Origin of the sequence: Bacillus sp. NP247, assembly GCF_018966865.1 — a bacterium.
In the GTDB taxonomy this organism is placed as follows: Bacteria; Bacillota; Bacilli; order Bacillales; family Bacillaceae_G; genus Bacillus_A.
The window spans coordinates 5,086,156-5,143,826 of the sequence record NZ_CP076653.1 but is presented as its reverse complement, the minus strand read 5'-3'; the positions used below and the strand labels follow the sequence as shown (position 1 = coordinate 5,143,826).

The 57,671-nt window shown below is 32.1% G+C and carries 50 protein-coding genes and 5 pseudogenes (2 of these 55 only partly in view); 14 read left to right on the top strand and 41 right to left on the bottom strand.

The features are described 5' to 3' along the window. The 6 genes from KPL75_RS26610 to KPL75_RS26585 form a co-directional block, all read right to left on the bottom strand. Nucleotides 1–1,442, bottom strand: partial view of an ATP-binding cassette domain-containing protein gene (locus tag KPL75_RS26610; RefSeq protein WP_219918599.1) — the start only. The gene continues 1,729 nt to the left of window position 1, outside the view; 1,442 of the gene's 3,171 nt are visible here — the first part of the coding sequence; its start codon is at nucleotides 1,440–1,442; its stop codon lies off the left edge, out of view. An 82-nt stretch (nucleotides 1,443–1,524) separates the two neighbouring features. Next, nucleotides 1,525–2,007: an SRPBCC family protein gene (locus KPL75_RS26605; protein WP_219918597.1), complete on the bottom strand. Its 483-nt coding sequence runs from the start codon at nucleotides 2,005–2,007 to the stop codon at nucleotides 1,525–1,527. Between the two features lie 412 nt (nucleotides 2,008–2,419). Further along, nucleotides 2,420–2,983: a class I SAM-dependent methyltransferase gene (locus KPL75_RS26600; protein WP_219918595.1), complete on the bottom strand. Its 564-nt coding sequence runs from the start codon at nucleotides 2,981–2,983 to the stop codon at nucleotides 2,420–2,422. Between the two features lie 396 nt (nucleotides 2,984–3,379). Then, nucleotides 3,380–5,614 carry a SpaA isopeptide-forming pilin-related protein gene (locus KPL75_RS26595; RefSeq protein WP_219918593.1) on the bottom strand — a complete coding sequence of 745 codons (2,235 nt, stop codon included), beginning with the start codon at nucleotides 5,612–5,614 and terminating at the stop codon, nucleotides 3,380–3,382. 147 nt (nucleotides 5,615–5,761) lie between these two features. Beyond that, nucleotides 5,762–6,565 carry a class C sortase gene (locus KPL75_RS26590; RefSeq protein ID WP_195743292.1) on the bottom strand — a complete coding sequence of 268 codons (804 nt, stop codon included), beginning with the start codon at nucleotides 6,563–6,565 and terminating at the stop codon, nucleotides 5,762–5,764. A gap of 92 nt (nucleotides 6,566–6,657) precedes the next feature. Beyond that, complete coding sequence (locus KPL75_RS26585; RefSeq protein ID WP_219918591.1) at nucleotides 6,658–8,319, bottom strand: SpaA isopeptide-forming pilin-related protein; 1,662 nt, start codon at nucleotides 8,317–8,319, stop codon at nucleotides 6,658–6,660. Between the two features lie 593 nt (nucleotides 8,320–8,912). On the opposite strand from KPL75_RS26585, the gene KPL75_RS26580 reads away from it, so the two are divergent. Continuing rightward, the gene (locus KPL75_RS26580; protein ID WP_219918589.1) at nucleotides 8,913–10,139 is read left to right on the top strand and encodes an AraC family transcriptional regulator; all 1,227 of its coding nucleotides are present in this window, start codon (nucleotides 8,913–8,915) and stop codon (nucleotides 10,137–10,139) included. A gap of 337 nt (nucleotides 10,140–10,476) precedes the next feature. On the opposite strand, the gene KPL75_RS26575 is transcribed toward KPL75_RS26580, so the two are convergent. From KPL75_RS26575 to KPL75_RS26550, 7 genes and pseudogenes are all read right to left on the bottom strand, one after another. Next, entirely contained in the window at nucleotides 10,477–11,283 is an 807-nt protein-coding gene (locus KPL75_RS26575; RefSeq protein ID WP_219918587.1) for a hypothetical protein, read from the bottom strand. An 81-nt stretch (nucleotides 11,284–11,364) separates the two neighbouring features. Next, a pseudogene (locus tag KPL75_RS27605) lies at nucleotides 11,365–11,509 on the bottom strand (carboxylic ester hydrolase); the annotation flags it as partial. Between the two features lie 40 nt (nucleotides 11,510–11,549). Next, nucleotides 11,550–12,785: a HAMP domain-containing sensor histidine kinase gene (locus KPL75_RS26570; RefSeq protein WP_219921173.1), complete on the bottom strand. Its 1,236-nt coding sequence runs from the start codon at nucleotides 12,783–12,785 to the stop codon at nucleotides 11,550–11,552. Nucleotides 12,786–12,793: 8 nt separating this feature from the next. After that, nucleotides 12,794–13,492, bottom strand: a complete 699-nt coding sequence (locus tag KPL75_RS26565; RefSeq protein ID WP_088096857.1) for a response regulator transcription factor — start codon at nucleotides 13,490–13,492, stop codon at nucleotides 12,794–12,796. Nucleotides 13,493–13,571: 79 nt separating this feature from the next. Then, a complete protein-coding gene (locus KPL75_RS26560; protein ID WP_219918586.1) occupies nucleotides 13,572–15,557 on the bottom strand; it encodes an ABC transporter permease in 1,986 nt (661 codons plus the stop codon). 2 nt (nucleotides 15,558–15,559) lie between these two features. Continuing rightward, nucleotides 15,560–16,267, bottom strand: coding sequence for an ABC transporter ATP-binding protein (locus KPL75_RS26555; protein WP_219918585.1), 708 nt, complete (start codon nucleotides 16,265–16,267; stop codon nucleotides 15,560–15,562). Between the two features lie 26 nt (nucleotides 16,268–16,293). Next, nucleotides 16,294–17,046 carry a lipoprotein BA_5634 family protein gene (locus KPL75_RS26550; RefSeq protein WP_219918583.1) on the bottom strand — a complete coding sequence of 251 codons (753 nt, stop codon included), beginning with the start codon at nucleotides 17,044–17,046 and terminating at the stop codon, nucleotides 16,294–16,296. A gap of 506 nt (nucleotides 17,047–17,552) precedes the next feature. On the opposite strand from KPL75_RS26550, the gene KPL75_RS26545 reads away from it, so the two are divergent. After that, the gene (locus tag KPL75_RS26545; RefSeq protein WP_375141040.1) at nucleotides 17,553–18,632 is read left to right on the top strand and encodes a condensation protein; all 1,080 of its coding nucleotides are present in this window, start codon (nucleotides 17,553–17,555) and stop codon (nucleotides 18,630–18,632) included. 291 nt (nucleotides 18,633–18,923) lie between these two features. Here the strand turns inward: KPL75_RS26545 and KPL75_RS26540 are convergent, their stop codons facing one another. Then, nucleotides 18,924–19,298, bottom strand: coding sequence for a hypothetical protein (locus tag KPL75_RS26540; protein ID WP_219918580.1), 375 nt, complete (start codon nucleotides 19,296–19,298; stop codon nucleotides 18,924–18,926). A gap of 165 nt (nucleotides 19,299–19,463) precedes the next feature. Between KPL75_RS26540 and KPL75_RS26535 the strand changes: the two genes are divergently transcribed. Beyond that, nucleotides 19,464–19,622 carry a hypothetical protein gene (locus tag KPL75_RS26535; protein ID WP_219918578.1) on the top strand — a complete coding sequence of 53 codons (159 nt, stop codon included), beginning with the start codon at nucleotides 19,464–19,466 and terminating at the stop codon, nucleotides 19,620–19,622. 563 nt (nucleotides 19,623–20,185) lie between these two features. On the opposite strand, the gene KPL75_RS26530 is transcribed toward KPL75_RS26535, so the two are convergent. The 6 genes and pseudogenes from KPL75_RS26530 to yqeK all read right to left on the bottom strand — a co-directional run bounded on the left by KPL75_RS26530 (nucleotide 20,186) and on the right by yqeK (nucleotide 24,498). Next, nucleotides 20,186–21,034 carry a GNAT family N-acetyltransferase gene (locus tag KPL75_RS26530; protein WP_219918577.1) on the bottom strand — a complete coding sequence of 283 codons (849 nt, stop codon included), beginning with the start codon at nucleotides 21,032–21,034 and terminating at the stop codon, nucleotides 20,186–20,188. A gap of 27 nt (nucleotides 21,035–21,061) precedes the next feature. Continuing rightward, nucleotides 21,062–21,802 (bottom strand): class I SAM-dependent methyltransferase, encoded by a 741-nt coding sequence (locus KPL75_RS26525; RefSeq protein WP_219918575.1) that lies wholly within the window; start codon nucleotides 21,800–21,802, stop codon nucleotides 21,062–21,064. A gap of 14 nt (nucleotides 21,803–21,816) precedes the next feature. Next, a pseudogene (locus tag KPL75_RS26520) lies at nucleotides 21,817–22,451 on the bottom strand (SDR family oxidoreductase). Nucleotides 22,452–22,467: 16 nt separating this feature from the next. After that, nucleotides 22,468–23,205: a 5'-methylthioadenosine/S-adenosylhomocysteine nucleosidase gene (mtnN, locus tag KPL75_RS26515; RefSeq protein WP_219918573.1), complete on the bottom strand. Its 738-nt coding sequence runs from the start codon at nucleotides 23,203–23,205 to the stop codon at nucleotides 22,468–22,470. Next, complete coding sequence (locus tag KPL75_RS26510; RefSeq protein WP_219918571.1) at nucleotides 23,202–23,876, bottom strand: DUF3885 domain-containing protein; 675 nt, start codon at nucleotides 23,874–23,876, stop codon at nucleotides 23,202–23,204. The genes mtnN and KPL75_RS26510 overlap by 4 nt, the downstream gene beginning before the upstream one ends. Nucleotides 23,877–23,889: 13 nt before the next feature. After that, a complete protein-coding gene (yqeK, locus tag KPL75_RS26505) occupies nucleotides 23,890–24,498 on the bottom strand; it encodes a bis(5'-nucleosyl)-tetraphosphatase (symmetrical) YqeK (RefSeq protein WP_219918570.1) in 609 nt (202 codons plus the stop codon). Nucleotides 24,499–24,695: 197 nt separating this feature from the next. On the opposite strand from yqeK, the gene KPL75_RS26500 reads away from it, so the two are divergent. The 3 genes from KPL75_RS26500 to KPL75_RS26490 all read left to right on the top strand — a co-directional run bounded on the left by KPL75_RS26500 (nucleotide 24,696) and on the right by KPL75_RS26490 (nucleotide 27,736). Further along, complete coding sequence (locus KPL75_RS26500) at nucleotides 24,696–25,391, top strand: response regulator transcription factor (protein ID WP_219918568.1); 696 nt, start codon at nucleotides 24,696–24,698, stop codon at nucleotides 25,389–25,391. After that, nucleotides 25,381–26,538 (top strand): sensor histidine kinase, encoded by a 1,158-nt coding sequence (locus KPL75_RS26495; protein ID WP_219918565.1) that lies wholly within the window; start codon nucleotides 25,381–25,383, stop codon nucleotides 26,536–26,538. The genes KPL75_RS26500 and KPL75_RS26495 overlap by 11 nt, the downstream gene beginning before the upstream one ends. A 181-nt stretch (nucleotides 26,539–26,719) precedes the next feature. Beyond that, the gene (locus KPL75_RS26490; protein WP_219918563.1) at nucleotides 26,720–27,736 is read left to right on the top strand and encodes a D-alanyl-D-alanine carboxypeptidase family protein; all 1,017 of its coding nucleotides are present in this window, start codon (nucleotides 26,720–26,722) and stop codon (nucleotides 27,734–27,736) included. A gap of 54 nt (nucleotides 27,737–27,790) precedes the next feature. Here the strand turns inward: KPL75_RS26490 and KPL75_RS26485 are convergent. From KPL75_RS26485 to KPL75_RS26465, 5 genes and pseudogenes are all read right to left on the bottom strand, one after another. Next, nucleotides 27,791–28,246: pseudogene (locus KPL75_RS26485) on the bottom strand (DinB family protein); the annotation flags it as partial. A gap of 153 nt (nucleotides 28,247–28,399) precedes the next feature. Further along, nucleotides 28,400–29,095 (bottom strand): alpha/beta fold hydrolase, encoded by a 696-nt coding sequence (locus KPL75_RS26480; RefSeq protein WP_219921172.1) that lies wholly within the window; start codon nucleotides 29,093–29,095, stop codon nucleotides 28,400–28,402. 37 nt (nucleotides 29,096–29,132) lie between these two features. Continuing rightward, a complete protein-coding gene (locus KPL75_RS26475) occupies nucleotides 29,133–29,693 on the bottom strand; it encodes a nucleoside/nucleotide kinase family protein (protein ID WP_219918561.1) in 561 nt (186 codons plus the stop codon). Nucleotides 29,694–29,740: 47 nt separating this feature from the next. Next, the gene (locus KPL75_RS26470; protein ID WP_219918558.1) at nucleotides 29,741–30,283 is read right to left on the bottom strand and encodes a GNAT family N-acetyltransferase; all 543 of its coding nucleotides are present in this window, start codon (nucleotides 30,281–30,283) and stop codon (nucleotides 29,741–29,743) included. Nucleotides 30,284–30,387: 104 nt separating this feature from the next. After that, nucleotides 30,388–30,744: a hypothetical protein gene (locus tag KPL75_RS26465; RefSeq protein ID WP_219918556.1), complete on the bottom strand. Its 357-nt coding sequence runs from the start codon at nucleotides 30,742–30,744 to the stop codon at nucleotides 30,388–30,390. 440 nt (nucleotides 30,745–31,184) lie between these two features. On the opposite strand from KPL75_RS26465, the gene KPL75_RS26460 reads away from it, so the two are divergent. Together KPL75_RS26460 and KPL75_RS26455 are read left to right on the top strand one after the other, a co-directional pair. Continuing rightward, complete coding sequence (locus KPL75_RS26460) at nucleotides 31,185–31,553, top strand: FtsB family cell division protein (protein WP_219918555.1); 369 nt, start codon at nucleotides 31,185–31,187, stop codon at nucleotides 31,551–31,553. Between the two features lie 272 nt (nucleotides 31,554–31,825). Then, a complete protein-coding gene (locus KPL75_RS26455; protein ID WP_002147815.1) occupies nucleotides 31,826–32,023 on the top strand; it encodes a hypothetical protein in 198 nt (65 codons plus the stop codon). A 438-nt stretch (nucleotides 32,024–32,461) separates the two neighbouring features. Here KPL75_RS26455 and KPL75_RS26450 read toward each other — a convergent pair whose 3' ends face one another. The 13 genes and pseudogenes from KPL75_RS26450 to KPL75_RS26390 all read right to left on the bottom strand — a co-directional run bounded on the left by KPL75_RS26450 (nucleotide 32,462) and on the right by KPL75_RS26390 (nucleotide 45,521). Next, a complete protein-coding gene (locus tag KPL75_RS26450; RefSeq protein WP_219918553.1) occupies nucleotides 32,462–34,402 on the bottom strand; it encodes an AMP-binding protein in 1,941 nt (646 codons plus the stop codon). A 49-nt stretch (nucleotides 34,403–34,451) separates the two neighbouring features. After that, nucleotides 34,452–35,993: an acyl-CoA carboxylase subunit beta gene (locus KPL75_RS26445; RefSeq protein WP_219918551.1), complete on the bottom strand. Its 1,542-nt coding sequence runs from the start codon at nucleotides 35,991–35,993 to the stop codon at nucleotides 34,452–34,454. Nucleotides 35,994–35,995: 2 nt separating this feature from the next. Further along, the gene (locus KPL75_RS26440; RefSeq protein ID WP_219918549.1) at nucleotides 35,996–36,784 is read right to left on the bottom strand and encodes an enoyl-CoA hydratase; all 789 of its coding nucleotides are present in this window, start codon (nucleotides 36,782–36,784) and stop codon (nucleotides 35,996–35,998) included. A 4-nt stretch (nucleotides 36,785–36,788) separates the two neighbouring features. Continuing rightward, nucleotides 36,789–37,700, bottom strand: coding sequence for a hydroxymethylglutaryl-CoA lyase (gene mvaB / locus KPL75_RS26435; protein WP_219918547.1), 912 nt, complete (start codon nucleotides 37,698–37,700; stop codon nucleotides 36,789–36,791). A gap of 21 nt (nucleotides 37,701–37,721) precedes the next feature. After that, nucleotides 37,722–37,937 carry an acetyl-CoA carboxylase biotin carboxyl carrier protein subunit gene (locus tag KPL75_RS26430; protein WP_001987345.1) on the bottom strand — a complete coding sequence of 72 codons (216 nt, stop codon included), beginning with the start codon at nucleotides 37,935–37,937 and terminating at the stop codon, nucleotides 37,722–37,724. Between the two features lie 26 nt (nucleotides 37,938–37,963). After that, complete coding sequence (locus KPL75_RS26425; protein ID WP_219918545.1) at nucleotides 37,964–39,301, bottom strand: acetyl-CoA carboxylase biotin carboxylase subunit; 1,338 nt, start codon at nucleotides 39,299–39,301, stop codon at nucleotides 37,964–37,966. A 15-nt stretch (nucleotides 39,302–39,316) separates the two neighbouring features. Beyond that, nucleotides 39,317–40,462 (bottom strand): acyl-CoA dehydrogenase, encoded by a 1,146-nt coding sequence (locus KPL75_RS26420; RefSeq protein WP_219918543.1) that lies wholly within the window; start codon nucleotides 40,460–40,462, stop codon nucleotides 39,317–39,319. Between the two features lie 216 nt (nucleotides 40,463–40,678). Beyond that, a pseudogene (locus tag KPL75_RS26415) lies at nucleotides 40,679–41,606 on the bottom strand (YbgA family protein). A 4-nt stretch (nucleotides 41,607–41,610) separates the two neighbouring features. Then, nucleotides 41,611–42,264 carry a TetR/AcrR family transcriptional regulator gene (locus KPL75_RS26410; RefSeq protein WP_219918541.1) on the bottom strand — a complete coding sequence of 218 codons (654 nt, stop codon included), beginning with the start codon at nucleotides 42,262–42,264 and terminating at the stop codon, nucleotides 41,611–41,613. A 24-nt stretch (nucleotides 42,265–42,288) separates the two neighbouring features. Then, a complete protein-coding gene (locus KPL75_RS26405) occupies nucleotides 42,289–43,308 on the bottom strand; it encodes an ABC transporter permease (RefSeq protein ID WP_219918539.1) in 1,020 nt (339 codons plus the stop codon). Beyond that, on the bottom strand, nucleotides 43,305–44,030 hold the full coding sequence (locus tag KPL75_RS26400; RefSeq protein ID WP_219918537.1) for an ABC transporter ATP-binding protein: 726 nt from the start codon (nucleotides 44,028–44,030) through the stop codon (nucleotides 43,305–43,307). Before KPL75_RS26400 ends, KPL75_RS26405 begins: the two co-directional genes overlap by 4 nt. 180 nt (nucleotides 44,031–44,210) lie before the next feature. After that, nucleotides 44,211–44,462 (bottom strand): hypothetical protein, encoded by a 252-nt coding sequence (locus tag KPL75_RS26395; RefSeq protein ID WP_219918535.1) that lies wholly within the window; start codon nucleotides 44,460–44,462, stop codon nucleotides 44,211–44,213. A 216-nt stretch (nucleotides 44,463–44,678) separates the two neighbouring features. Next, a complete protein-coding gene (locus KPL75_RS26390) occupies nucleotides 44,679–45,521 on the bottom strand; it encodes a metallophosphoesterase (protein WP_219918533.1) in 843 nt (280 codons plus the stop codon). Nucleotides 45,522–46,176: 655 nt separating this feature from the next. Between KPL75_RS26390 and KPL75_RS26385 the strand changes: the two genes are divergently transcribed. Further along, complete coding sequence (locus tag KPL75_RS26385; RefSeq protein ID WP_219918531.1) at nucleotides 46,177–46,725, top strand: methyltransferase; 549 nt, start codon at nucleotides 46,177–46,179, stop codon at nucleotides 46,723–46,725. 421 nt (nucleotides 46,726–47,146) lie between these two features. Next, nucleotides 47,147–48,561 (top strand): annotated as a pseudogene (locus KPL75_RS26380) (phosphatidylinositol-specific phospholipase C). Between the two features lie 153 nt (nucleotides 48,562–48,714). Here the strand turns inward: KPL75_RS26380 and KPL75_RS26375 are convergent. After that, on the bottom strand, nucleotides 48,715–50,091 hold the full coding sequence (locus KPL75_RS26375) for a lytic polysaccharide monooxygenase (RefSeq protein ID WP_219918529.1): 1,377 nt from the start codon (nucleotides 50,089–50,091) through the stop codon (nucleotides 48,715–48,717). A gap of 288 nt (nucleotides 50,092–50,379) precedes the next feature. Next, nucleotides 50,380–50,955, bottom strand: a complete 576-nt coding sequence (locus KPL75_RS26370) for a TetR/AcrR family transcriptional regulator (RefSeq protein ID WP_219918527.1) — start codon at nucleotides 50,953–50,955, stop codon at nucleotides 50,380–50,382. A 147-nt stretch (nucleotides 50,956–51,102) separates the two neighbouring features. Between KPL75_RS26370 and KPL75_RS26365 the strand changes: the two genes are divergently transcribed. Beyond that, a complete protein-coding gene (locus tag KPL75_RS26365) occupies nucleotides 51,103–52,230 on the top strand; it encodes an alpha/beta fold hydrolase (RefSeq protein ID WP_219918525.1) in 1,128 nt (375 codons plus the stop codon). Between the two features lie 211 nt (nucleotides 52,231–52,441). Here KPL75_RS26365 and KPL75_RS26360 read toward each other — a convergent pair whose 3' ends face one another. Continuing rightward, nucleotides 52,442–52,735: an ArsR/SmtB family transcription factor gene (locus KPL75_RS26360; protein WP_016095356.1), complete on the bottom strand. Its 294-nt coding sequence runs from the start codon at nucleotides 52,733–52,735 to the stop codon at nucleotides 52,442–52,444. Nucleotides 52,736–53,192: 457 nt separating this feature from the next. On the opposite strand from KPL75_RS26360, the gene KPL75_RS26355 reads away from it, so the two are divergent. From KPL75_RS26355 to KPL75_RS26345, 3 genes are all read left to right on the top strand, one after another. Next, nucleotides 53,193–53,516 (top strand): hypothetical protein, encoded by a 324-nt coding sequence (locus tag KPL75_RS26355; RefSeq protein WP_219918523.1) that lies wholly within the window; start codon nucleotides 53,193–53,195, stop codon nucleotides 53,514–53,516. 1,674 nt (nucleotides 53,517–55,190) lie between these two features. Then, nucleotides 55,191–56,234, top strand: coding sequence for a Fic family protein (locus KPL75_RS26350; protein ID WP_219918521.1), 1,044 nt, complete (start codon nucleotides 55,191–55,193; stop codon nucleotides 56,232–56,234). 843 nt (nucleotides 56,235–57,077) lie between these two features. Next, nucleotides 57,078–57,671, top strand: partial view of a spore germination protein gene (locus KPL75_RS26345; RefSeq protein WP_219918517.1) — the start only. Its footprint extends 915 nt past the window's final position; the window shows 594 of its 1,509 coding nt (coding positions 1–594); the start codon lies at nucleotides 57,078–57,080; its stop codon lies beyond the right edge, outside the window.

Below are 57,671 nucleotides of genomic sequence, written 5' to 3'. Positions count from 1 at the left end.
AATGTATGTGGGTTTCTTGTTTTTGCAAATAACTCAGAAACTAAATGAACACATTGAAACTCACCCGTTGATAATGTTTGTGTTTTTCGCTCTAATGTCAAATAGCCAAGTCCAAGTTTGATTAATAGGCTCAAGCGTTTATAAGCAATATCTTCATTAGGAAGTTCATCGATGATATCCTCAATCGAGCGTTCAAAAATATCATCTATATCTTCACCATATTTAGTAAGTTTCTTTTTAATATCAAGAAAAGTCGCAACGGTTGACCGACTTGTAATCGATTGGTTTCGATCTTGCCCTACCATAACTAGTTTATCTTTTGGATATCGTTTCAAGAAATCTGTAGCTAAACACTCATTGACAAGTGTAGATTTCCCGCATCCAGACTCTCCTGTAACAGTTACAAGTCTATTTTTAGGAATCTGAAACTCAGTCATTTGGATATTTCGGCAATATAATTCATGGAATGTATAATATTCTGTTGGTATTTCGTAATTTCGTTCCGATAGTATTGGCTTTGGCCTTGGTGATTCTTTTACGATTTTCCCACCATATTTTCCACTACCAGGTCCGAAGAACATTTGCTCATCCGTTGTATCCAGTACTGTATCTGAATGATCAATGAGCCAAACTTGATTTTTGCACCCTAATTTTTTGATCTCTTCTAATATTTGTAATAATGTTTCGTGATCAAGCCCCACGGAAATCTCATCAATAATAATTACAGCATTTTCACTTACCGCCATGAATTCAGCCAAATAAAGTCGTGTTAACTCTCCACCTGACAACGTACCCATAATTCGATTTAATGTTAAATAACCAATGTTCATATTAATTATATTTTGTAGTATATGTTGTTTTGCTTCGCTAATATTTAATTCTTCTGCTAATGAAAGAATAGATTCAACACTTAAATCGTTAATATCCGAAATTGTGTGTGGTGTAGCAAATAACTCAATAGTATGTTGTTCAACTTCTTCACTAAAACGTTTTCCTTTACATTTTTTACACTCAATATTTTTAGTAGTACCACGCCCTTTACAAGCAGCACACCAACCTAACTGATTATTAAATGAAAAAACCTCAGGAGATAGATTAAATTCTTCAGCAAGTTTTTCACGAATCTCTTTAAAAACACCTGTGTGAGTACCAATTGTCGAGCGCGGATTGGAAGAAATCGATGATTTCCCTAAAAAAAGTACTAAAGGCATTTCTTCCATTTTAATTGCACTAAAATTAGTTTCCATAATATTAGGAAATAAATATTGATATTCAGCCTTTGGCAATAAGGAAACTAGACGCTTCTTTGATTCTTCACCAATTGTTTGACAAAGAGTTGTTTTTCCAGATCCAGATAAACCAGCAATACCAAGTGATTTATTAAACGGAATGATAGCATCTAATTTATTTATGTTATTTGCAATTAATTGATTTACTTTCATATTAACCTCTATTCTTATTTCCTTAAAAAATCATTTTTATAATATAATAATTACACAATGAATGTTACCTATTACGCAATTATCATTTCAGTTCATGAATCTTAATCTTAACCTTGTATTTTTCAAACCATTGTTGCCACTCGTCTTTTGGAAATTCTTTCTCTTTTCCTTCTAACACGGTAGAAAAAAGTTCTAAACAAATATGCCAACCAGCAATATCTTTCGGTGTATGATCTGTTAATTCATGAATGAATTCTTTAAGAAGTAATAGGGATTCATTTCCTGCTTTATATATTTCAAATCGGACACGATCTTTATCCCATTTGAATTCAAGTACTGCATTTAGTTGACACTCTAAAATATCAATATTTAAAAATGAACCATCCATCATATCGAACTTTATCATTCCACCTGTTTTAAGGTTTTCAATCTGCAAATTAGACATCCATTTTTTAAGCTTACTGTTTTCAGTTAACACAGACCAAACTTCCTCTATCGTATAAGGAAATTGGCGTTCAAATTTTACAATATACCCATTAGATTGTTTCTCTATCTCAGCTAACATATTTATTCCCCTCACCCTCGTATAGAATGTATGTTCCTGTTTTATTTTACACGAATTTATGTATAAAAGAAATCTCTATGGCAATGAAATATTAATTTAATGTGTGCATGATACTTTGAAAATTGATTGATTATATATTCTCTCCATATTTTTAATACAATAGGCGCATCTCAAACGTTTTCACGAAAAGATTCGCTAAACAAAATTCAACACGAGAAAATGTGGAATTATTTACTCTATATAATATTTTCATAAGATTTTTGAGAAGAATTTAGTTTAAAGTAAATAGTGTTAAGAATCACTTATCATATGTGGCCTCTCCCTTTTTGATTAGAGGATTACAAAACAAATAAAAAAGCCGCATTTGCGACTCATGAACTTATGTAACTAACACTTGCAATTATTGAATCGCTTATCGCTTAATCACGTCAACAATTAACGACGGAAAGCCAAGTTTATCGCCTCGATTTCTAGAATCATACCTTTTCGAACGAAAAATAACACCGTCATTCGCATCCCATTCGTTGTAATAAAATTGACCATTTTCATCACAATACTCAAGTAGAACTACCTCAAATCCAGCCGTTTCAAACATTTTCGTTAATGTTTTGTAATTATAAACTATTTTATGACTTGCAGCAGGATGATCTTTCGGCCCAGGTCCGCCTATTTGAACTATATTTTGGTATGTTTCATCTGGAAAAAACGCATCAGGGACGCCGCATCGAATATGACCTGATGGTTTTAAAAATTCATAACAAATTTCAGCTGCTTTTACACCTTCTTCAAACGTAAGATGTTCCCATACGTGCTCAGCTAAAATAGCTGAAATGGAATTGTATTCAAATCTTTCTTCCCAAGTGGTATTGTCTAGTAAATTAAGTTCATCTTCTTGCGTTTGAATCCAACCTGGATTATTATTAAACGCTCCAGCTCCAACTACTACTTTAATTTCATCTTGTTTTATTACCATCATTTTCACCCCGTAAACATTTCAATTCATTAATATATTCTATGTTTACTATAACCTTTCCTGCTTCAACAAATTAAGAAACATATATCCCTCCTCTAATATGAGAAGAAAGTTTAAAGTAGTTTCTGAATGAACTAAGAAGCAAATTGGATTTATTAAATAAGACCATTCAGTCGAATGTAACTTTTCTATTATTCCGTTATATGGTACTTTATCGAAAAAATGAATTGTTAAACGTCATAAAAATATAATGATTATTATCACAAAAAACTAATTAAGAGGAAATTCAGTAGCATGAGCCCGGTACAATACCGAACTCATGCCATTAAAATTGTCTAATGCAAAATCTGTCTACCTTTATGAAAACAGTTCATTATATACTACTGTTTTCATAACTATTTACACACGATTTTTCTTACAGAAATATAACGCACCAAAAATCACCAAAATACCAACCACATAAAAAATTGTTGTACCGCTGCCACCAGTATTAGGAATCACCCAATTATTCTTCGTATTTTTTACTGTTATTTTTTGTATCCTTACTGCCTCTGTAATTTCTACCTCTATTGGATCTCTAAGTAACATATATCCGCTTGGTGCTTTTATTTCTTTAATCGTATATTTTCCTAGTACTAATTGCCTGGAAATCACCTTTCCTTTTTCATCTGTTGTTAATCTAGCAACTTCTTTCCCTACTTTATCTAAGACTTGAAATACAGCACCTTTTAGTTTTAAGTTGATATCCTTGTCATCCACTTTCTCAATTTCAATTTTCCCTATTGGATCTGGCAATTTCTTATTTCCTATTTTCATTTCTATTACTTTATCTTTTTCTACTTTTACAGCTACCTTATCTTTCAATAATTCGTAACCTTTAGGCGCTTCTACTTCTACTAGGGTATAGTTTCCTATTGGTAAATCTTTAGATATCGCTCCTCCTTTTTCATCTGTTATTAACTCTCCAACTACTTTTCCGTTTGAATCTTCTATATGAAACTTTGCTCCTGCTAGCTTTTTATTTTCATCATTTGTGTCTACTTTCTCAAGCTTTATTTTCCCTATTGGATCTGGCAATTTTTTATTTCCTATTTTCATTTCTATTACTTTATCTTTTTCTATTTTTACAGCTACTTTATCTTTCAATAATTCGTAACCTTTAGGCGCTTCTACTTCCACTAGGCTATAGTTTTCTATTGGTAAATCTTTAGATATCGCTTCTCCTTTTTCATCTGTTATTAGCTCTCCAACTACTTTTCCATTTGAATCTTCTATATGAAACTTTGCTCCTGCTAGCTTTTTATTTTTATCGTTTGTATCTACTTTCTCAAGCTTTATTTTCCCTATTGGATCTGGCAATTTTTTATTTCCTATTTTCATTTCTATTACTTTATCTTTTTCTATTTTTACAGCCACTTTATCTTTCAATAATTCGTAACCTTTAGGCGCTTCTACTTCCACTAGGCTATAGTTTTCTATTGGTAAATCTTTAGATATCGCTTCCCCTTTTTCATCTGTTATTAGCTCTCCAACTATTTTTCCGTTTGAATCTTCTATATGAAACTTTGCTCCCACTAATTTTTTATCATCATTATTACTATCTACTTTTTTTATTTTTATTTTCCCAGTACTAGGCTTGTTCCAATGTTTCCAGTTAAATTTGAAATTGTGAAATTCGAATCCACCAGTTTGTTGCACTGCACCGACAAATGCTTGTCCATTAATTGAACCGCCTTTTGTTTCTAATACAGCATTTGGAGCAAATACACTTCCAACAACACCATACCCCTCTGCTGTGATTTTTTTCGCATTAGGAAATACCCAAATCACTTTCCCATATAGCTCAGTAAACGGTGAATCAGGAGAATAGGGTTGTGATGTAGGAATTATATCCGTAGCCCTTCCTATATTATTTGTGTCATATAGAATAGACCCATTTTTAAATGTAACCTCTCTTGCATCCGAATGCATAACAATAAAATCTTTGTCCTTAGCATTGGGTAAAAATACATCTCTTATTTCTAAATTTATTTTCCCTGTCAATTCTGATGAAACATAAATATTAGGATTATTTATCTCTTTTCCGATGCCAAAACTCATATTTGGAATTGGGGTATTCGTTTTATATTGACCTGCATCTTGATTGACTTGGTTTACTATGTTACGGAACTCATTGAATTTGGCATCAATTTCTTGTTTTTCTTTATAAACAATACGATCATAAGAAGATTGTATTGTACGATCTGGATCACTCTCTTTTGTCATAACGACTATTCCGTTTTGAATGATAAAAGATTCCTCTCTTGATTTTTTAAATTTTCCAGACAATAACAAGGACGGATATGCCTCATCACTCCATTTTTCACCAACTATATTAGATGTACCTGCCGCTGCACCTACAATCGTATAACCTGATGCATCCATATCACCTTGAACTGCGATTGCACCTTCAACGTCTCCACCAACTGCTTTATGGTTACCAAAGATAACTGCATTATAACGCGATATATCACCTAAACCTTCTAAGTCTACCGTGGATCCATAAACTTCTTTTGGTACATATATAACAAAACTTACACATATCATTAACAAAACCATTAAATGAATACTTACCAGCTTTAATCGTAGCCTCAATTTCCTTGTTCCCACCTTTACCGTATTTTTTCTACAGTCAAAAAAGTGAACTTTAATCAGTGCGGATTTACTTCATCCTTTCTATACCTTCCTTACTTATCCCTAAATTAATGGATCCACTGCCCATTATTGCGGGATACATACAATCTATCTAGTTATTTTTTTCTTATAAATTACGACTAGAAACGCACATAACAATAGGATTGGAACTATTACCGTCCACTTATTAAACATAAATACCTCTGTACTTATTTCTTGTTTTTCTTTCTGATTGAACTCTACACGCTCACCTCGAACGAGCAATCTATTTGTATTTACTCCATAAGGCGTACATGTAATTAATGTAGTAAAATCTTTATTTTCCACAATTTGCAAATCTTCCGTTTCGTGTGGTAAAACTACTTTAATTTGATCTACTTTATAGGCAAGAATTTTGTCTAAAGAGTGAATATAAAAAAGATCTCCTTCACTCAACTTATCTAAATCTGAAAATAACTTTGCTGATGGTAAACCACGATGCCCGGTTAAAATAGTGTGCGTATTCTCTCCACCTACCGGGAGTGACGAATAATCTAAATGACCTATCCCCCGACTCAATACTTCTTCAGAGGTACCTTGATAAATTGGCAGTTTTATTTTAATTTTCGATATTTCAATATACCCCATTACATCACCTAAATTTAACGCATCGGCATACGCTTGTTGATTACTATTTTCCTCAGCAAATGGATCTGCAAATGTTTTCGTGGAAGTTTGAACTTGTTTATTATATTCGGCTGCTTCTTTTTCCCTACGTTCAATTTCTTTCTTTTGTAGCGCTTTAATCTTCTTATCATAAGAACTAATCTCAGAATAATGAGCACGAGTCGCCAACCAATTACTAATAGTAGGATATAAAAAAATACCTAATCCAAATAAAAAAATACCTCCTAAAACAAGATTTCGTTTCATATTTCCACCTCTGTATATACTAAAATATCGAAAAGAGGAAAGCATTTTGCTTCTCCCCTTTTCACATCACATGGTTACATGTTCCTAAAACTTTATTTATTAACAAACTTTTTTCTAAAGAAAACAAACGCTGCTGTAACCATTAACGCAAGGCCTAGTACAGTAAAAAGAGTCGTTCCTATCCCACCTGTCACTGGAAGAATCCATCCACTTTTATTATTTTCTATCGCTAATTTAACCGATTGATTATTTTCGCTAATCTTTACATTAATTGGGTCTTTTAATAATTGATAAGAAGCTGTTGTACCATCTTCTTTTGTATATGTTGGTGCTTTCGTTTCAAAAATTTGATAGTCTCCGTATGGAATGTTAGACCATTTAATAACACCATTTTCATCTGATACACCTATCACTTCTTTTCCTGCTACAACAACTATTTTCCCATTTTTATCTTTAAGTACAAACTCTGCACCTTTTAATTTCTTCTTATCATCACCATCAATTTTTGTTAACTCAATAATTCCAGTTGTCGGAACAACAACTACTGGTTTAGATTCTTTTTCTCCAATTACATCATTTTTATTTGTAAAATCAATTTTTGCTGTATTTAAAATTTCCGAACTAGATGGTACTCCTTCTTTTACTTGTGATTTAATTTGTAAATGAAATTCTTTTTTACCATCTAATTTTGTAAAATCTTTTACTGTAGCTGTTACCTTTTGACCTTCTACAGCTACATCTACAATGCTTGCATTTACTTCCGCTCCATCAATCTTCACGATTGGCTTTCCTTGAATCACTAAACGATTGTCCAAAGTATCTGTTACCACATATTTTTTGTATTCTTTAATGTCTTCTGGAATTAATGTTTTAATATCATAATTGTAATTAGTTAACGGATTTATTGGTAACGCTTCCAAATTTCCGTTAATCTTTTTATCAATAGTTGGTTCTTCATAGTTTTTCACTTCTACTTTAACTACTGTACCAGAAGTAATTGTTCCATCTTCATTAATTGTTCCGGAGTTCTTAATAAAAAACTCGCGTTTAGTTGGATCTATTACATAGCCTTTCGGAGCTTTTGTTTCTTGGAAATAGTATTCTCCATACTCTAATCCTTGCACACGAATATGACCATTAGCATCCGTTACTAACTCTTTTTTCACTTCTGTGCCATCTTTTTTAAATACAGAGAATGCTGCACCCGCTAATCCTTTATCGTTTGCACCAGTTTTTATTAAATCAACTGCACCGCGTTTAATCTCATTTTTTGGATACATATGAACATCATAGTTTAACACCTTACCCTCTTTATTCGTTAATGGAATATCTACTGTATACGTATTTGGATTTAGGTTAACATGTGGAGGACCTGCCACCTCTTTCACTTCATAACGTCCTAGCGGAAGATCTTTTAATACAGCTTGTCCGTTATCATCGGTTACTACTTTAGATGGAGTTGCCCCCGTTACAGGTTCCACATCTTCTTTCACGATTTTCCCATCATTTGAAATTTTTTCAAACGACACAACCCTTTTTACTTCAAACGTTACACCTTTTAACGGTTTCGCATTTGTTGGAACCTCTTGATTTGCGGAGCCATCACCTTCTACTCCTGTTGTTCCATCTTTTTCTTGTTCGTACTTATGAATCGTTAAAGAACCTTTGGTTGGTGAAGCTGCCTTTACTAATACACTAGACCACGCTGAAAACGTTAAGAAAACAACTAGAAGCACACTTAATATTTTTTTCATTTCTCTATTATCCCCTTTACTACTTCTATCATTTTAAAAATCTATTTTTTACTATTACCATCTAAAGATGCAATAGTGTACAAAGTATTAGCCTTGAACGAATAACATAAAACATAGTTGTCTCAATACCCCATTGTTTACAATCACTTATTCACTGTTCTTATTTCTACTATTACGTTGTCTCCCCGTATGATATATGTAATTTTCTCTCCTACATTTCACTTATGTCTCTACTTCAAAAATAATTATTATTGTTGCATAGTAGCTTTCATCGCTAATTTTTACTAATTACTTAGCATCAATTCGTTAATCTCCCCCTCTTATCTCAATTTGAATCCAATCTTAAACATTTTTTGATACATGTTAGCAGTAACTAGCAAATAAGTGTGATGATTCATATTTTATGCTACTCCTCAAAACAACTACCTGTATATTCAAATAATATGTGCTATTCATGTTAAATTATGGTATTATTCTTAGAAGTTTATAATTTTTATTTATATTTTTTATTGATAAAGTTTTTCCGTTTCTACTTATGAAAAAAGGAATATGTGTTTATTCAACTATTACGCACAACTGTAAGGAGGAAGAATATGACTAAAAAGCTCAGTCTAGTTGAGATAGAGTACATTTGCAATATGTTTTTCCAATCTTTTGAAGTTCCAGTTTGTTTTTTAGATTGCAACAAAAATATTCTTTTAGCTTTTACATCAAAAAATGATTCACTTTTGTTGTATACATCAAAGATAGAACAGTTACATATGCTTTATCAGAAAAATGATTCATATAATTCTCCCATCTTCAGGACTCACCAACATCTAGGGCACTTCATTTTAATTCACATAAAGAGCGATTATATGGTGAACGGCACTGTTATTATTGGACCTGTAACAGATGTAAGCTTTTCTAAAAACGAAACGGATAGCAGCTTTAATTTTATGCCGAATTATAAAAAAACAAGAGACTATTACTTTTCATTGTCACTCAAAGATCAATATTTCTTTGTAAATATGGCGATTTTGTTCCATAACATTCTTTATAAAAAAATTTCAGATGTAAGTACCTTTTCAAATAACAGTGACTCATTTCATGTAAGTCCTAGCAGTATCTTAAACGATGATGTATATATTTCAATGCAAAAAAATGAATCTATCTATAATAATTTGTATTTAGAGCAACAACTACTTGGGGCTATAGAAAACGGGGATAAAGAAACAGTACTCAAATATTATTATGTATTTCAACAAGAGACTCTTTCATCCTTATCTTCATTCCATCAATTAAGACGACATAAAAACATTTGTATTTCATCCATTACACTCGCTACTAGATATGCGATAAAAGGAGGGCTTCCATCCGGGATTGCTTACAAGATTTATGATCTACACATCCAAAGAACAGAAAATTTAAAAGACAAAGAATCTGTTTGGCATTTATTAAAAAATGTTTTCTGTACTTTTGCAGACCGTGTAAAGGCACAAAAAACACAGCAGCATTCACAGACTATTGCTATTTGCAAAAACTATATTTCCAAAAATATTTACAATCCAATATCTGTTAAACAACTTGCTACATTTTCAAACGTGAATTCGGATTATTTATCTATATTATTTAAAAAAGAAGTTGGCATTTCATTAAGTGAATATATTCAACGTGAACGAATCGAAGAAGCAAAAAAATTATTAACTTTCACAACCTATTCCTTATCTGACATCTGTGCTTCACTCAATTTTACTGATCAAAGCTACTTCACTAAAATTTTTAAAAAATTCACCAACGAAACACCTGGTAAATACCGAAAATCTCATGTTGTCATATAAGGTGAAACATCCATCAACATTAGGATTCAAACTATTCTTGAAGTGAAAAACACGTTACTATTCTTTCATTTTAATGAGAATAGTAACGTGTTTTATATGTAATATATTTCTTTATACAGAGTAGCATGATCATCCAAGAGGAAAATGTTGCGGAAGCCAAATGCCCCCATAACAACTACACTATATATATTAAGAACTTAAGTTTTCAAAAAACACGAAGACTTACAAGCCTTGGTGGTTTTTGAAATATACATATTGTTACACTAGTGATTGAATTAATTAATACGCGTTTAATACTTAGTATGTATGACTTTTGTAGTTCAAAAGACTTGTTTCTCTAAAGATGTTTTTCATATAAACTTTCAGATTCTAAAAAATCCATAAATTCCTTGTAATGTGTCACGGTTCTTTCTAAAGCAATCATTAAAACAAAAATAAAATAAATTGCTTGTACTCCATTCATATGATTAAAGAGTGATTCAAATATATATACTATACTTGCAATCATAGAACAAAACCATAAATAAAATTTCATTTTCAGCTTTTTAATTTTTTGATTAGTTGTCTTGCAAGGTTGCCCATGAACTCTTATAAACAAATAAGTTGCTGTATGCAAAATAATAATTGAAAATTGGAAACTTCGACTGTCCTCCGCACTAAATTCAGAGAAATCTATTTCTAATGAATGTAATACTATCCAAACAGAAAACAAAGATAGCACAATGACATATAAAAAAACAAATAATAATTCAAAAATAAATAGCCAAGGCTTATTTAATATTGAGTAAAATGGATTTAAATATTTTATAGTTAATAAAAATTTCTTAACCACATCAGTAATAATAATTGAAGTATTAGTTATATTCATATAAAAAAGTAATGTTATTGGGACAAATAACATTATAGCGATACCCCAAACAACAATTTTAATACCTGATAAAAAGAAAACGGCTCCATAAATTATAACTGAAAAAATAAAAGTTAATATTGGAGCAGACATTAAAAATATAAAAGTTCTTAATAAGATTAAATCCCCCAAAATTTTTTTTCTTATAGAAAAGTGCATTTTTTGCTCTTTGTAATTTTTCACAGTTTCAACTATTTTTTTCTCAGATAAAAGAAAATACTGCAATCTATTAAACATAAAAAACTCCTTTATATCAATCTTTCTTTATGCCTAAAATATACACCCAATTTTTTGCAAGTATATTAAAAGACTTTTTCTTTAATTTACTTTAAATTTCACTTCTGGGTATTTGAAGGCCAATTTTTCAAGCGCAGAACCATTGGCTATTTGTTTCACATATCGGTCAAAAAAAAGCGAGGCTGAATTCATTTATGATACGATAAACGCATTTTGGATTCTCACCTCATAGCTTTTATTAAATAGATTTTGGCCATAATTCTAATTTAAAATTTCATAAAAATAATTGTAAATTTTGTATAAGCATTTTTTTCACTTTCAACTGTAATTAAGGCGTGATGTGCCTCTATAATAGCTTTGACAAGTGCCAATCCAATTCCGGTCGATCCGTGCTTTTTAGAACTACTTGATTTATAGAATCGTTCAAAAATATGAGGTAATTCTTCAGCTGAAATTCCCTCTCCAAAGTCTTGGATTACTAGTTCTGTATAGATTGGAGAATTTTTGGCCTGAATCATTATTTTACCACCGGGTTTAGAATGTTCGATTGCATTCTTCAACAGGTTTAACAAAGCTTCCTGCATCCATAATTTGTCGTGAATAACGACTATTTCTCTTGGTGCATTCCAATCAATCAAAATATTTTTATCACTTATCATGCTTTGCAAGCGATTTAGTACTTCCTCAGTCGTATCTACTAAATTCCCTGGCTCTTTATCAAACGAAATCGCTTTTGCATCAATTTTTGCTACTTTTAACAAATTCTGAATTAAGACATTCATTCTAGAAATCTGAGTATCATTATTTTGTAGTAATTGAGCTTGTTGCTCTCGGGATAGTTTCTCATTTAACAACATTTCATTATAGATAGAAATAGTTGAAAGCGGCGTTTTTAACTGATGAGATATATCCTGCAACATTTCTCCTAAAAACCGCTTCTCTTCAAGCAAATCATGCATATTTTTTCTAATGATATCCCTCATTGAACGAAATGAAATCGCCAGTTTCGCGAAATCCCCTTCTTTATTTTCATTGATGACAACCGAGTAATCTCCCTCGATTATCTTTTTTGCAGCTCTAGTAAGCTGGCTAATCTTATTGAAAATAATTTTTTGTTGCATGTAGTTTGCTACAAAAAGTAAAAATCCAAAAGCAATCAATCCCCAAATCATAAATTGATTGTGATTAATAATTAGATTATTTAAATGAGGAAAAAATTTTGATTCCAAGTCTTCATATAATCCATACTGCTTTAGGATCTCTGTCCCTTTTTCCTGATATTCACTTGAGTGAGACGAATGACTTGATAAGACTTTCATAATTTCCGCTTCATTTTCTGGATTCTGCTCTACCAACCTAGCTGTAATTTCCCCCCATGTTGCAATAGAGTCTCTTTTCAAATGATCATAAAATAATTGTTGAATAATAAATTGGTAAATCACAAATATAGATAAAAGGACGGCCAGTATCGTCATATAGCTTTTTAACTCGGTATTTTTCATTATCTTGCTCACCCAATCACGTCCTTGCTCCAACGATAACCATATCCTCTTTCGGTAACGATAAACTGTGGTTTTTGAGGATTGTCTTCAACTTTAGCTCTTAAACGCTTTATGTATACAGATAACGTGTTTTCATCAAAAAAAACATTATCTCCTTCTGTTATTTGTTGTAGGAGTTCATCTCTTTTTAATGCTTTGTGAGAATTCTTCATGAAATTCAATAGCAGTTTGTATTCTAAATTCGTCAATGTAATACTTTCACAATTTTTATAAACCTTGACTAGGTTCGTATCAATTCTTATATTCTCAGATTTTAAAATTTGAGATGGTGTTTCTAGCGACGCTTGTTTACGCAATTGTACTTTCACTCTGGCCATGAGTTCCCTAACCCGAAAAGGTTTGGTTATATAATCATCACCGCCTATATCCAGCCCCATTACCACATTTGCTTCTTCATCTAGTGCAGTTAAGAAAATAATAATCGAATTCTCGTTTTGCTTTTTAAAATACAAACATAAGTCATAACCATTACCATCTGGTAGGCCGATATCAAGGATGGACAAATCAAATGTATTGTGAACAAACTGGTGTTTAGCTTCTTTTACACTGGACGCTCTAATCACCTCATAACCTTCATTCCTCAATGAAAATTCGATGGCTAGACCAAGAGCTTCATCATCTTCGACTAGTAATATTTTTTTATTCAAGTATGTCCTCTCCTTTTTCTTCCCCTAGCTTATTCTCCAATCAGAATAGCCTGACTATAATCTAGCCAGGCCTATAATATTACTCTTCTCTGATAGTATCAATGATATTATCTTGTTGAATTTTTTTCAATGGATTTAAGACTGATAAATAACTAATTATTAAAGCTGAAACAAACGTAATAATACAAGCTTCATAGGGAATCGTCCATGCCATTTTCAACATATCAGATATAGCTAAATATATAATATAAGACAATATACAACCAAAAAAGATTCCTTGTAAACTTCCAGAAAAACCGTAAATCAGAGCTTCATAGGTAATCATTTTTTTCAAATCCTTTTGTGACATACCAATGGATTTCAACGCGGCCAGTTCTTTTCGTCTAGTCATAATGCTTATAGTTATAGTATTAAATATATTAACACTACTAATTAAAGAAATGACTGTGATAAAACCATATGCAAGCACTTGTAAAGTAAGTTTTTCTTCTTTTTTTGTTTTACTTTCTTGATAATTATTTACGATTGTAATGGTATGATTTTTTCCAATCGTATTTTTTATTTCCAAAACTGTCGCGGTAGATTGAGTTACATCCTTTAATTTAGTTTCAATTTTATTGCCCTTCTTTTCGTATGCATTAGATATATTTCCAAGTGATTTTAACTGATTCAAAACTTGTGTAATTTCAGCTAAATGATCTGGATTCTTATCTTCTATCTTAATTGTAATATCCGATTTAACAGATAATTCATTGAAAGACTTAGATGCAAATGCAACATTCATTAAATAAGAGAACGTAATAAATAACACACTACTTATAATAATCGATAAGATTGTAATGGTATAGCGATTTTTATTTCGCTTCACATTTTTCATAGCCATGCTCAAAGGAAAAGATAAAGGTTTTTTCAACATGGAATTCTTTTGCTTTTTGATTTGTTCCTTTTTAATTGACAACCTGCTGCTGATTGCTAATAATGGGGAGATTTTGCCTGCAAAATAAGCTGGGTACAAACTTGACGCTATTATAGAAAGGAAGGTAATAATCGAACTGATTAATAAAATCTTCCAATCAACATGGAATATCGAGACCTCTTTACTATTTTCCATTAAAAGTGAAAAAATAAACTGAAGAGAGGCAAGCCCTATTAGGCTGCATATAATTCCAATGGGTATAGCGATAGCAGCCAGAAAAGTAGCTTCTCTCAGCACAATTTGTCTAATTTGCTTTCGTGTTGCACCAATGCTTCTCAACAAACCAAACTGCCTCGTTCGTTCCACGACACTGATTTGAAAAGCGTTGTAAATCACAACAACTGTCGCTATCACAACAATGCTGATTGTAATAATTAGCGTAGCCATAATTGAATCATTGTAACCTGGTTTCTCTAGTTGAATTAATTTTTCGCTTATATTAATATTATTCTCTCCGGAAATGGTCTTAATTCCCTCTAAAACCTCATTAAAGTTTGCTTTTGGGTTAATTCCGACTAATATTTTTCCTTCTCCAGCGCTAAACTCACGCTGATAGATTAGTACCCGTCCCACTTTATTTTCCTGTGTATATGCACTATCACTTAGAAAACCAACCAGTTTGTATTTTTTTCCATTTAATACAAATGAATCACCTATTTGGATATTTTCTTTTATAAAAGGTAATACCCAGGGATCCACAGCAACTTCTCGATCATTAGATGGCACTCTCCCCTTAATAATGCTGTATTTTAAAAATTCCAAGGCGTTATCATCAGCAAAATTCATTTGTACAGCAGCCTCTCCGACTTGGACTGTTTCTCCCTGTGACATTAAACCAAATGATTCAATTTGCGGGTTATATTTAATTTTTTTCAATATCGATTCATCGTAATTTAATACAACAGCATGAAAAGAATATCCTTGATTCTTTTTCGTATTCTCGATTTGAGAAATCTGAGTGCCGTTCATAAATAGGCCGATTGTAGAAATTAAAGATACAGAGAGTATAATTCCGATCAAAGTGAAAATTGTTCGTTTCATATTCCCCTTTAAGTATCTCCTGCTTAATTGTTTATAATGACCAATCAAAATTAATTTCCTCCCGTCTTAGGCTTATTCGTAGCTAGCCACTGATCGGAAATGATTTGGCCATCTTCAATTGTAATAATACGGTCAGAAGTTGATGCAATATTTAAATCGTGGGTAATCAATACAATAGTTTGATTATATTTCTTTGCTGTCAATCTTAATAAATCCATGACTTCTTTTGTATTTTGAGTATCCAGATTTCCTGTAGGCTCATCAGCTAAAATCAAATGTGGGCGATTTATAAGTGCTCTCCCAATCGAAACCCGTTGTTGCTGACCTCCTGATAATTCAGATGGTAAATGATTTTTTCTTTCATGAAGTCCCAGAATTTCAATAATTTCGTCCATATAAGGATTATCTACAGGTTCATTATCCAGTAAAGTAGGTAAAGCTATATTCTCCTGCACGTTCAATACAGGAATTAAATTGAAGAACTGAAATATAAACCCAACTTTTCTTCTTCTAAATATCGAAAGTTCATTATCTGTATAATCATAAATATTATTCTCTCCAATAAACACACTTCCTGAGCTTGGGCAGTCCAACCCTCCTAAAATATGCAGTAATGTACTTTTACCTGAGCCAGAAGCTCCTACGATTGAAACAAATTCCCCTTGCTGTATAGAAAGATTTATGCCCTTCAAAGCATCTACCCTACTATTTCCTTCACCATAACTTTTAACTACATTTTCTATTCTTACGATTTCCATTTATATCACCTTCTTATCATTTTAAGTTAGTCTTGTACCTCTACAAAGTTTATTTTATGCTGATTATTCGATGAGACCTTATCAATCTCTTGTAAAACTTTATCTACTTCTTGTTTGTTTTTATAATCAAAATCACGTTTTTTAAATTGAATTAATTTCATTATTGACTCTGATTCAGAAATTGCATTATAGTCTTGGTCTTTTAGGATAACAAGGTCCATTGCGTCATACCCAATCCAAATTTGCTGTTTAACATACTGAGCAGGTACCATCTTACCGTTCAAATTCAACTGGTTATTTTCAAAATTATCGACCATAGGATTATCACCCGTAGAATTATTACCCGCATAAGAAAATAATAGATTATGGTCACTAGATACTTTATTTTTATCTTTCACCATCTCAGAAATAAGAGACGCTGAATTTGGATCTTTTCTAGCTCTTAGAAGTCCCTTATTAAATAATTTTACCGCGGTAGAACTATTAATAACTGCATATTCTGTAGTATTGATTTCAAATTCTTCATTTGTATCATTTTGTTTCTTATCTTCTTCTGATAATTGGGTCTTTCTTATTGTTGTGACATACTTTACTTTATAGTCTATCGATTGTTTAGTATCATCTTTAAATTCTTGTTTGACTTTTTCTACATCAGCTGCAGTACCACTAACTAGAATCCCATCGACTGGTTGTCCTGGACCTTGCACATAACGTTTTACTCCTAATCCTATTCCTATAAAAATAGCAATAACTACCGCATAACTTATAATTCTTTTCATTAGAATACTCCTTTAACAAATAATTTATATCTGGATTATAGATGAGATTTTTTAATAAGTTAATGACTTCTATCTAACTATCTAATTTCTAATCTTACAATTTTGTAAGATTGGAAGTTAGAACGTGTATATTTTATGACAGAAGGCTCCCCCTCAATTTATGTGATGATCTGATAGTGTCAGTAAATAGGTGGGAGATAATTTCGGAAAAAGATAAAAATGATTCAATTGTTTTTTGTCGATTATAAAACAGACGTTAACATATAATGTTTGTGTATAATCAAACAAATCGTAAATTTATTTATTTATTTTAATTTACAAAACAAAAATGATAGGTAATATTAATGCCAATAACAACATGGACCAGTACGAAAAAGATGCTTTCAAAAGTGACATACTAAAAAAAATTTCAACCATATGAGAAACGGGATTATAACTAAAAATAGTCTTAAAAGGAGGACAAAATTGTGAAAAAAAGAAAATATCCAGTAACACCTCAAGATCGAATGAATTATATACTAGGTCTTTATTCTGCAAATCAACAAATTAATGCCGTTCTTTATTTCCCTATAGGTATATCAAAGAAAATACTTGAACAATCAGTAAGGATAACGTTACAATTACAGCCCGTTTTGAACAGCCATTTTGTAGAAAGTGATATTCCTTACTGGGAGGAATATTCATCTAGTACTAACTCACCGATTTGTTTTTTTGCAGAAGGAAATGATCAAGAACTTGAAATGATGGCAATAGATTTTATTAAGGAATCTGGAGATCTTATTCAGGGACCTATGGTTCAAACAAAATTATTACAAGGTACTACAACAAATATGTTAGTCGTGAAATTATCTCATCTTTGTTCAGATGGTGCAGGAGTCAAGGAATATATTAATTTGCTGGGAGCAATTTATACTCAATTTTCTCTAGGACAGTCCAAGGATCAAATTATAAAGGAGTTTGGTACGGGGAATGAAGGTTTTCGCGATCAATCACTTGTTTTTAAATACGCTGGAATACCCGACGTAAAAAGTGCATATCGTCCTAGTCAAAAACAACAGGCAGCATTATGGTCTTTTCCTTCTCAACCGAACAAAAATACTTACCCAAAAATGTCCATACGGCGGTTAAGCCATGAGCAAACTCTACGCCTAATCCAATGGACAAAAGCACAACAGGCTACCTTGAATGATGCAATCATAACTGCATACTTCCGATCCTTATCGCATTTCACTATGTATGCAGAACCTCGCACCGCAGGAATGGAGTTACTGGCAAATATAAAACTATCTAAGGTTAAGGAAATGTATAAACAGCAATACGAACAGGCTTTACAAATGGAAATAGCGTTGCCATTACTTACAAATTTCAGATCAATAGCAGATAAACCTATTAAGTTTAGTAAAGCTCAAGCTGAAGACGGGTATATGACATCACCTATTATGTATACACCATTCTTTACAATGGTAGCAAGCTCTTATAATGGAAGACTTACATTTACGATTGGTTATCATACACCGGATACATCAAAAGAAAAGGTAGAGCGATTTTTAGAAATTGTGGTCAATCAACTATCAGAATTGTCATAGGAGTATTACCTCACTTTCAACAAAGTATCTCATTATAGATTTTCGTACCAAATAAACCCTATCCGGTTTCAATTTTCTATTCTTTCTACTTTTAATTTGTATTAATAAATGAAGTCGTATAAAAGAGAAGAACATAACGAAATATTTTAAATATAAAGATTTAAATTTCATTGTAAGAAGGTGACTTCTGTAATTAACAAAAGTCACCTTCTTACAATAGATTCGTAATACGTATTATCTCTAAAATATTTATAATGTATTATTTTTATATGACAAAGAAAAAAGTATTCATTAACGAGCATTTTCCAATACTTTTATTAGGTCATTTATATTTTCAATTTTCTGTTGAAATTGATCAAGTCTGCTATGTAGCAATGAAGGATTCTTATCTTCTCTTGAAATAACTTGCTTTAATTCGTGTTCTAATTTATCATACGCATCAAAGAAATTATCAAATTCTACACTTACAAGTTCTTCATTTTCACGATAAAATCTTTTTGCTTCTATATAGGTCATATATGATTGATTTAAAAATCCTAATGAAATTAAATATTTCGAAGTGTTTTCTTGATAAATAGCAATATCACATGCTGTTTTAATATCAGAATAAGTCTTTTGTATGAAAGATTGTAATTCAATAATCTTAAACTTTAATCCATTATGCATTTAATTCCCTCCCGTATTATCTATTCTACATAATATAAGAATATTATACAAAGTAAAATTTCATCCTGAAAGTGATATTTAAAAAGATAACTTAAAAGGTTTAAAACTCAAAAAAACCTTTAGTATTTATATAATAAATTGAATATGTAATTAGGAGTAGATATAATGCCAGAAACATTAGAACCCATTCTTTTCATACTTATAGCAATTAGTGCTGTGGGTTATCTAATAAAAGATTTTCAAAAACCTAAGAAAAGAACACTTGGAATTTCATTAGAATGTTTATTTTTTTCTGGTCAATTTGGAGAATATCGACTATCATAATTTAATTTATATAATCCCTCTCCTCTGGATACATCTTAATATTCAATTCATACTGCAAGCATCCCATTTCTTAATCATGTTCCTTGAATGAAGCAGTTAACTTTTGCTAGCTGCTCTTTTCTTTGTAACCATTATAAACAAATTTCCATATAATATAGTCATTCCTTTTTTATAAATTAAGCTCGTCACTTGGATTATAAAAATAGGATTATATCCTATAGATTTTTTTAGAATCATCCATAATTTATTTCTGGAAAAGTGATTTATTTTACTGAAAGGTGGTTGCGGAAACAACTGCCTTTTTATTTGAAAAAATTTTTTTATATTACTATTTTCTGCTTTCTGGAACAGTTTTATAATTTCTAACCTTCTTCCTCGTTTTCAATTCAATATGTAATATTTCTTTATTTTAATGTCACTTTATAAATTGCCTTCTAATAAAAAGACCTCCACATATAGTATGTAGGGAGATTATTCACAGATTCTTTACAGATAATAGGTGAGAAACATTTTACACTCATAATACAAAAATAAAAAGCGAAAAGAATAATTCCTTCCGCTTTTTATAGCAATAAATACATTTCATATTGTGCTAAAGAATTCTTTTCAAATCCAGATTTCTTTAAAAACCCTTCCAGTAAATTGTTGTTTGGAAACCCAATTGATAAACTTGATAACTTTAATTCTTCACTTGCTACTTGTAATAATCGCGTCGCAATACCAATATTTCTATAGTCTTTGTCTACGAAAATAAAACTAATTTTACCTTGTTCATTTACACATATAGAGCCTTTTAAATCATTATCAACATATGCACCGTAAAATGTATTATTTGTTTTTTCGATATAATCCATATCATTTTGCCAATTAATATGGAAGTTAAGCCATTTCTGAATTTCAAATTTAAATGGTTGAAATTCTATTTGTTTTACTTCAATACCTTTAAAATCCTTATTAATTATTTTAGTAAAATCATTTAAATTATAATAAGAAAGTTCATATACTTTTTCATAACCAAGTTTATTATAAAAATGAATCGCTCGGCCATTACCTACAATTACTTCAAGAAAAAGTTGTTTGCATCCATTTTGAATCGCCTCTTCTTTATGCAGTTCAAACAACTTTTGACTAATACCAGCACCGCGATAATTAGGATGGATAGCTAACGTTCCGCAGCGCATTGTTTTTATACTTTCATAAACTTTTATACCACCAAGTATTACACCAACAGATTTATCACCATCTAAAGCAAGAAAGGAGTGTTCTAACGAATTGCCTTCTGGCCCAAAAAACCTTTTTATAAAATCTTCTTTTGAAACTTCCATTTTAATAATGTAATCTGAAAATCCATCCTTAAAAGCTTCATACACTAAATCTATACTTAGTTCACTACATTTTTTGTATTGAATCATATAAGTATACTCCTCTGCTATGACTTGTTATATACTACATTCAAACACATGAAATGAATTCCCTTCACCATATCCATCCTTTATTTCATGAACAACAATTTGACTAAATCCATTAGAAATAAGTATATTTTCAAATTCTTTTAAATCATATAGTCTTATAGGAAAATCCATAATCTCAGTTTCTGCTATTTTCTCATCATGAATAACTTCATATTTTAGTTTAATATTTAAAAGTTTTTGTGCCTCATCATAGGACACTTTTCTATACTCAACAATTAATTCATTGTTAATTTCTTTTCTATTTGTCTCTATCCAATCTAGAATTTGTTCTGTTTCACTTCCACCTTGTACAATAGTAAGAAGTAATTTTCCATTTTCTTTTAAGCCATTTTTCATATTTTGAAGACTAATATCTACTAAATTATTTGGTAAAAGAGAGAATGATCCAATAGGAATCATTATAAGATCGTATTTTCTATCACTATGGTATTCTTCTATTCTTACTTGTGATACAACCGGTTTTAAGTTTAATTTTTCTGCTTTATCTTTACAAACTTTAAGCATATCTTTCGAAATATCAAATCCTTCTATATTCACACCATTTTGCATAAAAGGAATTAACATTCTACCATTTCCACACATCGGTTCTAACACTGCCATGTTTTTGTCTTTTGCAAACGAAAGATAGAAATCTAATTCTTTTCCAACAGCAATTGATTTATCATTTTCATATATTTTTGTACAAAGCTCTCCATAATACGTAATCAATGTTATTTCACCTCTTAATTTGAAATAAATGGACATTTCCCTACATATGTCTTACTATTTATTTGTTTTAAAACAAACGGTGCAATATCTCCATTTTGAATTTTCATTCCTGGCATATCTACTAAACTCTCTTTTATATTTTCAATGTCATTTCCCTCTATAACAAATGGTAATCTAACAATTGTCCAATCTACATCACTACTTGTATAATTTCCAATTCTTTATATTTATCCCTCATCATCTTCGGAAGAAATAATTGAAACAAAGTAGCCCCTATTTTATTTACAATTCCCTTCTGATCTCCTTCTACATTTAAGGAGCCTCCAGAAATAAGAATATAACGTTTTATTTCATATTCTTTCATTACTTTTAAAATATGCTTCGTAACTGTGCTAAAAATATAAGGTTCATTTTTCGGTTGTCCCACCGCATTAATTACAGCCCTACAACCTTTAAGTAATTCTTGTATTGTAGAAAAATCACGGGCATCCCCAATGATAGTCTCTATATTTTCATTAGTTATCGGCATATTTTTAGAAGTTCTCGTTAATATTTTTGCTTGATATCCCTTTTCTAACGCATGATTTACGATGAATTTTCCAGCTTTACCATTCGCACCAAGAATTGCTATTTTATTTGTAGTTTCCAATATTAAAACCCTCTAACTATCTATTATTTACTACAGTAATCTCATAAACACGTAAAAAAATAATTAAATGCTCACATGCTCGTTCACATGCTAACATTTTAAAAATTTTTTGTTCTTCTTTCGTTTTATCATTCGCTTGATCCGAAGCGGCTTTTAAACATAAAAAAGGTTTTTTATTTATATGGCACACATAAGCGAACGCTGCCACTTCTTGATCAACCGCTAAAGCACCGTATACAGTATGCAGTAAATATCTCATTTCTGAACTACGAACACGCTGATCTCCAGATAAGAACGTACCGAAATGAACAGGATCAAAAGACCTTATTTTCTTTATTCTTCTTACTAGTGATCTTGTTGTTTCAATAGGTGCTGTTCTACCGTCGTATAAATTAAAAACATCTTCCCCTGAGCCAGCAGCAGTAACATCGTGCTGGATTGTGTTAAGTGCCACTACAATATGGCCATTTTTCACCTTATTTGATAGACTTCCGCATATCCCTGTCATAAATAACTCATCTGGTTGAAACTCACTAATTAACAATTGTACACAACTAGCACAACTTACTTTACCAACACCAGTAATAACTGAAATAACTTCCAATTCGTTAATAGTATGAAAATAGAATTCCCAAGCTGCTCTTTTTTCAACACGTTCACTTGGATAATGTTGATGCAAATACGTAAGCTCTGGTTCCCATGCAGATACAATTGCAATACGTTTCATTACACACTTCACTTCCCCTATTATCATTTAAACAAATCATCTATACTCTCTCGTTCATAATCTGGAATCCACTCTTTGTACTTCTCATATAAACCCCGTATCATTTCTTTATTCTTCGCGATTACTTCACATCCTCTATCATCATAAATAAACATGATAATATCCTTTGTTACATTTATAAAAAATACATCTGGATATGAAATTTCTTTTTTTCGTCCTAGGCGTGGACGTAGGTCTGGGAAGTCTTCATGATTAGCAGCTTCAATAAGCGGTTCATATTTAATATCTTCCGCAAGACATTTTAAAGAAAATTGAGATGTACAATATAAGTCGGCTTCTTCATCTTCAAATAGAAAAGGTAATGTTTCTTGTCTTATATGAAACTTTAAATCCCTCTTTTTAATAAATCTATTATATACATTTATTTTCTGCGGATTTTTTATATTTTCCTGTTTAAATCGATAAACATTTGTGACTAAAAAGACGGTATCTTCTTTTGAAAATATATCTTCAAATACGTATTTATTACATGTATATAGTTGAGAGAAGTATTCCATGTTTAAATCGTCGGTTCCTTCTACATCTTGGTATTTATCTTTTCCAAAATCAAAATGTAGATGAGTTTCCCACTGAAAGTATATGTACGGTACTAACGTAACTCTTGGAAATGTTTGATTCATATATTCTTTAAACTGCATTTTTATACCCTTTCTACTCTACAATTTCTTTTAAATGCCAATATGCTTCTTCTAGCCACGGATGTATGACTTTTAATGTATCTTTTCTTTCCCACAAATATGAAATATATACAAAAGCAGCATGTTCTAAAGATTTTTCTAATCCATTTTTTATGCCTACTAAGTATGATGGTGTCCCAATTTGATCCCATTCTATTTTATCTGCAACAAATAACACTAAATCCAAATTCGTTGCATGTTTACGCAGTGTAGTATGGCAACAAATTGCACCTAAAATCTCTTCATCTTCCACTTTAAATATCTCTTTTGCGATTACTCTCGATAGTTTTTGATGAATAATCATTGGAAATTTCCGTTCTTCTTGTAATATTTCGATTCCAAATGCTTCAGCAACTTTAATCCGTTCCTCGTTAGGAAAGATTGCACTTATATCATGTAAATACCCTGCAATTTCTGCTTTTTCTTCATTTTCATGAAACATTATCGCTATTCTTCGCGCTTCATTTGCCACACGAATTGAATGTTTATATGTAAATTCTTTATTGTATTTTAATAGAAACTCTTTTATATCATGTTCTATTTTCCCAGTTGGAGTAAATGAACATATTTCATTATATAACACGTTAATCTCCTCCTTATTACACTCCTTCAATATAATAGGAAATTCAAATAACTCTTCTATTTTAATTCGTTATGAATGGTTTAATTCCTTTTTAATACGTTACATGAAATTTTATGTAAAATCATTGCTACAAAGTACATAAATGTTTGTTATTATAGTAATGTTGATTAATTGTAAGGAAAGGAACTAACTAAATAATGAATAAAAGCATATTAATTATTGATGATGATAAAGATATTGTAGAGTTACTCGCTGTTTATTTGCGAAATGAAGGATATAACATTTTTAAAGCTTATGACGGTGATGAAGCAATACAAATGATATCTGTATATGAAGTTGACCTTATGATTTTGGATATTATGATGCCAAAGCGAAATGGATTAGAAGTTTGTCAGGAAGTGCGTGAAAATAATACTGTACCTATACTTATGCTGAGTGCAAAGGCTGAAGATATGGACAAAATATTAGGGCTTATGACAGGTGCAGATGATTATATGATTAAACCGTTTAATCCACTAGAATTGGTCGCTAGAGTGAAAGCTTTGCTGAGAAGATCCTCTTTCCAAAACACTGCTACTCAAAAGAAAGACGATGGTATCATTCGTATTCGAACAGTTGAAATCCATAAGCATAATCATACTGTTAAAGTAAATAATGAATATATTAAGCTTACATCTATTGAATTTGATATTTTATATTTACTAGCGAGCAATACAGGAAGAGTATTTAGTTCCGAAGAAATATTTGAACGTGTTTGGAATGAAGATGGTTATGGTTCAAATAAAACTGTAATGGTTCATATTAGTAATTTACGGGATAAACTTGAAACAGTAATGAATGGAGAAAAATTTATTCATACTGTTTGGGGAGTAGGCTATAAAATTGAGAAATGAAGCATTTGATATTTTAAAAGATATCCCAAAATGGAAGATAATTTTTTGGTTTTTATTAGCTATCACTCTTACACCTATTACTGAATTAATTATATATCGCCTCATTACGAGTGTAATTGAGAGTTCACTTACTCTAACCGAACTCGGTAAAGAATTCATTCGGATTTTTGGTTATGAAAAGTATAAAGGGATTAAGGAATCTTTATGGATGATGATTGTTTCTTATTTATTTTTATTTTCTATTTTTTCATCCTATCTATACATTTTTTATCGTCACGAGAGAAAGCTTTACTATGAAACTTGTATTAAAAAAATGATAGAAGAGATTCGTTATATTGCAAATGGAAACTTCAATCATAAAGTTTCCATCGTAAATCATAATTATTTAGAAGAGTTAGCGACTGGGGTCAATCAAATTGTTGAACAATTAAAAGAGTCAATTGATGAAGAAAGACAGGCAGAACAAGCAAAAAGCGAACTGATTACAAATGTATCACATGATTTACGTACTCCCCTAACATCTATAGTTGGATACGTGAATTTAATCCATCATGATAATTATAGAGATGAAGTGGAATTACGTCATTACATACAAGTCATTTATGGTAAAGTAACACGTCTAAACGCATTAATGAATGACTTGTTTGAATACACCCGTGTTCAAAATAAAGAGTTAAGTTTATATTCTGCTCCCATTGATATTGTAGAGCTACTTGGGCAATTAACTGTTCAATTCCGAATACAAGTTCAAGAAGCTAATATTGAATGCCGCCCTTCTTTCCCCTCTCAAAAACTCATGGTATCAGCTGATGGAGATAAATTAGTGCGCGTATTTGAAAATCTTATTATAAACGCTATCGCTTATGGAAACGAAGGTGGTTATATTGACCTTACCGCTTATGAAAGCAATAATATGATTACAATTGATATAACAAATTACGGACAACCTATTCCTAGTACAGATTTACCTCATATCTTTGAACGTTTTTATCGTGTTGAAAAATCACGTTCAACAAACACTGGTGGATCAGGACTCGGATTAGCAATTGCAAAAAGTATTGTCGAACTGCATAAAGGAACGATTGAAGTATATAGTGATGACAAGAAAACAACTTTCACTGTAAAACTACTACCATATAAAAGTTAATACACCATAATTTTAGGTTCAATTTCTAATATAAAAAGAAATTGAACCTTTTATTTTCCATCAATATCCAAAATTTAATAATTTTTTATAATTCTTTAGAAATTCTTTACCTTTTCTTTCTTCCTAATTAAGCATTCCTTTTTACAATATTATTATTGATGTCATAGTAGGGGGATCGCTTATGCAATTCTTTAAAAAATTTACAATTTTATTATTATCTTTTATTATTACTGCACTTATCGTTTTATATTTTTATCTTTATGTAAATGGTCCAATTATTCAAGCTAAATCAGCTATTTTAATAGATGCTAATTCAGGTGAGATTGTTTATAAAAAAAATGAAAGTACTCCCATTCAGTCGGCCACTTTATCTAAATTAATGACTGAGTATATTGTAATGGAACAACTTCATGATGGCAAAATACAATTAGATGAATCTGTACAAATAAGTAACGACGTTTTTCAAACCGAAACGAGTCCTATACATGTAACATCGAATGATAAAACAACCGTTCGTGATTTACTAAATACATTGCTTTTAACCGGAAATAATCGTTCTGCACTTGAACTAGCAGAACACATTGCTGGAAATGAAGCTAACTTTACAATGTTAATGAATGAAAAAGCAAAACAACTACATTTATCACAGCCATCTCCTTTTCTAAACTCTACTGGAGTTAATCAAGATACAAATAAGCAATCGAATACAACAGCGAAAGACGCCGCTAAACTAGCAACACAATTAGTAAAGAATTTCCCTTATGTACTGAATATTACGAAACTAACCTCTTACCAATTTACCTTCAAAGATTTTCAAGTTTTCAACACAAATAAAATGATTTATTCCCTTAATGAAAACATTAAACTCCAAGGTGTTGATGGCTTGCAAACTAGTTTTTCAACTAATGGTAATAATAGTTTTGTCGGTACTGCAAAACTAGGAGATACTAGGCTTATTTCAGTAATATTAGAATCCGATGAAGAAAACACTACTTTTATTGAAACAAAAAAATTACTTCAGTACGGTTTTGAACCTTCCTCGTACTCTGCACTCCAAGCTTTTAAAGATGCTCTTACATCTTGGGCAATATTGCTACAGTTTAAAAATTTAATCATACAAACGATGATGATCTTTTTCATCATTACCATTTTAATGTTTTTACATATACGTCAGAAAAAATCAGAGGATTTTAACTAAAAGTTCTCTTTTATATAAAAAGCCGACTTGCATGTAGCAAGTCGGTTTCTAAATCTATAATCCCCTTCCAATTAAATTCGCTGAAACGGGCTGAAGATTTAACTCTCTTGCCCATATTGATAGCTGACCTATATGATGAATTTCATGTACAATTACATGCCTTAAAACTTCACCGTATTTATATGTTTTATCTGTCCATGAAGCTTTCAATATTTTTGATTCGAAGTCGCCAGACCATAACCGCAAAAAGTTATCTAATTCTCGTCTATATAAATCAGATAATGCTTTCACTTTTTTGATTGATTGATAATCTTTAAACTGTGGTTCGTTATCCTCTTTTTCTTGAAGCGCACTAATCCAGCTATACTCAACATCTACAATATGGAAAAGTGTTTCTAAAATACTCCCAACACCTCCAACACGTTTGCGAAGCAATTCCTCCTCTGTAAGCTGTTCACACCACTTAAACCAATCATCTCTTACTTGCCAATTATATTGAAATAAAGTGAAACTTTAATCATTGGGGGTATTCATCCCCAATGATTATTAGTTGAACCAATCGGGCATTTACGGGCCGTTGATCTCCCGCCTAACTTCTTTGCTCCAGCCAAATTTTGAGGTGGGAGTCTTACTGCCCGTTAATGCGGGGTAAAGTGTACACATTTATCTCTCCCCTACCCCAAGGATCCACTTAACAGCATCTATTACATAATGTGGTTCATCTTTTTGAATATAGTGACCACTATTTTCTGCAATTATAAATTTATTATTGGTTGATAATTGTAATAATTCTTCTTGCAATTGCAACCATTTCAGTTGTGCATCTGCTGAATAAAAAGCTTTTTTTCCAGCAGCTAACACGACAAGTGGAATATCTCTCATTGACTTACAATGTCGATCTGCTTCACCTAGACTAAACATAAACTCTTCATATGAACCTTCATATACAAATTGTTTGTAGTAAGCTTCTTGAAATTCAGAAGACATTATTGGCAAAAAATCTTCTTTATAATTTTCTGGTGTCGAATCGACTAAAACTAATCCCATTGTATCTTCAGGATAAAAAGCCGTAAATAAACGTACATTTATCCCCCCAAAGGAATGTCCTACAAAAATATAGGGTGGCTTAAGTTGTAATTGTTTTAAGCAAGCTCTTAATTCTTTTACCATTTCAGAACTAATACGCCGCTTGGAACTCTTCCCACTTTTTCCCAACCCAGCTCTATCATATGTAAGTACCGTCCCATATTCCGTCAGCCCTTCCGCAATACGATCCCATGCCTTTGAATAATCACCATAACCTGCTTCCATTATAATAACAGGCTGCTGCTTTTCTCCTTGAAATATTTTTGTATATATTTTAAAGCTATCAACTTGTACATATTATTTTATACATTTAACCATTCACAATCACTTCTCTTCGATTAAGTTCCTCTATTATTTGATCAATTATTTCACTTATAGATAAAGATCCATCCAATACAATATCCGAATTCGGCTTAACAGTATGAATTGCCTCTAAATAAGCTTTTCTCGCATGTGTCATGTAATGTTTCAAATTATTATGTATTTCACTCATTGTATCTTCTTTAAAATCTCTCAAAATTCTTCTAGCCATCGCAATATCTAAAGGTGTGTCAATAAATATAGTTACATCAATGAATTGTCTCACTTCTCTATTTAAGTATGCAAAAGGATAATCTACAATAATATAATCTAAACTACTATCTTGTATAGAACGCTGAATATCATTCATTAGCGGTGTAAGTACCCATTCATCGTAATTAGCTCCATCATCAATCCATTTACAAATATCAACAGGACAGTTATCAAATTTATAACTATCAAAATATAGAGCCTTTGAGTTTTTCAACTCATGAGCTAAACTTTCTGTAATGGTAGTTTTACCGCCCCCTGAAACAGCTGCAATTGAAATTACTTTAGCTTTTTTAACCATGATTCCCACCAAACCCCTTTTAGTTGACATAATAAAATTATAATAAACTATTGTTTTTTATTGTTCCATTCATATTCTAACATACTCATTTCCCATAAATTCCAATACGTTTCTCCTACTTTTTTTGAATCTCTTAATAACCCTTCTTTTACAAATCCTATTTTTTCATAACATGAAATGGCCGACGTATTAAAATCATACACGCCAAGAGTTACTCTATGTAGTTTTAATTCTTCAAACGCAATATGAAGTACTGCTTTCATCATATGTCTTCCTATTGAACGCCCTCTCATTTTCGTATTACCAACTAACACTTTTCCAATTCTCGCAGACTTATTTATATCGTCTATTTGCCCAAGTGAAATATGACCGATTACTTCTTTAGTCTTTTCATCTATTACTTTGAAAGCAAGTGTATTTGCACTTTCTATATATTTCTCTAATTGCTGTTCATTTAAAGGATATGTAAATGCATTTCCTGACCACTGTATTAAAAATTGTTCGGAATTAACCCAATTTATTAATTGCTTAAAATCCTTTCTTTTAAAGTGCTCTAGTCCAATCACTCTCATTCTCCTTTCGTACATCATTATTTATAACCTCAAACTTAATTCTATATAAAGAATATATTCTCCTTTTATAGCAAATTAAAATAAAGCCATTCATAAGAATGACTTTACAAAAAACAGTATTATTAAGCTTTGTTTGCTACGTCAACACCATTAAAATCAAACTGAGCAGTAACCGTTGTAACAGGAGGGAAAATTGCTTCAATTTTACAAATGGAGATAATTACTCCAACTGATCCAGGAATAGCTGCAAGCTTAACAACATCACAACTTACAGACGACACCGTACCTACATAAGTACGTCCCTCTGTGTTAATTTGAACTGTTTGATTAATTAATTTCTTAAGCTCATCTCTAATTCCTTGTACACAAGAATTATCACATTTCTCATGCTTTTCCTTTTTACACTCTTCGAATATCTCCCAACAATCATCCTGTTTACATGTACACTTCTTTTTACAATTGTTAAATCGAGATCCCAAAACCTCACCCCCTAATCCTTTCTATTAGTAAAGTATGTCCACTAGCTTAAAAGTGTACAAGGCAAACACATAGAAAGGAAAAAACAAACACATATACTACTGTATAAATCCTCAATTCAAACACTCCAAACATGTAGCATTATTAGTATATATGTGCTTTCAACGTTAATAAACATTCTTTTCTTTATTCATTATAAAAGCAGGCCTCTAACAATTAGAGGCCGCTAAATGAGGGAACTTGAATTTTTATTCTGCTGAATTTGAAATTTAGATTACCCTTAGGAGCCTCGCGGACAATTGGTGTTTCTTTTATGTAAATAAGGATTTTATTTACACTTTACAAAATGCAACTATATTAAAATATCTTCTAAAATTCCCATTAAACATTTATAATACTTTTAAGCGTTTTAAATTCTACAATCAGTAATGGAGGCATTTTAATGAGAAACATCCCAAAAGTATCATCACACCAATCAAATCCTAATATACCCTCACAGCAAGTGAACCCTAATACCCAACAAGGTAATATTAAAAAAACAAGACGCCGTATTATAACTATTTTGGCTTTTATATTACCTATAATTTTTGTCCTTCAATATTCTCTGAATAACCAACAAGAAGTAATTAAAGAAAAACAAATCACGCTTAATACGGAGCAACAAAAATTATCTTCTGTAAAGAAGGATGGCCATTCCCTTAAGAATGATGTTAAAGCTTTAACAAGTAGTGAAGAAGAAATTTTAAAATTTGCAAGGAAACTGTATGGATTTTCTAAACCGAATGAAACTATATTTCAAATAACTGAATAAAATTACACTGCATTACCCAAAAGGCGATTTGAAGATAATCGCCTTTTTATATTTAATTTCTAAAGAAATCATACTACTCTCTCTTTCTATCAAATAACTATTTTGTTTACTTTATTAAAATACAACCGTTTGGCATCATAAGTAATTTTTATAATTAGTTAATTTCTCAATGTAGTTTGTGTATATAATTCCATTCAAAGATACATAATACCCACGTAACTATTTAAAAACACTTCATTTTTATATCTAAGTCCAAAAAGGAGCTACATAACATGGATAAAAAAGATTTATTAAGTCAACAACTTGATCATGTGTCATTAGATGCGCTGAATACTCCTAGTAAGGCCCAAGAGCAAATGCAAGAAACATCTCAGGAGGCAGATGATTCAAACAAAAAGGACAGTACTCAAGCTTTACATGGCGAAGATTCACCAATTTCAGATGTATATAGAACAACGAACAAACAGTAAATTTAAAAGGGAAAAATCTTAAGAATGAGTGAACTTAATCCTTTTCCCTTTTCCTATTTAAATAACACTTTTATATGAAAACCGTACACATTTTTGACACATCCACTATCGCAATCTCCTGAAAATTCGTGATAATATTAATTTGTCGAATACGCCAAATTTCGACATTGCACGACAATAATATCTCCCTTAGTGAATCCCTGTCCCCCAGGGATTTCTCCTTTTATTCATTACTTTTCACTTCACTAAATTTTTACCCTTAACAAAATTCAATCACTCCAATAAATAGACAGCCACAGTATCCTATTTTGATAAAAACTAAAAACATACATACTTAACACTAATAGTAGATTTTTTAACTTCAAATTTACTTTTTCCCTCTTATCTTTTTGTAAACATTAAAAATGAGCTCTATTTACATAGAGCTCATTCGTAATTTTATAGTTTGCTAGACTGCAGTCCTTGAATAAAGGGTACTACTTCAGGATTTACAAGTGATGATAAATCTCCTAATTCTTTTCCTAAGTAAGCTGCTTTAATGACACGTCGCATCACTTTAGAATTTCTTGTTTTTGGTAAATCTTCTACAACATGTATGTCTTTTGGACATAAAGCTTTACCAATATGAGAGTTTACTAAACTCATTAATTCTTTCTTTAACTCTCCAGAGAATGTTATACCGTCTCGTAATACAACAAAACAATGACAAACTTCACCTTTTATATCATCCGGTATACCAATTGCCGCTGCTTCTATTACATCATTATGTTTCACAAGAATAGATTCATATTCAGCAGGCCCAATACGTTTTCCAGCAATGTTTAACGTATCATCTGAACGTCCTGTAATGATATATTGCTCACCGTCATAAATAACCCAATCCCCATGGACCCATTTATTTTCAAAGCGTGACCAATATGTGTTTACATAACGCTCATCATCTTCCCAAAAACTTTTCGTCATACCTACCCAAGGCTTTTCCAAGCATAATTCTCCAACTTCATCACGAATCGGTTTACCTTGATCATCAAGTACAACCGCTGCCATTCCTGGTAAAGATGCATTAAAACTAATCGGTGCTATTGGCTTAATAAGAACATTACCGAAAATCCCACCAGAAATTTCAGTTCCACCTGAATAGTTACAAATTGGGACCTTTCCTTTTCCAACTGTTTCAAACAGCCACATCCACGGATCTGGATTCCAAGGTTCTCCTGTTGACGCGAATACTTCTAAACTTTTTAAAGAATGTTTATTCACATACTCATCACCTTTTGCCATTAATGCACGGATTAACGTTGGCGAAATACCGAGATGAGTAATTTCATATTTATCAACTGTCTCCCATAAACGGTCTGCTTCTGGAAAGTCTGGGACACCTTCGTACATAACCATCGTTGCTCCATTAATTAAAGAGCCGAATAATAAAAATGGTCCCATCATCCAGCCCATATCAGTTACCCATAATACGCGGTCGCTTTGTTTTATATTCATTCCAAATCCTGCATCAAATGCAGATTTTAGCGGGAAACCAGCATGTGTGTGTACTGTTCCTTTCGGCTTACCAGTCGTTCCTGATGTATAAATGAGCATTAAGGGATCATCACTATGCATTTCTTCAGCATGTATGAATGGTTTTTCTTTTTCTAACGTACTCCATGAAAAATCGTAATTATGCGGTGTAAAATCATTTCCTGCATGACGAACAATTACAACTTTTTCAACAGTTGGACAATGTTCACAAGCTTTATCTACTTCATCTTTTAAAGAAACAATTTTCCCACGGCGTGAAAAGCCATCTGCGGTAATAATCATTTTTGAACCCGCTGCTTGTACACGCGTCATTACTGCATCAGCAGCAAAACCTGAGAATATTGGTGAAATAATCGCTCCAATTTTCATTACTGCTAACATAGCAACAACTGTTTCAGGAATCATTGGCATGTAAATTGTTACACGATCACCTTTTTCAATACCAGCATGTTTCAAACCGTTGGCAACACGGCTTACCCAGCTGTCAAGCTCTTCATATGTAAATGATTTCGAAGTTCCATTTTCTCCTTCATACATGAGTGCTACTTGTATTTTCATTTTATCGTCTGCAAGCCAGCGGGATAAAGCAGATTCTACAACGTTACAAGTGCCCCCAGTGTACCACTGTGCAAACGGTGTACCATTTTCTAAATCTAACACTTCTGTATATGGTTCCATCCACTGATAGCCAACTGTTTTCTCAGCTTCTCCCCAAAACCAAGCTGTTTCTTCAATTGACTTATTATAAAAAGCTTCGTAATCTTCATAACCTAATGATTTCATCCAACTAAATAATCGCGTTTTTTCTTTATACTCTTCTGTTGGAAACCAAACTGCTTGTTTCAATACTTTCCCCTCCTTGACTTTTTGAGCAAGAAAGCCCTAAATAGGGCTTTTAAACTGGATATACAGGATGTTTACGATCCGTGAATACTTGATATTTGCTCATATACATTTCGAATCGTCCTTTTAGCTCTTCACGTAAATTATTTGGATGAACAATACCATCAATCACCATCTCTGATGCTAAACGGTAAATATCAATATCTTTCTTATACTCTTCTCGCTTTTCAGCAATAAAGCTTGCGCGCTCTTCTTCTGGTAAAGCTGCAATCTTATTTGCATATACAGCATTAACCGCTGCTTCTGGACCCATTACTGCAATAGAAGCTGTCGGTAATGCTAAGCAGCAATCTGGTTCAAATGCTGGACCTGCCATTGCATATAAGCCAGCTCCATATGCTTTTCGAACGACGATAGAAATTTTCGGTACAGTTGCTTCACTCATTGCAGAGATCATTTTTGCGCCGTGACGAATAATACCAGCACGTTCTACTTTTGTACCAATCATAAATCCAGGTACATCTGCAAGGAATAATAATGGAATATGGTATGCATCGCATAAATTTATAAACTTCGCTGCTTTATCAGCTGAATCGTGGAATAATACGCCGCCCTTCATACGCGGCTGATTTGCAATAATACCAATTGACTTACCATCAATACGTGCTAAACCAGTAATTAGTTCTTGAGCAAATAATTTTTTCACTTCAAAGAAAGAACCTTCATCAATAATTCTGTTAATGAGATCTTTCATATTGAAAGGAGCATTTTGATTTTCTGGAATGATTTCTTCTAACGTTTTATCGAACTGTTTCGGTTCTTGAGGTGTAGCCGTAGGAGTCTTTTCTAAATAGTTGCTTGGAAAATAAGAAATATATTGTCTTGCCTGAGTAATTGCATCTTCTTCTGTTTTACATAAAACATCTCCGCATCCTGATACTGAGCAATGCATACGTGCTCCGCCCATTTCTTCTAAAGTTACCTTCTCACCGATAACCATTTCAGCCATACGAGGAGACCCTAAATACATAGAAGCATTTCCTTCAACCATCATAACAACATCACAAAATGCCGGAATATACGCACCACCAGCTGCAGAAGGTCCAAATAATAAACAAATTTGTGGAATCTTACCGGATAATTTTACTTGGTTATAAAAGATTCTTCCCGCACCGCGGCGCCCAGGGAACATTTCAACTTGATCTGTAATACGTGCCCCAGCAGAGTCAACTAAATAAAATAACGGCACACGTAATTTCTCAGCCGTTTCTTGAATACGTAAAATCTTTTCAACCGTACGTGCCCCCCATGATCCAGCCTTAACTGTTGAATCATTTGCCATTACGCAAGCAGTACGACCATGAATTTTACCAGTTGCAGTTACAACACCGTCAGCTGGTAATCCTGTTTGTTCACAATTTGCGAATAATGCATCTTCCACATATTCGCCATTATCAAATAGAAGAGCTAAACGATCTCGAACAAATAGTTTTCCTTTTGCTTTGTTTTGTTCATGATATTTCGGTGCCCCGCCCTGCTTAATTGTTTCAACTCGTTCTTCAAATGAATTAGATTGTTGTTTTTGGTCTAACATATTTACTCCCCCTTATACATAGGTTTGCGTTTTTCCTTAAATGCCTGTAATCCTTCTAATCTATCTTCCGTATGGATTACACCCTCATACGCCTGTTTTTCCATTTGCAATCCGGTATGTAAATCTACTTGAATACCATTTGAAATTGCTTCTTTTGCTAATCGAACAGCAATTGGACCATTACTAGCAATTTGATTTGCAATTTCAATTGCTTTCTCTTCTAGTAAATCAGCCGGTACTACGAATTCTACTAAACCATACTCTTTCGCTTCTTGCGCCGAAATACGTCTTCCTGTATAAATTAATTCTTTCGCTCTACCAACTCCAATTAATCTAGGTAAGCGCTGCGTACCACCCGCTCCAGGTATAATTGCAAGAGAAGTTTCAGTTAGACCTAGACTTGCAGTGTCAGAAGCAATTCTAAAATCACAAGCTAAGCTTAATTCAGTACCCCCACCAAGTGCGATTCCATTTATAGCAGCAATTACTGGTTGTGGTAATTGTTCAACCATCTCCATAGTAGAACGAATCATACCAACAGCATGGCGAACTTGTTCTTCATTCATGTTGGCACGCTCTTTTAAATCAGCACCCGCACAAAACGCTTTTTCGCCAGCCCCTGTTAAAATAACAACGCGCGTATTTGATTCTTCGTTTATTTGAGTTAATTTTGTTTGTAATTCTTCTAATAATGCCAAAGATAATGAGTTTGCTTGTCTTTCACGATTTAACGAAATCTTTACAACGTGCGGTGTAACATAGTCAACGGAAATGTTTTGTAATTGTAGCATCTTCTCACCTACTTATCGTTTTATGTTGAAGCGCTCTATACACATGACTCGGTAATTGGATATTTAACTTACTTTGAATAAATTGACTAGCCCTCAATAACTTTTCTTCGTCTATATTTGTTTGGACTCCCAACTTATGGAGCATATGCACTAAGTCATCAGTTGCAACATTACCCGATGCTCCCGGTGCATAAGGGCACCCTCCAAGACCGCCACAAGAACTATCAAAAGTTGTAATACCATATTCTAAAGACTTAACTACATTTGCAAGTGCCATTCCATACGTATTATGGAAATGCATTGCAAACTGCGAAGCATCATACTTCTTTAATAGGTGCTCCAATACTTGCTCTACTTGTAACGGATTTGCTACACCAATCGTATCCCCAAGAGAGATTTCATAAATGCCATATGAAAATAGTTGATTACATATTTCGTCAACTGCTGTGGCACTTATATCACCTTCATAAGGACAACCAAATACGGTAGAGACATAACCTCTTACTTTTTTTCCTTCGAACGTTGCCTGTTTCGTTATATCTTCAATTACAGCTAATGCTTCTTTAATTGATTTATTAATATTACTTTTATTATGAGATTCACTTGCTGATAAAAAAACATTCACCTCATCTACATTTTGCAAAAAAGCTCGTTCCAAACCATTTTGATTCGGAACAAGCGCTGCATATGTAACATTTGGATCCCTTTTTAGCTCAGAAAATACATCATTTGCATCTGCTAATGCAGGAACCCATTTAGGGTGAACGAATGAGGAAACTTCAACGTACGACAATCCCGCTTCTGTAAGTAGTTGAATCCATTTTACTTTATCTTTTGTGCCAACAATCTTTTTTTCATTCTGTAAGCCATCGCGTGGCCCGACTTCTTTAATGACAGCAAAATTAGGTAGTTTCAATTCGTTTCCCCCTATATATCCCTATTCAATTTCTAGTAATACATCTCCTTCATTTACAAAATCGCCTTCTTGAACGTTTATTTTCATTACAGTTCCGGCTTCTTCTGAAATGATTGGAATTTCCATTTTCATAGATTCCAAAATGACGACATCCTGCTCTTCCTCTACTGTATCTCCTACTCCTACAACAATTTTCCAAACGTTTCCTGCCATCGATGCATATACTTTCGTCATCATTTTTTCCCCCTTAGTAATGTTAAATCTTATTTTTTAACAAGTTGTTTCGTTACAAAACCGGTTGTATAAATACCACTTTTGAATACATCATCTTCCAATACTTGCAGTAGCATTGGCGTATTCGTTTTAATACCTTCTACTTTTAATTCTTCTAAAGCATCATGTAATTTCGAAATTGCCTCTTCACGAGTCACACCATGAGCAATAACTTTTGCAATCATTGGATCATAGAAAGGTGTGATTGTTACATTATTTTCTAAAAAGTGATCGATACGTACACTTTTTGGTAACGTTAAATCTGTAATTTTCCCAGGTGATGGGAAGAATGTTTTCGGATCTTCTGCATAAATACGAGCCTCAATGGCATGACCACTACGTTTTACATCATCCTGTGTAAATGAGAGTTTCTCACCATACGCAATAAGGAGTTGTTGTTCAACAAGATCTAATCCAGTAATTTCTTCCGTAACTGGATGTTCTACTTGTAATCTCGTATTCATTTCTAAGAAATAGAAGTTTTTCTGATCATCTACAAGAAATTCAACTGTACCTGCATTTGTATAACCAAGTGCTTTAGCAGCTTGTACAGCAACTTCTCCCATAGCTTTTCGTGTACCTTCATCTAAAAATGGTGAAGGTGCTTCTTCAATTACTTTTTGATTTCGGCGCTGCACTGAACATTCGCGTTCCCATAAATACACTGTGTTACCATGTGTATCTGCTAAAAGTTGAATTTCAATATGATGTGCATCTGCAATATAGCGCTCTAGGTACATTTCTCCATTACCGAAGAAATTTTGTGCTCTTGTTTTGTTACTTTCAAATGCTTTGGTGAGCGTTTGCTCAGTTTCCATCAACTGCATTCCAATGCCTCCGCCGCCTGCGGATGCCTTAAGCATTAATGGATAACCAATTTGTTTTGCAATTTCAATTGCTTCTTCAGCAGTCTCAATATTTGTAGTAATACCTGGAACTACTGGTACATCTGCTGCTTGCATTGCTATACGTGACTCAATTTTACTTCCCATCTTAGTAATGATTTCTTCTGAAGGACCGATAAATACGATTCCTTCTTCTTTACAGCGAATCGGAAAAGATGGATTCTCTGATAATAATCCGTAGCCAGGATGGATTGCCTCAGCATTTGTCTTCTTAGCTATCTCAATAATTTTTTCAAGGTTTAAATAGCTTTCTTGGACTCGTGGGCCACCTACTAAGTAAGCTTCATTTGCCATTTTTACATGAAGGGCATTTTCATCAGCCTCAGAATAAATAGCAACGGTACGAATTCCAAGTTTTTGACAAGTTTTCATAATTCGAACTGCGATTTCCCCGCGATTAGCAATTAATATTTTTTGAAACATAGTGATTCCTCCTTTTTATCTACATCCTAAATGTCTTGCAATTACGAGACGTTGAATTTCAGAAGTTCCTTCACCAATTTCTAAAAGTTTTGCATCACGAATATGTCGTTCAACTTCATATTCACGCATATAGCCATATCCACCATGAATTTGTACTGCATGATTTGCTATACGACTTGCAGCTTCAGATGCAAACAATTTTGCCATAGCCGCTTCTTTACCGAAAGGTTTATCGTTATCTTTTAGCCAAGCTGCCTTATGTACTAAATTACGCGCTAACTCTACTTCAGTCGCCATATCCGCTAATTTAAATTGAATCGCTTGGAAATTAGAAATTGCTTTTCCAAATTGTTGACGTTCTTTCGCATATTGCAATGCACGTTCAAATGCAGATTGTGCAATACCTACTGCTAATGCTGCGATTGAAATACGACCTCCATCAAGTGTATATAAGAATTGTTTAAATCCTTTATTAACATCACCAAGAATATTTTCTTTCGGTACACGCACACCATCAAGTACGATTTCACAAGTATTAGAAGCGCGAACACCCATCTTATCGTAAGGACTTGAAATCGTTAATCCTTCACTTGTAGTCGGTACGATAAATGCAGAAATACGTTTTTTACCATTCCCTTCAACACCATTGATAGCGGTTACAATAATTGTATTTGCATACTCTGCGTTTGTAATCCAGCACTTTTCACCACTAATTACATACTCATCGCCATCTAATACCGCTTTCGTTTGTGTGCCTCCTGCATCTGATCCAGCGTTTGGCTCTGTTAATCCGAAAGCACCTAACGTTTTACCTGATGCCATTGGAACTAAATATTTTTGTTTTTGTTCTTCTGTACCGAAATAATAAATTGGAGAAGCACCTAATGAAATTGTTGCAGCGTAGCTTAATCCTGTACCACCACAAGCACGACCAATTTCTTCAACTGCTAACGCGTACGATACTGTATCGCCACCTGAACCTCCATACTCTTCTGGGAATGGGATGCCTAATAATCCTAGTTCGCCCATTTTTTGAAATGTTTCATATGGAAACTCTGCAGTTTTGTCATAATACACAGCTTTCGGCGCGATTTCCTTTTCAGCAAAGTCACGTACCATTTCTTTAATCATTTGTTTTTCGCGAGTTAGAGTAAATTCCATTCCGCTACACACCCCTTATCGAATATTGAGTTTCGACAGCGTACGAGTTTCTACTACAAACATTACTTCTTAAAAGACAAAAATATTAGTTAGACAATTGCTACAATTCTGTCACAACTTAATTTTAAAACAGATTCTGTACTAATGCACAAAAAAATTCCTACATTGTTCTACAACAACATAGGAGTTTTCGTGTCGAATTATGTAATTTTTTGTTTAATAATCTCTAACTTTTCCCGAATCAGAAATTTCTACTAGCCCTTCAGGGTATGGCTCAAAATATGTTTGTCTTAATAAATACTTTTCATCAAATCGAATGACCCATGATTTTAAAATTGTAAGCAAACTACTAAGTGGTATTTTCTTTTCTGCATACTTTTGTATCAGTTCTAGAAAATAATCTTTTTCTTGTTTTTTTAGCTTTGTTTTAAAATATCCGAAAATGTGCTCACATACATTTACATTCGATGTATAGCGGGGCGCGTGCATGAATAATTCATATAAAGTCTTCTCATAGTTATCAAATACAACTTCAATCGTTTCATTTTTTTGATTTGCAATAATACGCCCTAATTCTTTTTGTTTCACCTTATTATATGCCATAAATAAATACTTATAATCTGATTGAAACGCTACGAGTTTTTTCATATTTTTAGTATGTTTAATCATTTTGTAATGCGCGATTGTAAACAATCTTGTAAAGAAATGCTCTCTAATAATAAAATTCGACAATCCACCTTCTTCTTCAATTGGAAGATGCGAAAATTTTTTATTACTGCTCCGCCAAATAATCCAGTTCCTTTTTCAAAACTAGAATAGATTTTCACATCACGAGTTCCACAACTTGGCGAACGATTCTTCAAAATAAAACCGTCAACTTCAGGTAATGTTTGTAAAAACTCATTTGAAAATTGCTCCATTTTTCCAGTTACGTCTTCTCGTGTTGACGGTTGCACAAGCCTATTCGTGCCATTTTTTTCTATGACTCGTATCGTATTTCTACTTCAGGACATACTGGTATAAATGTAACATATGGCTTTAAATTTCGAATTATTATATCTGGAACTCTCTCTCCATTATACCTACAGGCATCAAATTCTAAGCATTTACTTACCACAATTTTAGGTTTAGCAAATTGTCGCATCACATTACCTCCGTGGCGTCAGTCCATACAATATAAATTGAATCGTATTTTCAATTTCCACTTCATCGTCCCATTTCTCTTCAGGCAATAATAAAAACCGCGTTAAAAGAAATCCTAATACAGCTGATAAAGTAAGACGTAATACGGAAGATGGTGGCATTTCAATAATTTCCCCTTCTTCTTGAAACTTTACAATCAATTTTTTAAAATGTGAAAGTAGTTCTGTTTCTACTAATTGCTGTATTTCACTTTTTAGTTCTGGTTGAAATGGTACTTCTTGAATTAATATTTTTATCATTGGAAAATGCTTTTTTGCAAATTCAAATCTATTATGTATTACTACTCTTAAAAGTTCTTCATACGATTCATAATTAGTTTTAAATATTTCTTTTGCAAAAGCTTGTACGAAAAATGGTGCGGCGAACTTCGTTAAAGTTGGCATTACGACCGCTAACAATAAATCTTTTTTTGTTTTATAGTAGCGGAAGATTGTTCCTTCCGCTACACCAGCTCGCTTTGCAATTTCACTTGTTGAGGTTGAAGCGTATCCTTTTTCTCCAAACATATCAACAGCTGCCTCTAATATACGCATTTGACGTTCATTTTTTTTATCAGTATTTGTTGCAGCAATCAATTCCTCAAGCCAATCCTTCTTCATTTATAAAGCTCCTTTTTGTCGTCATTATATTTTACGATGTTTCTTTAAAGCAAATACATTTCCTACTGCAAATAGTAGCGAAAAAAGAAGTAATACAGTTAGATCTACCGCAATCTCTTTAAACCCTTGATTTCGAATCATCACTTGTCTCATTGCATCAGCACCATACGTGAGGGGAAATAATTTCCCTAACATTTGTAACCACTTATTCATAGATTCAATTGGAAACAACCCAGAAAAGAAGACTTGTGGTACGATAACAAGCGGTATAAATTGAATCATTTGAAATTCATTATTTGCGTATGCCGATAAAAATGTGCCTAATGTTAGTGCAGTTAAAGATAGCATACACGTAATAAGTAGCGTTAGCCATATTGAGCCAGCTACATATAAATCTAAAATATAAACTGAAAAACTTACGATAATGATAGATTGTATAAATGCAAAGATTCCAAAACCAATAATATATCCTACAACTATTTCCCACCTTCTCACAGGTGTGGACAATAATCTCTCCAATGTACCACTTAAACGTTCTCTTACAAAAGATACTCCTGACAATATGAATACAAAGAAAAATGTAAAGAAACCGATTAATACGGGACCCAGCCCATCAAACATCGTAAAGTCTTTAGATCCATGTAAATAATTAATTTCAGGCTTCATAATTGATACATCGTTTTTCTCTGTACTTTTTTGCAATACTTGAAGTACAGCACGATTTTTTGATGAATCACTACCTTCTAACAGAAGATTCATTTTTCCATTCTCTAAATGAATTACTGCATCTACCTTTTGCTTTTCTAATTCCGAAATTGCTTTCTCTTTACTATATTCGTAAATTGATGCTTCTTGATTCTTCATAGCCTTTACTATAGGAGCAGGCACATCTACTACAGCAATATGCGGTATATAGTCTTTTTGTGTGAAGACTAGAGACAATAACCAAAGCAATAGCATTGGTGCCCCAAACATCATTGCTAAAGAACGTTTATCTCGAAAAAATTGACGAATGATACGGATAATTACACCATTAACTCTCATGATTCAATCACTCCTTCTAACAAAAAGACATCTTCAATTCGTCCAGATGATGTTTGTTTTTTCAATTCCTCGGGTGTGCCAATTGCGACTAAATTCCCTTCTCTTATTAACCCTAGACGTTCGCAAAACTCAGCTTCATCCATAATGTGCGTCGTTACAATAATAGTTGTGCCTTTCTTTTTAAGGTCATAAAACTTCTCCCAAATTGATTTTCGAAGAAGCGGATCTATCCCAACTGTTGGCTCATCTAAAATTAATATTTCTGGTTCATGAAGGAGTGCTATCGCCAATGATAAACGTTTTTTCATTCCACCTGAAAAATGCTGTACTTGCATTTTCATATGCTCTGATAATTGCACAAGTTCAAAAACTGCTACGATTCTCTCTTTCTTACGCTTACCTTTTAACCCATACATCGTTGCAATAAAATCTGCATTTTCATATGCCGATAGTTCTTCGTATAATGCATCAGCCTGAGCCATATAACCAATTCTTTTCATTTCATTTAGATTAGGCATGTTTGTATTAAAAACAATTACATCCCCTGTAGTTGACTCATTAATACCTGCAATCATTTTAATGAGTGTTGTTTTCCCTGATCCGGAAGGTCCAACCAAGCCAAAAATTTCTGCTTTTTCTACTTGTAGCGAAAGGTTATGCAAAACTTCTTTTTTCCCAAAACTTTTTGATACATCTCGTAAAATAATTGAAGGTTGCTGCACTAAAAATCCCCCTTTTCTTTAAAATGAGTGAGTACTCACTTTTATTTTACTCTCGAGTTATTATATGTCAAACTTTTCAAATAAATTTTTCTGTTATTTACTAAAACAATGAAACAGAGTCGACATTAGAATATCTTTCTTAAAGTCGACTCTGTTTCATTGTAAATTATTCGATTTTTGTTATGTTTTTAAATTTAAATACCTTCTAATTCTAGCAACATCTAAAGAATATTCGATAACTATTTGCTGTATTGGCAATATAACCGTTTCCGGATATAAATGTGCATATTGTAACGTTTCTGCATACTTTTCCAACCGTTTTTCTAAATACTTTACAATTTGCTCAGGATGACTTACTAATAAAGACGTACTATAATAATGAATTTGCTCCTCGATCGCCATATATTCTTCAATTTCAAATTCTTTATGCATTTGTACACCCCTTTATATTTTTAATATCGTTTAATAATAACTATTTTAACTCGACTAATTTTTAAGTTTTTTGATTATTTACACTATAACAAACTCAATAGGTCAAATTTTGTTACTTTATGTAACGTTGAAAAATTTTAACAAAATTGTAATGGAAACTTGTACTGAAGAAAAACTCCCTTTACATTATTCCCCTGAACAAAAAAGCCGTACAGATTAATTTAACTGCACGACTACAATCTCAGGTCTATTAAAAATTCTTTGCGGAATGATACTATTGCCTAATCCTCTACTAACTATCATAGACGTATTTTGTTTTTCATATAAACCCGCTGTATATTTAGGCAGTATTCCTTGATTAGGAGCAACTAATCCCCCGATAAAAGGTAACCGAACTTGTCCCCCATGTGCATGACCCGATAAAACTAAATCTACTTTCTCGTCAGCATACACCTCTAAAAATTCAGGCCTATGAGATAGTAATACCTTAAAACCGTCTGAATTCATTCCATCTTTAGCTTGCCTAATCCCACTTTTAACAATATGTTCTTCATCACAATTTCCACTAGTAAATTCTGGATCATCAATACCTAGCAAATTTATTTCTTGCCCATCTTTTTGAATGCTTACATGCTCATTTCTTAAAACGGTAACATGGTGTTTCTTTAATTCTTTTTCTAAACTGTTATATTTTCCTGACCATTTTTCATGATTTCCTGTCACAAAATATACCGTATATTCCTTTGCAAGTTCTCGTATTACTTGCATGCTAATTTCTGCATCGTACGATTTACTGTCTATTAAATCACCCGTAATAGCAATAATATCTGGATTTATGCTTTTTACTTTTTGAATTAAAACGTCTTGATTATCACCAAATTTTTTATTATGTAAATCTGAAATTTGTAGAATTTTATACCCTTTAAAAGAGGAGGGAATTTTACTAGAGGTTATTTTAACCTCAGTTATACTAATTAAATTATTCTGTAAATATAAAAAGATACTAATGCCTACTAATGTACCAATAAATAATATGATTCTTTTAGTCTTCTTGCTCATATTTCCTCCTAAAATCTTGATAAGTACTAAAATTCACAATAAATATTCCGTGTCCTTCGCATTCAGAATAACTGAAATTTTTTAATTGATTTGTAGTATTTTTTATAGTTTTATACGCCACTAATAAATTTTTTCAATCTCATTCGTATTAGCTCATTCGCTATAAAGTGGAGCTCTGATATCCTAAGTGTCGTGCATGAGTGTATGGTATCCTGCTCATTTTTTAGTGAATTTATAGCAAATCACTGGAAGCTCTTCATCATATTATCATTTATCTTACTTAGTTTGATAACGATATAATGATAATTCCTATAGTTATTTATAAAAAAATTGTGTACTTTTCTCGAAGTATATACGACATTTGCTTACAAATATATTATTACCACTACGATTTTAATTTGTTTAAAACATACATAGAGAGAATTGAAACACTAAATTACCTTATGAAAAGTTATTACTGTATCTTTTATTAGAAAATTAAAAAAACGTGTGTAGATAGATATCATTGTAAATGCATATATAATTGATTTTAATTTTCTGACATGTTTTCACATAATTTTTAAACCAATTTTTTGTGTACATTATGAAATAAAATAATGCACCGTGTCAGTCTTTAAAAGATTATATATCATAACTTAAAAGGAGGAAGAAAACTATGAAGAAGAAAAGAAAAGTCATTATGACGACTGCACTTGCAGCTACATTAGCTACAGGTGCACTACCTACTACATCGGTGTTTGCTGCTGAAAAAGAGGCTCAAATGAATATTCAACCATTTGCACAAAATAATTTGGAAACAGCGGTTAACGCTGCCTTAAATGGTCCAGAAGTCAAAAAAATAAAAGTATTTGAGCATGAGTTTAATGTAAAAGAAATAGAAGTAGTAAATCTAGGTGCAGGGAAAAAATATGTTAAAGGACAAATTTCTCATCATTTAAGTTTTCGTCCAGATGATCAATTTTATTATGAGTTTACAGTGCAAGATGGAAAGGTAATAGATAAGCCTGTATTTAATATTGATAGAGGTGGTTGGACACCATTTGCTGCTCCACTTTTATCAATTCTTGCTGCGTATAATGGGATTCCAGTTAATCCAAATGATTTAAATGCACTTGGTCAACAGATTGGAAAAGTGATAGATGGAAGCTGGGAACATGCAGCCCAATCTATCGCAACTGTAGTTAGTTTAAGTTTTAATGAGTAGAATTTCTTAATTTTTGTTAGCCTAACAGAGGCTCATTTTTCGTAAGTAACCTTGTTATAAAAATTCTGAAGTAGCTATAAATAGATTTTTACCACTCAGTCACATTATCTTGATTTGTTAACCACCTTATCATTCATTATATGTCACAAAATAGAAGTCTTTTTTAAGACTTCTGTTTTGTTTGTATACAGTACAGCGGAAAGTTTGTTTTTTACCTATCTATGCTTCAATTCTTTAAGGATCCGTTTGACTATTAAATACAATTTATTACAACAAACTATTAAAATCTCAAGTAACTTCCTACCCTATTTTGATTTTTTTCAAACACAAAAATTCATTACTTTAAGAATGAAAACAATAGATATAGTAAAAAATCATCTTGTTTTATTATATCTATTGTTTAAAAGTCAGGAAAGATAAAATGAACAAAATAAAAATGAGGAATTTTTTAAAAATCAGTATCCTTACTTGTTTTACACTAGCAAGTTTAAGTACACCATCTACTATTTTTGCTGATAGTCATCCAGGTTATTCCTATGAATCCAATATAGGCTATCAAAACCCAGCATGGATGTCGAAAGTAGCAGATTCAACAAAATTGAGTGAAATATCTATTCCAGGGACTCACGGTACAATGGCTTTACATGGAGCAAGTTTTCTTGATGAAAATTTGACAAGAAATCAAACTATGAGTCTACCACAACAATTAAATTCCGGAATTCGATATGTAGATATGCGTGTTAAACGTGTAAAAGATTCTTTTGCAATGTACCATGGGATTGTAAATCAAAAAGCAATGTTTGAAGATGTATTAAAAGAGGCAATTCAATTTTTAAAAGATCATCCCACAGAAACAATTTTAATGCGCTTAAAAGAAGAAACTACTCTGAAAGTGGCTCACTATCATTTGAGGAAATACTTAATAAATACAAAGACCTTAATTCTTCCTATTTTTGGGATCCGAGTTCTGTACCAACTTCAAAAAGAAATAATCCTACTCTAGGAGACATCCGAGGGAAAATTGTAATCTTACAAAAATTTACAGCCTCTCAGCAATATGGTATTAATTACGATAGCTTAAATATACAAGATACATTTGAAATTGAAAATGGACCAGACGGAATATATGAAAAATGGAATGCGGTGAAAACCCACCTTCAAAATGCAAATAATAATTTTAACAATGATAAAATCTATCTTAACCATTTTAGTGGCACAGGTGGTGCTGCTGCATTATTAAATAATGTTTATCCTTGGTTTGTTGCAAGTGGTAAAGAGAGCAGAAATACTGATAGTAACCCCAAAATGATTCAAAAAGCTACAACTAATGCATGGGAAGATTTCCCTCGTGATATAAATGGTCAAGTATTTTATGGTAGAATGAATACACTTGAAACTGAGTTCTTACAACAAGGTGGAATTAAACATACTGGTATCATTGCAGCTGATTTTCCTGGACCAGGTTTAATTGATAGTATCATTAAATTAAATGGTATATATTCGAATGAAAAAGAAATATTAATTTCGCAAATTTCTTCCGAATCTAGTCCTTTATCTGGTCAAAAAAATCGATCCAGTCAAAACTTTAAAATTGATAGTTTACCTGTAGGTACCAAGGAATTAAAATGGATTATTGAGCCTTCAGAAAAAGATCATCCTTCTACTATTTCTTTCAATGTAATGATTGATGTTTCCCTAGGTACAGATTCTATTCGTTGGAAAAATATTTCACATGGATCTAGGACTGAAGCTTACACGAATACTAAATATTATATTGCAAGTCCCATTGGTGCCACTAACAAATTTACAGTGAAAATATACGCTATTACAAATTAGAAAATAAAAAATCCCAATGGTATTCCTTTTTGATGGAATACCATTGGGATTCTTTAATGATTTCATTTCGTATGTATTGGGATGGAGATTAAAAATTGCACCCCTGTTCCGGTATTGCACATAGAATAAGTGATAGCTAACCTTTTCCACTTATCATTTATTTAAAACTGGCTTCCAAAGCGATAGTGCAAAAATCCAATTTGGATCGCCGTTCCCTTGATAACTTTGAACCGCTTCATACACTTTTCCCTCATGCACTACTCTATCACCTTTATTGTATGCTTTTCTTGCATCCCATTTTTCATAAGTAGAGTCCTCTAGCTTTGTTGTTACAGCTAAAACATTACTTCTACTAGATTCATTTCCAGCTAAATCAACCGCCGTAATTACATATTTATACGATGTATTTGCCTTTAAATTTTTATCCATAAAGGATGTATTATCCGTTGTCCCAATTTTATTCATAACCCCAGCGTTTTCTCTATATACAACATAATGGTCAACACCTACATTATCTTCAGACGGACTCCACATCAAATCAACAGTTGTTGCCGTTGTACCCATACTATGTAATCCTTTAGGTTGAGTCGGAGCCTCTACATCTGGAATTTCATTTGATGTCTTAATCTTTAGTTTTTCACTTTCTTTTGATATGTTTCCAGCAGCGTCTAATGCCTTTATTGTATACGTGTATTCCGTATCTGCTGTTAGTTTTTTATCAGTAAAAGATGTACCTGGTACTGTATCAACTACTTTTCCATTACGCAACACCTGATATTCCTTTACTCCTACATTATCAGTAGAGGCCTTCCATGTTAGTTCGATACTATGAGAAGAAATTTTAGATGCGTTTAATCCAGTTGGTTGACTTGGTTCAACTGTATCGGGAATTTCATTATTTACCAAATTCACGTCAATTACGTTATAAAACGCATTTGATGTATCTGCTACATCCCATACAGCTAAAATAACATGATAACCATTACGATCTGTTGGTACATTTATTGTATGTGTTAAATTATTTGATGCTGCTGAACCATCATGATTTACAGTTCCAATAGGCTCTAATTCTGAGCGTGTTAATGGTTTATTGGGATCCCAACCCTTTTTAGTAATGTAATAATGCCATTTACTTGTAAGATGTGCCGCTGTATATTTCCATGTAAATGTATTTTCTCCACCATTAATTATGTTTTTGAACCAACGATTTGATGTCTGTTGGTCCAAACTGCCCCCAAACAGTCCTCCAGCTGATGCAATCTTCCCATCAATTGGTCCACCTTCAGGAAATCCTTTCGGAGCCTCTAAGCTTTGGGGTTCGTACATTATATTTCCGCAATTTAAATTTAACGCTCCATAATTCTGACTACATAAAGCAGCACGGCTACCTGGTTTTTCAACAAACCCATGTGCATATGCATTCTGAGGAATCATTGTAATTGCCGTCACTCCTGCAGCTAAAACACAAGCACCAATTCCTTTTTTACTTTTTCTTAATCTTTCTAATTTAGATGTTAATTTCAAGTTCATTCTTGTCCCCCCAATATATTGTTTATGCTAATATAATAGCAATATAGGGATAAACGAACAAATCACCTACTAATATATTAATAGTTCAATAACATAAACACATTTAGTTTATTTATTAACCTGATATGGGGCTAAATTAAGCAAATTAATTCTATTTTGTAACATTATGTAGTAAAGAGTTTATAAAAAACCAATAAAGATTCACAAAAAATCCAAATATCGATTACTTAATTTTTTACAACCACACCCCATACGATAACTACATTATTAAGCAGGTTTCATGATTTATTACATTCTCTCGCCACCTGACAAAATCAGATCAAAAACAAATCTCTGCATATTATCGATTAGTTTAACCACATCTGGATTTTTATCGTTGCTCAGCGACCAATTAATTGACACCATTGCGTTTGCTGTATACAACTGAGCTATAAAGTCAATCGGCACACTTACTTCCACTTGCTGCTCTTTCAAATAGGAATAACAGGCATTATATAAAATAGATTCTAACTCTAAACGTAAATCCGCTGAGGGAACATGTACATGGAGTAAAGTAGCAACCTCTTTTTTTCGCGCTGAGACCTTATCGGTTATCATATTGATAACTTGAGCCACATTTCCATTCTCTATCGATGCGAAACGTAATTCAATTTCTTCCTTGAACCAGCAGACATTATTTTGCACTAATTTTTCCAAAAGATCATATTTATCTGCAAAATGGCTGTAAAATGTGGACTTACTCACCAAAGCATGTATGCAAATATCTTTCGTTGTAATTCGCCCAAACTCTTTTTCGTTCAAGAGGGTAATAAGTGTATTAGAAATATTTTTCTTCGTTTTATAAACGCGAACATCCTCTCCCATTAATAATCAATCTCCTTCCCAAAGTTGCTTATCAAACCATTTATATCCTTATGGTTCGATTTCGTACTTCTTACCCTTTCCTGCTTGTTGTTTCTTTAATATACTTCTCTTATCCTTACCTTGTAGTCAAATATAAGGAGGGATTTTATGTTTAAACAGTATGTAAACAACGAACAGTTCAATTTGCAAATTAACCGTTTTTTCAATGATTTCTATCAAGATGATGAGCGGGTAAATCAGGATTTGCAAGCCATCATCCCAAGACTTACGGACACGGACGGCTGGCATAACACTTGGATAGAATATGCAGCGATGCGGGAGCGCCATAAAGACTTCGATCTGGCTTCGGTTTATTATCAAGCTGCCGAGTTTTATATGGAATCATCCGATCCAAAAAAAGAAAAAGTGTACCAAAAATACCGTGAAACTTTTTATAAGGGCTTTCATGACTTTGAGTATGAAACCTATCAAATTCCGTATGAAGATTCCTATCTTCCTGCGATCAAAATCATGAAACCAGGCGCATATAACACACTACTTTTCTTTGGAGGCTACGATTCCTACATGGAGGAAATGATGAAAATGATGAACTACCTCCAAGGAATCAATTATAATATTATAGTGTTTGATGGGCCTGGACAAGGAACAGCACTGAAAACTGGCTTGAAATTCATCCACAACTGGGAGAAGCCCGTTTCCACAGTCATTGACTATTTCAAACTTGACCGTGTTAGTATTCTCGGAGCTTCTTGGGGCGGCTACTTGGCAATGCGTGCCGCCGCTTTTGAAAAACGAATCAACAAAGTCATCGCCTTTAATATTTTTTATAGTGGCCTTGATGCACTTAAAATGCGTATGCCGGATAATATTTGGAATAAATTGACCACACTTCTGGCTACTAATGAAGCTGACAAAATTAATACCATGTTTAAACAAATGATGGCCACCAGCATCGACCTGAACTGGAAAATTAAAAAGGGTATGGAAAATACAGGTGAAAAGACGCCATTCAACTTACTTAAAAACTTTGAAAAGCATACGATGGCAGGAATCGGTCAGTTCATAAATCAAGAAGTATTGCTCCTGGCTGGTGAAGATGATCAGTACGTTCCAATTAGCCGATTATCGCAAATCGAAATGGAGCTATGTAATGCAGCCTCCATCACTTCTGTAGTTTTCACTAAGGAAACTGGCGGTGAGCAACATTGTCAGGCCGGTCATCGTCACTTAGCTTTTGATGAAATTAAAAGATTTTTGCGACATAAATTATATTGAGAAATATGAAGCGTTTTAGCACTTTCAAAATTTTTCTTTTACTAGAACATTAGAACATGGTGACACTCTTCTCCTTCTTATAGTGTTCATGGTGACCATCGTGTCACTCCTCAAAAAGACTGATATTATTTTCATAAAAGAAATCCCCCACGTATTTGTGGGGGATTATTCTGCGTTTTACTTATAATGAAATGTGTGAAGTTTTGTTTATTTACAAACCTAAAATTCCAACAATCTGACTCGCCTTTAGATTAGTAATATAATAGTACATCTCCAAGCCTTTTCTTTCAGCCTTTAGCACCTTACCTCTCATTTTCGATAAATGTTGAGAAACAGTGGATTGTGGGATTTTTAAAAGCTCCGTCAATTGTGTAACATTACATTTTTTATACTGAATTAACTCGTTTATAATTTGCAATCGGACTGGATGTGCCATAATTTTTAACATGTCTACATCCTCTTCAGTTATTACACTCTTTTTCATTTCACTTTTACACATTGTCATAAGAAATTCTCCTTTATTATCCGTGCATTTCCACACGTCTTTTAGTTAGAAGTATATTCTAACTTTATTACAGTTTAATATATTTATATTTAGATATATTGAATTTTATATTTTTAATACTACAATTCCAAAAACATCTTACAAACATATTGTACAATCTCAATATGTGATTCGTATGAACTTAATATATATTTTACATGAATTTTATATAGTAAATCTCACTTCACTATGGAGACACTGTTGGAACTTTACTTCAATAACTCTGTAGTAAACTTATAAACAACTAAAAGAGGACACACCTATGGCATATGTATGCATAGATGTGTCCTTTTGCAAGATGAATTTTAGAGTATTAACTTTCTTTCATCCTATCGTATAAGATAACTATTTAAATTTTAATATATATATTATAGAATAGGAACACTCGCTACATTTATGTATGAAAGGATTTTTAGAAATGGACTTATTGCAAATAAAGAAAATGGAAAATTTAATTTGGACGATTAAACATAGTAGTGACCTCTCAAAAAGATTTTACATGATAAAATTCTTTGATAGAGAAAATACAATTAAGCCCATTGAAACGTTAGAATTTGGAAATAGAAATATAGATAAATTTGAATGGATATTTATTAATATATTTCCAAGGGCAGTAACAACTTATGTCCCTTCAACTGGAAGGAAACCTGATGAATCACTAATAGATACAACTAGAGAAAACAGTAAAGAATTACTTATCTTACAAGGAATACGAACCTACACCAAGTTTTGGTCATGTTAACCCCCACCCTTCTATAGCAGCAAATATAATTTTGCATAAAATGCGGGTTTTTGAGTTAAGGTGAATTCTATATGTAAATTCTTCTGAGAGTTTCATTCACATTGTATTGTTCATTATTTCAAGAACAAGGAGTTTTTTATAATATACGATATATCAATTTTTAAAATGTATGCTTATATTTATTTCTTTAGGCATTTTATTTTCTTAAGAGCATCCACGCAAATACATGCTCTTAAGAAAATAAAAGTAGTACGCAAAAGATTGAATGAATATTAAATAAAACAATTTGGATCTGGAACTTACCTTACACTTTGTTTTATGTACATAAAAGAAGAGTAGAATATCCTTTTTTATTTTTATATTTGCCTACTAACACTTCAAACAATCTAGGGCGTTAAGTAGTGAATAGTTCAATCTAAGGGAATTATTTTAGTCTCTACTAATTTAGCAGAAAATTCAGTGCCACCTTTAACCTTTCTAAATTCTAGATGATTAAATCCTTGATTAGCGCCTCATCGGTTGAATCAAAAAGGGTATGCACTTTAATACACTTAGTCCAACAAACGTAAATATTGCTCCTACCAAATCAAACAAATAAATTTGAGTAGTAGCCCCCTATTTATTGCACTAATTATAACTAGAGCTAGCCCTTTCCTTTTCTTTAAATTCCTACTTTAACTAAATCATACGGATGTTAAGTGATCTGAGTTCGTTTTATAATGGGGAAAATTTCCACCTTTTCTAAACAACTTATTATATTATTTTTATCTAATAAGACACAGAAACAAATTAAAAAACCTTAGTTCTCCTGAGAAAAACTCTTGAGGAAAAACGTTTTTCAGGGTACTTTTATACTAACTCTTTTCCTTAAAATGTTTCTGTACCTAATATTTAAATTAACTTATGTCAAAACATTTCGCAATACAAGTGCTAAATGCTACATGGATACATAGAAAATGACACTTTTTATGAGCATACTCCATCAAATACTTATATTAAATATAGAAAAGTCACCTTAATATTATTAAATTTGTTAAATTAAATAATGAAAATGGAGAATACTAACTTTATAATTGTCACAATTTAATTTGTATATCTACTCTTTTATTACTCGTAAAAATCAATTGATAATTCCTTCAATATTAATTTATGAAATGCAGAGATCATCTAAAGCAACAATTTTCTTAAATTAGATTGTTTTTCTATCTAATTTATTTTGTCGAAAAAAGTCGATATTTTCATATTTTTTTCATTTAATTATTGTACATTTGCACATTTAATGTTAGGATTATGCCTATTCAAATTAGATCCTATTGATTCCTCTTTAAGATTTCTTTATTTTATTTGTGAAAATTAGTTACTTTCTAGTAAATTCCCAGCGATAATATAGCAAACTACACTAATAATAATTCTAAAATTATATTTTTATCTCGTAAATTCATAAAAAGGAATTAAAGTCAAACTATATTTTCTATCTGTGTATATTCATTCTTTATTCAAACATGATTAATTATAAGTTCTAACTCGTTAATCAAATTTAAATAACAATTTTGATTCTAAAATAAGTTCAAAATCAAAATAAATATATTGTTATTTCAAAATAATGTTGTAAACTATCTTTAGAATGGAAAGATTTATGTAACAGCATGTTAAGGGGTTACAGGGGGAATAAAAATGAGAAATTTTTTCGATGACAAGTATAAAAATATTGAATTTAAAAGGAGACTATTAAATATAATCAGTGAAATTAGTGAATTAAAAGGAAAATTAGCTGCTTATCAGGAACAAAATCCTGATATATTTACTAGCTTAGAAAAAACCATACCACTTCATTACATAAAAAACTTTACTACTACCTATGAAGATATAAAAGTCCCAAATAAAAGATTAAAAGAACTTATTTTAGATGATATAGTACCTCAAAATATCTCGGAAGATGCTATCTTTTGTTTTTATCAAACACTTACTTTTGTACATAAGAATTCCTGTGATTTATTAATCAATCCAGAGACTATACAGGAATTACATTTTCAATTAATACATTACATTACCTCTGACAGTGCCAAATGGCGCGAAAAACCGTTTACTATTCCAGGTATTCCTGAAAACGGAATGCACTTAAATAGTTACCGCATTCTTCCACATGAGCTTATTCCACAAGTAATGGAACAATTATGTGATCAATATAACTCATTAAATTCTAGTAAGGGCCATCATTCACTTTTATTAATAGCTCGTTTTATATTTAATTTTTATTGCATAGTCCCTTTTAATCAGGGTAACGGCAGATTGGCACTTATGTTAATGCAATTGCTATTAATTAAGAGTGGAAATACATTTGTAAAATATGTATGTTTGGATAAATACATTAAGAAAAATGAATCTGAATATTACAATTCGATTTATAAATCTTCGGTAAATTGGTACTGCGAGGAACATAATAGTAGCTTTTGGTTAAAAACGTTTTTAACTATTATATTAGAGGCGTACAAAGATCTTCATAATACAGTTCTAGATTCTATATGTAAGCATACTAAAGTGGAGAGAATTCAGGATTTTATACTTAAACAAAAACAACCCTTTACTAAGGAGTGTATTCGTAACACATATCCAGACATAGCAGAGAGTACAATCAGTAAGGCTTTAAATTCCTTGCAATTGTTTGGCCATATTAAACTAATGACAAAAGGAAGAAATGCTAGTTGGATTAAAGTTTAACTATACTTGTAAAACACTTACAGTTCAAAAAAGAAAATTATAACTTTATCATTTAAATTCATGCCTTTGGACTCTTACTCATTGAATTTCACTTTAATATATTAAGCTATTATTACTAATTTAGTTATTTCTAATTCCTACAAAACATTTTATAGGAATATTTGTCGAAAAAAGTCGCATTTTAAATTTTTTTCTTTATTTTCTGGTTGTAAACGTTTCATTTTCATGTTACCATCTTAATCAAACAATAGATGGTAATAAAAATGAAAATATTTCTTTCCCTTAGAAACATATAAACGTGCGGTCATATCAAGAAAATAAGGCCAAAGAAATATTTGATACCTATCCAAATAACCAATAGGAATTTTGCCGCATTAACTTTCTGTTATTTCAGAATAAAACTTCACATTTTGTCCCTAAACAAAATTTGTTAGCGTGCAAAATTCAAATACACTAAAACACCCAAATAAATGAAATGCCCTTTTTTATTGAGCATTGAGGTATGAAAAAATAATTCTTCCTACAAAATTCAGCTGAGTAACATAAAGACATCTAAATTACTACCTTTATCGCCATCTATTGTTGACAACATATTTACCAACTATTAAAAAGAACCTATCAAGGGTTCTTTTTTATTATACTCATTCAAATTCCACTTCTATCTTGATACTTAGATTTCTACACAAAATACATCTATTTTTTTGCTCTCAATTATTGAATTTATAATATAGTACTTCAATTTTAGTTATTCTTGATCTCAATCCGTTTAAATTAGTGAATAAAATTCCAACATATAAAAATAATAACTACAACTAATCGTTATATATTAAAGAGGTGTCAATTTTGTCCTTAAATGAAAAGACCCTAGAAATAAAGACAGATAAAATCATTGAAAAAATCCAAACAAGTAACTTAAAAGAACTTAAAAATACATTAGATAACATCTTTAATATTAGTGCAGATTTGATTGAACATCCTTTGCAATTAAAAACAAACACGAATATTTTACTATATTATTTTGAAGGCCTTACAGATGGTGTTGCATTAAAAGGAAATGTTGTTACACCATTATTACAAGAAGTAAATGAAGACAATCAAATATTTAATTCTAATATTATTGCTACTCATACAAAAATAGTATATACATGGAATGAAATTAAAGTAGGATTACTTGAGGGTCAATGTGTACTGTTTATGGAAGGAGAAAAACGGTCCCTTCTAATAAATACAAAAGGTTGGGCAGAGAGAGCAATTCAAGAGCCAATTTCAGAAGTTACTATTAAAGGATCCCATGATGGATTTATTGAGAATGCCACAAAAAATATAGGCCTAATTCGTCGATATATTCCTTCTACAGAGTTGAAAATCAAAAAGCTGACGATTGGAGAACGAGCCACTTCTTTAGTCTATTTGATCTACTTAGGTGATGTAGCAAAC

Coding starts and splice junctions, on each gene's coding strand:
- KPL75_RS26605 (WP_219918597.1), bottom strand. CDS start 2,007: ATGTTAGCTGAGATAGAGAAACAATCTAATGGGTATATTGTAAAATTT.
- KPL75_RS26600 (WP_219918595.1), bottom strand. CDS start 2,983: ATGATGGTAATAAAACAAGATGAAATTAAAGTAGTAGTTGGAGCTGGA.
- KPL75_RS26590 (WP_195743292.1), bottom strand. CDS start 6,565: ATGAAACGAAATCTTGTTTTAGGAGGTATTTTTTTATTTGGATTAGGT.
- KPL75_RS26585 (WP_219918591.1), bottom strand. CDS start 8,319: ATGAAAAAAATATTAAGTGTGCTTCTAGTTGTTTTCTTAACGTTTTCA.
- KPL75_RS26580 (WP_219918589.1), top strand. CDS start 8,913: ATGACTAAAAAGCTCAGTCTAGTTGAGATAGAGTACATTTGCAATATG.
- KPL75_RS26575 (WP_219918587.1), bottom strand. CDS start 11,283: ATGTTTAATAGATTGCAGTATTTTCTTTTATCTGAGAAAAAAATAGTT.
- KPL75_RS26570 (WP_219921173.1), bottom strand. CDS start 12,785: ATGAAAAATACCGAGTTAAAAAGCTATATGACGATACTGGCCGTCCTT.
- KPL75_RS26555 (WP_219918585.1), bottom strand. CDS start 16,267: ATGGAAATCGTAAGAATAGAAAATGTAGTTAAAAGTTATGGTGAAGGA.
- KPL75_RS26550 (WP_219918583.1), bottom strand. CDS start 17,046: ATGAAAAGAATTATAAGTTATGCGGTAGTTATTGCTATTTTTATAGGA.
- KPL75_RS26545 (WP_375141040.1), top strand. CDS start 17,553: ATGAATTATATACTAGGTCTTTATTCTGCAAATCAACAAATTAATGCC.
- KPL75_RS26540 (WP_219918580.1), bottom strand. CDS start 19,298: ATGCATAATGGATTAAAGTTTAAGATTATTGAATTACAATCTTTCATA.
- KPL75_RS26535 (WP_219918578.1), top strand. CDS start 19,464: ATGCCAGAAACATTAGAACCCATTCTTTTCATACTTATAGCAATTAGT.
- KPL75_RS26530 (WP_219918577.1), bottom strand. CDS start 21,034: ATGATTCAATACAAAAAATGTAGTGAACTAAGTATAGATTTAGTGTAT.
- mtnN (WP_219918573.1), bottom strand. CDS start 23,205: ATGATAATAGGGGAAGTGAAGTGTGTAATGAAACGTATTGCAATTGTA.
- KPL75_RS26510 (WP_219918571.1), bottom strand. CDS start 23,876: ATGCAGTTTAAAGAATATATGAATCAAACATTTCCAAGAGTTACGTTA.
- KPL75_RS26500 (WP_219918568.1), top strand. CDS start 24,696: ATGAATAAAAGCATATTAATTATTGATGATGATAAAGATATTGTAGAG.
- KPL75_RS26490 (WP_219918563.1), top strand. CDS start 26,720: ATGCAATTCTTTAAAAAATTTACAATTTTATTATTATCTTTTATTATT.
- KPL75_RS26475 (WP_219918561.1), bottom strand. CDS start 29,693: ATGGTTAAAAAAGCTAAAGTAATTTCAATTGCAGCTGTTTCAGGGGGC.
- KPL75_RS26470 (WP_219918558.1), bottom strand. CDS start 30,283: ATGATGTACGAAAGGAGAATGAGAGTGATTGGACTAGAGCACTTTAAA.
- KPL75_RS26460 (WP_219918555.1), top strand. CDS start 31,185: ATGAGAAACATCCCAAAAGTATCATCACACCAATCAAATCCTAATATA.
- KPL75_RS26455 (WP_002147815.1), top strand. CDS start 31,826: ATGGATAAAAAAGATTTATTAAGTCAACAACTTGATCATGTGTCATTA.
- KPL75_RS26445 (WP_219918551.1), bottom strand. CDS start 35,993: ATGTTAGACCAAAAACAACAATCTAATTCATTTGAAGAACGAGTTGAA.
- KPL75_RS26440 (WP_219918549.1), bottom strand. CDS start 36,784: ATGCTACAATTACAAAACATTTCCGTTGACTATGTTACACCGCACGTT.
- KPL75_RS26430 (WP_001987345.1), bottom strand. CDS start 37,937: ATGATGACGAAAGTATATGCATCGATGGCAGGAAACGTTTGGAAAATT.
- KPL75_RS26425 (WP_219918545.1), bottom strand. CDS start 39,301: ATGTTTCAAAAAATATTAATTGCTAATCGCGGGGAAATCGCAGTTCGA.
- KPL75_RS26420 (WP_219918543.1), bottom strand. CDS start 40,462: ATGGAATTTACTCTAACTCGCGAAAAACAAATGATTAAAGAAATGGTA.
- KPL75_RS26410 (WP_219918541.1), bottom strand. CDS start 42,264: ATGAAGAAGGATTGGCTTGAGGAATTGATTGCTGCAACAAATACTGAT.
- KPL75_RS26405 (WP_219918539.1), bottom strand. CDS start 43,308: ATGAGAGTTAATGGTGTAATTATCCGTATCATTCGTCAATTTTTTCGA.
- KPL75_RS26395 (WP_219918535.1), bottom strand. CDS start 44,462: ATGCATAAAGAATTTGAAATTGAAGAATATATGGCGATCGAGGAGCAA.
- KPL75_RS26390 (WP_219918533.1), bottom strand. CDS start 45,521: ATGAGCAAGAAGACTAAAAGAATCATATTATTTATTGGTACATTAGTA.
- KPL75_RS26385 (WP_219918531.1), top strand. CDS start 46,177: ATGAAGAAGAAAAGAAAAGTCATTATGACGACTGCACTTGCAGCTACA.
- KPL75_RS26375 (WP_219918529.1), bottom strand. CDS start 50,091: ATGAACTTGAAATTAACATCTAAATTAGAAAGATTAAGAAAAAGTAAA.
- KPL75_RS26370 (WP_219918527.1), bottom strand. CDS start 50,955: ATGGGAGAGGATGTTCGCGTTTATAAAACGAAGAAAAATATTTCTAAT.
- KPL75_RS26365 (WP_219918525.1), top strand. CDS start 51,103: ATGTTTAAACAGTATGTAAACAACGAACAGTTCAATTTGCAAATTAAC.
- KPL75_RS26360 (WP_016095356.1), bottom strand. CDS start 52,735: ATGACAATGTGTAAAAGTGAAATGAAAAAGAGTGTAATAACTGAAGAG.
- KPL75_RS26355 (WP_219918523.1), top strand. CDS start 53,193: ATGGACTTATTGCAAATAAAGAAAATGGAAAATTTAATTTGGACGATT.
- KPL75_RS26350 (WP_219918521.1), top strand. CDS start 55,191: ATGAGAAATTTTTTCGATGACAAGTATAAAAATATTGAATTTAAAAGG.